This is a genomic window from Paenalcaligenes suwonensis (assembly GCF_011290505.1).
In the GTDB taxonomy this organism is placed as follows: domain Bacteria; phylum Pseudomonadota; class Gammaproteobacteria; order Burkholderiales; family Burkholderiaceae_B; genus Paenalcaligenes; species Paenalcaligenes suwonensis.
This window is the reverse complement of the sequence record NZ_JAANPV010000001.1, coordinates 57672-115342: the sequence shown is the minus strand read 5'-3', so window position 1 is coordinate 115342 and position 57671 is coordinate 57672. Positions and strand designations below refer to the sequence as shown.

Annotated in this window: 53 protein-coding genes (2 of these 53 cut by a window edge); 29 read left to right on the top strand and 24 right to left on the bottom strand. The window is 52.5% G+C overall.

Annotated elements, in window-relative coordinates; all coding sequences use genetic code 11:
- A protein-coding gene (locus GY634_RS00500; RefSeq protein ID WP_166406629.1) for an aspartate aminotransferase family protein crosses the window boundary here: on the bottom strand, positions 1-317 show its start. Its footprint begins 1060 nt before the window's first position; the window shows 317 of its 1377 coding nt (coding positions 1-317); it begins with the start codon at positions 315-317; its stop codon lies off the left edge, out of view.
- 300 nt (positions 318-617) lie between these two features.
- On the opposite strand from GY634_RS00500, the gene GY634_RS00495 reads away from it, so the two are divergent.
- The 12 genes from GY634_RS00495 (at position 618) to GY634_RS00445 (ending at position 13430) form a co-directional block, all read left to right on the top strand.
- Positions 618-1079 (top strand): GNAT family N-acetyltransferase, encoded by a 462-nt coding sequence (locus tag GY634_RS00495; protein WP_166406628.1) that lies wholly within the window; start codon positions 618-620, stop codon positions 1077-1079.
- A 136-nt stretch (positions 1080-1215) separates the two neighbouring features.
- Complete coding sequence (locus tag GY634_RS00490; RefSeq protein ID WP_166406627.1) at positions 1216-2178, top strand: nitrilase-related carbon-nitrogen hydrolase; 963 nt, start codon at positions 1216-1218, stop codon at positions 2176-2178.
- 93 nt (positions 2179-2271) lie between these two features.
- The gene (locus GY634_RS00485; RefSeq protein ID WP_166406626.1) at positions 2272-3213 is read left to right on the top strand and encodes a DUF6963 family protein; all 942 of its coding nucleotides are present in this window, start codon (positions 2272-2274) and stop codon (positions 3211-3213) included.
- On the top strand, positions 3210-3863 hold the full coding sequence (locus tag GY634_RS00480; protein ID WP_341352801.1) for a TetR/AcrR family transcriptional regulator: 654 nt from the start codon (positions 3210-3212) through the stop codon (positions 3861-3863). The genes GY634_RS00485 and GY634_RS00480 overlap by 4 nt, the downstream gene beginning before the upstream one ends.
- A gap of 45 nt (positions 3864-3908) precedes the next feature.
- Positions 3909-4538, top strand: coding sequence for a thiamine pyrophosphate-binding protein (locus GY634_RS17130; RefSeq protein WP_207625417.1), 630 nt, complete (start codon positions 3909-3911; stop codon positions 4536-4538).
- Positions 4532-5581 carry a thiamine pyrophosphate-dependent enzyme gene (locus tag GY634_RS17125; protein ID WP_207625415.1) on the top strand — a complete coding sequence of 350 codons (1050 nt, stop codon included), beginning with the start codon at positions 4532-4534 and terminating at the stop codon, positions 5579-5581. The genes GY634_RS17130 and GY634_RS17125 overlap by 7 nt, the downstream gene beginning before the upstream one ends.
- Positions 5578-6828 (top strand): D-amino acid dehydrogenase, encoded by a 1251-nt coding sequence (locus GY634_RS00470; RefSeq protein ID WP_166406625.1) that lies wholly within the window; start codon positions 5578-5580, stop codon positions 6826-6828. The genes GY634_RS17125 and GY634_RS00470 overlap by 4 nt, the downstream gene beginning before the upstream one ends.
- Before the next feature lie 60 nt (positions 6829-6888).
- Positions 6889-8481, top strand: a complete 1593-nt coding sequence (locus GY634_RS00465) for an ABC transporter substrate-binding protein (RefSeq protein WP_166406624.1) — start codon at positions 6889-6891, stop codon at positions 8479-8481.
- 10 nt (positions 8482-8491) lie between these two features.
- On the top strand, positions 8492-9430 hold the full coding sequence (locus tag GY634_RS00460) for an ABC transporter permease (RefSeq protein ID WP_166406623.1): 939 nt from the start codon (positions 8492-8494) through the stop codon (positions 9428-9430).
- An 11-nt stretch (positions 9431-9441) separates the two neighbouring features.
- Positions 9442-10287: an ABC transporter permease gene (locus tag GY634_RS00455; protein ID WP_166406622.1), complete on the top strand. Its 846-nt coding sequence runs from the start codon at positions 9442-9444 to the stop codon at positions 10285-10287.
- The gene (locus GY634_RS00450) at positions 10284-11948 is read left to right on the top strand and encodes an ABC transporter ATP-binding protein (protein WP_166406621.1); all 1665 of its coding nucleotides are present in this window, start codon (positions 10284-10286) and stop codon (positions 11946-11948) included. The genes GY634_RS00455 and GY634_RS00450 overlap by 4 nt, the downstream gene beginning before the upstream one ends.
- A gap of 21 nt (positions 11949-11969) precedes the next feature.
- The gene (locus GY634_RS00445) at positions 11970-13430 is read left to right on the top strand and encodes an N-acyl-D-amino-acid deacylase family protein (protein WP_166406620.1); all 1461 of its coding nucleotides are present in this window, start codon (positions 11970-11972) and stop codon (positions 13428-13430) included.
- A 54-nt stretch (positions 13431-13484) separates the two neighbouring features.
- Here GY634_RS00445 and GY634_RS00440 read toward each other — a convergent pair whose 3' ends face one another.
- From GY634_RS00440 to GY634_RS00425, 4 genes are all read right to left on the bottom strand, one after another.
- Complete coding sequence (locus GY634_RS00440; protein ID WP_166406619.1) at positions 13485-15068, bottom strand: ABC transporter substrate-binding protein; 1584 nt, start codon at positions 15066-15068, stop codon at positions 13485-13487.
- 231 nt (positions 15069-15299) lie between these two features.
- Positions 15300-16601: a TRAP transporter large permease gene (locus tag GY634_RS00435; RefSeq protein ID WP_166406618.1), complete on the bottom strand. Its 1302-nt coding sequence runs from the start codon at positions 16599-16601 to the stop codon at positions 15300-15302.
- Complete coding sequence (locus GY634_RS00430; RefSeq protein WP_166406617.1) at positions 16601-17152, bottom strand: TRAP transporter small permease; 552 nt, start codon at positions 17150-17152, stop codon at positions 16601-16603. Before GY634_RS00430 ends, GY634_RS00435 begins: the two co-directional genes overlap by 1 nt.
- A gap of 64 nt (positions 17153-17216) precedes the next feature.
- Complete coding sequence (locus GY634_RS00425; RefSeq protein ID WP_166406616.1) at positions 17217-18191, bottom strand: TRAP transporter substrate-binding protein; 975 nt, start codon at positions 18189-18191, stop codon at positions 17217-17219.
- Between the two features lie 198 nt (positions 18192-18389).
- On the opposite strand from GY634_RS00425, the gene GY634_RS00420 reads away from it, so the two are divergent.
- The 6 genes from GY634_RS00420 to GY634_RS00395 all read left to right on the top strand — a co-directional run bounded on the left by GY634_RS00420 (position 18390) and on the right by GY634_RS00395 (position 23281).
- Entirely contained in the window at positions 18390-19082 is a 693-nt protein-coding gene (locus GY634_RS00420; RefSeq protein WP_166406615.1) for an MBL fold metallo-hydrolase, read from the top strand.
- On the top strand, positions 19079-19738 hold the full coding sequence (locus GY634_RS00415; RefSeq protein ID WP_166406614.1) for a GntR family transcriptional regulator: 660 nt from the start codon (positions 19079-19081) through the stop codon (positions 19736-19738). Before GY634_RS00420 ends, GY634_RS00415 begins: the two co-directional genes overlap by 4 nt.
- Positions 19739-19770: 32 nt before the next feature.
- Positions 19771-20958 carry an L-2-hydroxyglutarate oxidase gene (lhgO, locus tag GY634_RS00410; protein ID WP_166406613.1) on the top strand — a complete coding sequence of 396 codons (1188 nt, stop codon included), beginning with the start codon at positions 19771-19773 and terminating at the stop codon, positions 20956-20958.
- Between the two features lie 152 nt (positions 20959-21110).
- Positions 21111-21614, top strand: coding sequence for a MarR family winged helix-turn-helix transcriptional regulator (locus GY634_RS00405; RefSeq protein WP_166406612.1), 504 nt, complete (start codon positions 21111-21113; stop codon positions 21612-21614).
- Positions 21611-22387: a DNA alkylation repair protein gene (locus GY634_RS00400; RefSeq protein ID WP_166406611.1), complete on the top strand. Its 777-nt coding sequence runs from the start codon at positions 21611-21613 to the stop codon at positions 22385-22387. Before GY634_RS00405 ends, GY634_RS00400 begins: the two co-directional genes overlap by 4 nt.
- 114 nt (positions 22388-22501) lie before the next feature.
- Positions 22502-23281, top strand: a complete 780-nt coding sequence (locus GY634_RS00395) for a PhzF family phenazine biosynthesis protein (RefSeq protein ID WP_166406610.1) — start codon at positions 22502-22504, stop codon at positions 23279-23281.
- A gap of 42 nt (positions 23282-23323) precedes the next feature.
- On the opposite strand, the gene GY634_RS00390 is transcribed toward GY634_RS00395, so the two are convergent.
- The 6 genes from GY634_RS00390 to GY634_RS00365 form a co-directional block, all read right to left on the bottom strand.
- On the bottom strand, positions 23324-24064 hold the full coding sequence (locus tag GY634_RS00390) for an SDR family NAD(P)-dependent oxidoreductase (RefSeq protein ID WP_166406609.1): 741 nt from the start codon (positions 24062-24064) through the stop codon (positions 23324-23326).
- Positions 24065-24107: 43 nt separating this feature from the next.
- Positions 24108-25640 carry a UxaA family hydrolase gene (locus GY634_RS00385; protein WP_166406608.1) on the bottom strand — a complete coding sequence of 511 codons (1533 nt, stop codon included), beginning with the start codon at positions 25638-25640 and terminating at the stop codon, positions 24108-24110.
- Positions 25641-25735: 95 nt separating this feature from the next.
- A complete protein-coding gene (locus GY634_RS00380; protein WP_166406607.1) occupies positions 25736-26779 on the bottom strand; it encodes an Ldh family oxidoreductase in 1044 nt (347 codons plus the stop codon).
- A 13-nt stretch (positions 26780-26792) separates the two neighbouring features.
- Positions 26793-28325 (bottom strand): tripartite tricarboxylate transporter permease, encoded by a 1533-nt coding sequence (locus GY634_RS00375; RefSeq protein ID WP_166406606.1) that lies wholly within the window; start codon positions 28323-28325, stop codon positions 26793-26795.
- Between the two features lie 15 nt (positions 28326-28340).
- Positions 28341-28799 (bottom strand): tripartite tricarboxylate transporter TctB family protein, encoded by a 459-nt coding sequence (locus GY634_RS00370; protein WP_166406605.1) that lies wholly within the window; start codon positions 28797-28799, stop codon positions 28341-28343.
- 56 nt (positions 28800-28855) lie between these two features.
- The gene (locus tag GY634_RS00365; RefSeq protein WP_207625413.1) at positions 28856-29872 is read right to left on the bottom strand and encodes a tripartite tricarboxylate transporter substrate binding protein; all 1017 of its coding nucleotides are present in this window, start codon (positions 29870-29872) and stop codon (positions 28856-28858) included.
- Positions 29873-30130: 258 nt separating this feature from the next.
- Here GY634_RS00365 and GY634_RS00360 point away from each other — a divergent pair, with 258 nt between their 5' ends.
- The 3 genes from GY634_RS00360 (at position 30131) to GY634_RS00350 (ending at position 32829) form a co-directional block, all read left to right on the top strand.
- Positions 30131-31144, top strand: coding sequence for a GntR family transcriptional regulator (locus GY634_RS00360; RefSeq protein WP_166406604.1), 1014 nt, complete (start codon positions 30131-30133; stop codon positions 31142-31144).
- Positions 31145-31301: 157 nt separating this feature from the next.
- Entirely contained in the window at positions 31302-31898 is a 597-nt protein-coding gene (locus tag GY634_RS00355) for a DUF2239 family protein (RefSeq protein ID WP_166406603.1), read from the top strand.
- A gap of 25 nt (positions 31899-31923) precedes the next feature.
- Positions 31924-32829: an alpha/beta fold hydrolase gene (locus GY634_RS00350; RefSeq protein WP_166406602.1), complete on the top strand. Its 906-nt coding sequence runs from the start codon at positions 31924-31926 to the stop codon at positions 32827-32829.
- Between the two features lie 88 nt (positions 32830-32917).
- Here the strand turns inward: GY634_RS00350 and GY634_RS00345 are convergent, their stop codons facing one another.
- Both GY634_RS00345 and GY634_RS00340 read right to left on the bottom strand, forming a co-directional pair.
- Entirely contained in the window at positions 32918-33775 is an 858-nt protein-coding gene (locus GY634_RS00345; protein WP_166406601.1) for a fumarylacetoacetate hydrolase family protein, read from the bottom strand.
- A gap of 15 nt (positions 33776-33790) precedes the next feature.
- On the bottom strand, positions 33791-34537 hold the full coding sequence (locus GY634_RS00340; RefSeq protein WP_166406600.1) for an SDR family oxidoreductase: 747 nt from the start codon (positions 34535-34537) through the stop codon (positions 33791-33793).
- A 203-nt stretch (positions 34538-34740) separates the two neighbouring features.
- Between GY634_RS00340 and GY634_RS00335 the strand changes: the two genes are divergently transcribed.
- Complete coding sequence (locus GY634_RS00335) at positions 34741-35586, top strand: IclR family transcriptional regulator (RefSeq protein ID WP_166406599.1); 846 nt, start codon at positions 34741-34743, stop codon at positions 35584-35586.
- Here GY634_RS00335 and glcF read toward each other — a convergent pair.
- From glcF to pgi, 5 genes are all read right to left on the bottom strand, one after another.
- Positions 35553-36830, bottom strand: coding sequence for a glycolate oxidase subunit GlcF (gene glcF, locus GY634_RS00330; protein WP_166406598.1), 1278 nt, complete (start codon positions 36828-36830; stop codon positions 35553-35555). The two genes, GY634_RS00335 and glcF, sit on opposite strands and share 34 nt — an antisense overlap.
- A complete protein-coding gene (locus tag GY634_RS17200; protein ID WP_242683564.1) occupies positions 36830-36970 on the bottom strand; it encodes an FAD-linked oxidase C-terminal domain-containing protein in 141 nt (46 codons plus the stop codon). The genes glcF and GY634_RS17200 overlap by 1 nt, the downstream gene beginning before the upstream one ends.
- Positions 36946-37908, bottom strand: a complete 963-nt coding sequence (gene glcE, locus GY634_RS00325) for a glycolate oxidase subunit GlcE (protein WP_242683563.1) — start codon at positions 37906-37908, stop codon at positions 36946-36948. Before glcE ends, GY634_RS17200 begins: the two co-directional genes overlap by 25 nt.
- A gap of 26 nt (positions 37909-37934) precedes the next feature.
- A complete protein-coding gene (locus tag GY634_RS00320) occupies positions 37935-39440 on the bottom strand; it encodes an FAD-linked oxidase C-terminal domain-containing protein (RefSeq protein WP_166406597.1) in 1506 nt (501 codons plus the stop codon).
- A 203-nt stretch (positions 39441-39643) separates the two neighbouring features.
- Positions 39644-41218: a glucose-6-phosphate isomerase gene (gene pgi, locus GY634_RS00315; protein WP_242683562.1), complete on the bottom strand. Its 1575-nt coding sequence runs from the start codon at positions 41216-41218 to the stop codon at positions 39644-39646.
- A 198-nt stretch (positions 41219-41416) separates the two neighbouring features.
- Here pgi and GY634_RS00310 point away from each other — a divergent pair, with 198 nt between their 5' ends.
- From GY634_RS00310 to GY634_RS00300, 3 genes are all read left to right on the top strand, one after another.
- A complete protein-coding gene (locus tag GY634_RS00310) occupies positions 41417-42493 on the top strand; it encodes a tartrate dehydrogenase (protein ID WP_166406596.1) in 1077 nt (358 codons plus the stop codon).
- A gap of 78 nt (positions 42494-42571) precedes the next feature.
- Complete coding sequence (locus tag GY634_RS00305; RefSeq protein ID WP_166406595.1) at positions 42572-44347, top strand: sensor histidine kinase; 1776 nt, start codon at positions 42572-42574, stop codon at positions 44345-44347.
- On the top strand, positions 44340-45011 hold the full coding sequence (locus GY634_RS00300) for a response regulator transcription factor (protein ID WP_166406594.1): 672 nt from the start codon (positions 44340-44342) through the stop codon (positions 45009-45011). The genes GY634_RS00305 and GY634_RS00300 overlap by 8 nt, the downstream gene beginning before the upstream one ends.
- A gap of 23 nt (positions 45012-45034) precedes the next feature.
- Here GY634_RS00300 and GY634_RS00295 read toward each other — a convergent pair whose 3' ends face one another.
- The 6 genes from GY634_RS00295 to dinB all read right to left on the bottom strand — a co-directional run bounded on the left by GY634_RS00295 (position 45035) and on the right by dinB (position 53582).
- Positions 45035-45406: a DUF4168 domain-containing protein gene (locus tag GY634_RS00295; protein ID WP_242683561.1), complete on the bottom strand. Its 372-nt coding sequence runs from the start codon at positions 45404-45406 to the stop codon at positions 45035-45037.
- Between the two features lie 156 nt (positions 45407-45562).
- Entirely contained in the window at positions 45563-48646 is a 3084-nt protein-coding gene (locus tag GY634_RS00290; RefSeq protein WP_166406593.1) for a molybdopterin dinucleotide binding domain-containing protein, read from the bottom strand.
- Between the two features lie 17 nt (positions 48647-48663).
- Positions 48664-49752, bottom strand: coding sequence for an NrfD/PsrC family molybdoenzyme membrane anchor subunit (gene nrfD / locus GY634_RS00285; RefSeq protein WP_166406592.1), 1089 nt, complete (start codon positions 49750-49752; stop codon positions 48664-48666).
- Positions 49753-49767: 15 nt separating this feature from the next.
- The gene (gene dsrO / locus GY634_RS00280) at positions 49768-50655 is read right to left on the bottom strand and encodes a sulfate reduction electron transfer complex DsrMKJOP subunit DsrO (RefSeq protein WP_242683560.1); all 888 of its coding nucleotides are present in this window, start codon (positions 50653-50655) and stop codon (positions 49768-49770) included.
- Positions 50656-50986: 331 nt separating this feature from the next.
- Positions 50987-52180 carry an acetylornithine transaminase gene (locus tag GY634_RS00275; RefSeq protein WP_166406591.1) on the bottom strand — a complete coding sequence of 398 codons (1194 nt, stop codon included), beginning with the start codon at positions 52178-52180 and terminating at the stop codon, positions 50987-50989.
- A 223-nt stretch (positions 52181-52403) separates the two neighbouring features.
- On the bottom strand, positions 52404-53582 hold the full coding sequence (gene dinB / locus GY634_RS00270; RefSeq protein WP_166406590.1) for a DNA polymerase IV: 1179 nt from the start codon (positions 53580-53582) through the stop codon (positions 52404-52406).
- 124 nt (positions 53583-53706) lie between these two features.
- Between dinB and GY634_RS00265 the strand changes: the two genes are divergently transcribed.
- From GY634_RS00265 to GY634_RS00250, 4 genes are all read left to right on the top strand, one after another.
- Positions 53707-55281, top strand: coding sequence for an ABC transporter substrate-binding protein (locus tag GY634_RS00265; protein ID WP_166406589.1), 1575 nt, complete (start codon positions 53707-53709; stop codon positions 55279-55281).
- A gap of 69 nt (positions 55282-55350) precedes the next feature.
- Positions 55351-56337, top strand: coding sequence for an ABC transporter permease (locus tag GY634_RS00260; RefSeq protein WP_166406588.1), 987 nt, complete (start codon positions 55351-55353; stop codon positions 56335-56337).
- 2 nt (positions 56338-56339) lie between these two features.
- The gene (locus tag GY634_RS00255) at positions 56340-57251 is read left to right on the top strand and encodes an ABC transporter permease (protein ID WP_166406587.1); all 912 of its coding nucleotides are present in this window, start codon (positions 56340-56342) and stop codon (positions 57249-57251) included.
- A protein-coding gene (locus GY634_RS00250) for an ABC transporter ATP-binding protein (RefSeq protein WP_166406586.1) crosses the window boundary here: on the top strand, positions 57251-57671 show its beginning. 563 nt of this gene lie beyond the right edge of the window; 421 of the gene's 984 nt are visible here — the first part of the coding sequence; its start codon is at positions 57251-57253; the stop codon falls past the right edge of the window. Before GY634_RS00255 ends, GY634_RS00250 begins: the two co-directional genes overlap by 1 nt.

Below are 57671 nucleotides of genomic sequence, written 5' to 3'. Positions count from 1 at the left end.
CTGCCCCATTTTTTCTCGGCGTCCTGTGCAATCACACGGGCCAATTCGATTTTTGTGGGGTGCAGATATTGGCTAGCAATTTGTGGCAGCGTGTTCAGCTGCTTAGTCATTGCGTCTTCCAGACGACGGTTGCGGTAACCGAAGTTCACCGCTGAATACCACATCTGCAAATCTAAATAAGGGGTACCCGCGTCATCAAACATGTAACTGCCTTCGCAGCCTGTAAAGATCTTTGGCGGATTAACATAGTGAACGGTATCGCCGAATGAACAATACCGGGCTTCGTCAGCCAACAGGCTGGCAGTGTCGATAGACATGGACGCATATCTCCAAATTAACGTGATGCTGGACACAGTGTGCGCCATCAAGGTGGAATGACTGTCGAGGGATTGTGTACGTAGTGTGGAGTAATACGTTTTCTTATGACACGATGTAATCGTGCGCCCCTGTGGCAAGGTCACCACTGCCTTATCAGCCTTCTATAACGTGCTGTACACACGCCATAGCTTGTGTCAGGCTGTGCGAAATTGCCTTTTCATTGCGCAAGAGTAGAGTTCTTGCCGGCAATAATCGCAATATGAGCGCCCCTTTGTGGACTTATGGATAGCTAAAAAGCCATGACTACACCACCGCTACACCTACGTGCTGCCCATGCCAGTGATTTAGCGCTGTTAGGGCAACTCAAACTACGGGCATCTTTGGCATGGGGTGAGCACACAGAGCGACTGCGGCAACTGCCCGATATAGACCATGTTCCCCACACGGCGCTGCCCCAATTGATCGTTGCAGAACGACAGCAACGCCTAGTAGGCTTTGCGTCAGTAGAGCTACGACCAGCCCTATCGCAAGCACAATTGGATGATTTGTTTGTAGAACCTGACTGCTGGCATCAAGGCATAGGTACCGCGTTACTGCGCGCTGCCGAAGAACATGCCCACCGTTTGGGTGCTACTGAGCTGCAATTAGTTGCGAATCCCAAAGCGCAGCAGTTTTACACCAAGCAAGGCTACCTGTTTCGCACCAACATACGCACCGATTTTGGCATTGCGCCCGTCCTATATAAACGCTTAGGCACGTAAATCCTGACTTTTTTGCCGTTTTTTCGCACTAAGGTTTTCCAGAATCCGTCTTGTACGCCACAAGAATGCAGTGGCACTATGAAGCGGTGCTGAACATCAGCACGCGATCATCAATAATCACAAACGGAGACCTTATATGTCGCACATTCTGACCGTCGCGGCTGCCCAAATGGGGCCTATACAGCGCACGGACACCCGCGCTGATGTCATCGCTCGTATGCTGAAGTTAGTAGAAGGGGCTGCACACCGTGGCGCTCATGTAGTGGTGTTTCCCGAGCTATGCTTAACGCCCTTTTTTCCTCGGTGGTACTACGAAACCATGGAAGAGGCTGAGCAATGGTTCGAGACTCAGTGGCCACCTGCTGGCATGCAAGCTGTGCTGGATTTAGCGCAGAAAAAAGGCATGATGCTGCAGTTTTCTTATGCCGAGAAAACGCCCGACAACCACCACTACAACACCGCCAGTTTGGTCTCTAGATACGGACAAGAAGTACTGAAATATCGCAAAATCCACCTACCAGGTCATGCCGAATACATGGCTGAACGCCCCCTACAACACCTAGAAAAACGGTATTTTGAAGTAGGCGATTTAGGATTTCCTGTACGCCGTTTACATTTTGAAGACGTCGCCACCTTTAACGCTGGCTTGTTGCTCTGCAATGACAGGCGTTGGCCCGAAGCCTGGCGCGAATTAGGCTTACAAGAAGTAGACCTCGTGATGATTGGCTACAACACACCAGTAGCCAACTTAGATGTCAAACATGAGCAACCGCCACACCTGAAAGTGCTGCACTCTAACCTCGTAGTACAAGCAGGCTGCTATCAAAACAACTGTTTTGCAGTGTCGGTAGCCAAAGCAGGGGTAGAAGACGGCCACGCGATGTTTGGCAACTCTATTATCGTGAACCCCTTTGGCGAGATCATTGCACAAGCATCCACATGGGCAGACGAGCTGTTGGTAGCGGATTGCGATCTTCGCTTATGTCACGTTAATAGAGCATCAACCTTCAACTTCAGCGCTCATCGCCGCCCCGAACACTACCGCCGCATTGTTGATCAAACGGGCTGGGAACGCCCAGAACACACCCTTAACGTTTAAGGGTTTTTCTCTACCACGTCGCGCTTTTCAGGCTATCCAAGCAGTGCTAGCATTTAAATGTGACCAGATGGTCACTAGTATTGGAGCCTACGCATGACGATTGGTATTGCCGTCACAGGAAAACACGCCGTAGTGCACGCCTTGCGTGTGCTACGGTGTACCGAAATTTTAGGCAGTGGCGCTATTGGCGGCTTTGCTGTTTTGGCCGTCATGGCTGAAGACGGCACGGTGCACTACAGCCAAACCCAAGATGGCGGCAGCCATGCTTTGGACGTGGATCCCGCATGGTTGCAGTGTGAACGTGCTGCCCTGATTTCCAGCGGTCCTCATAGGCCCGAACCCCTGCAGCAATTTTTACCCAGCCTACCCGGCGTTGCCCTCATGACGGGGCATAGACTACCCAATCGCCCTACACCACAAGGCCTGCCTGTAAACCAATTAGCTTTGCAAGCCTTACAGCGCAGCCGCTCGGCAGAACAAGCCGTGCAGGACACCGTTACGGCGTACCCTGAATACGATGCCGGGCTCATGGCCGTAACCGTAGACGGCCAGATTGCTTATGCCAATACCGCACGTGTTACACGCCGCCCTGACGTACACCATGGCGAACAGCAGCACCCAGACCGTCATGTCGCCGTGATGCTGAACTCCATTTATTTCGCACCGCACCTTGCACCACACATCGCCACCTTGCTGTGCGATGTGGCATGGCCAGAACCAATGCCCACCAGCCAGACCGGTGCCATGTTGCTGACGGTACCGGATCAATGCCCCATCTTGCCTGCCGCGCATGACCAGATAGTAGTGAACCCCATTACCGCCACCGTGCAATGCATTTACACTGCAGATCCCTTCGTGCAGCACGCTGAAGGCCGCTGTGTCGCCATTCAAGGTGGTTGTGCCGCGGTCACGACAGATGGTCAGGTATTGGGTTCCTGTTTACACGACCTGTTAGGACACAAACAGGGTGACCACCTGCAGCGCCTGCTGCCGCAACACCCCCCTTTGTCTTTGATCATAGGAGCACACGTATGACCCTGACCCGTCGTCAACAGACCGAACAAAAAATCATGCAGGCGCTGGAAGACCAAATCTGCGAAACCGGCATGATGGGCGTAGGCGTTAATGCTATTGCTAAGCGCGCAGGCGTTAGCAAAGAACTGATCTACCGCTACTTCAACGGCTTACCCGGTCTGATGCTGCAATGGATGCAAACCCAGGATTTCTGGACAGGTAAGTCGTCCATGCTGTTGGATGACAAAGCCGAAACGCGCAGCCCCCAGCAATTAATTCTGACCATGCTAAATGCACAGATCAACGCCTTGGCCAGCAACGACGCCCTAAAAGAAATTCGACGCTGGGAGCTGATAGAACGCAACGATGTGAGCGCTCAACTGGCCACACGACGCGAGAAAGCCGCCCGCACCTTTATCGATGCACTGACCTCGGTAAACGACGACGATGATGCCGACATTGCGGCCATGGTGGGCATCATGCTGGCGGGCGTGCTGTACCTGTCGCTACGTTCTAAAACCGAAACCCATTTCTTAGGTGTACCGCTACGCACCGAAGAGGGCTGGGATCGTATCCAAAATGCGCTGATTCAACTGAGCGCCAGCCTACCTGAACCGCTAAAAGAACAGTCTTTAGAAAGCTTACGTAAGCAATCTGCTGACCCCTCTTAGCCTGCGCAACGCTTACATAATTTATAACGAAACGAGACAAACATCATGACCATTCGTGCTGCCGATTTATTGGTGGAGTGCTTGATCGCGCATCGCGTGAAACGCGTGTATTGCGTGCCCGGCGAAAGCTATCTTAGCGTGCTAGACAGCCTGCATGACCAGCCATCTGTAGACGTGGTGACCTGCCGCCATGAAGGCGGTGCAGGCTTCATGGCGCTAGGGCACGCAAGGCTCACCGGTACACCCGGCGTACTCATGGTTAGTCGTGGCCCAGGTTGCATGAATGCGGCCATCGCCATTCACTCCGCCCAACAAGACGCCTGCCCTTTGGTGGTCTTGGTTGGCCAAGCAGAACGCGAGAACTTGCAGCGTGAAGCCTTCCAACACATACACTATGAACGCATGTTTAGTGACATGGCGAAGTGGGTGGTGGAAGTAGAACATGCCAACCAACTAGCCGATGTACTGTGCACTGCTTTTTATTTGGCACAAAGCGGCACACCTGGTCCGGTGGTGATTTCCTTACCGGAAGACATGCTAGAAGACCACTGCCCAAACACCGGCATCTTCCCTCGTCATAGCCAACCCAGCACCATCAGCAACCACGACAGCAGTGCCATTGTGCAGGCCATTGCGCACGCTGAACGCCCCTTAATTATCGCGGGGGATTGCTGAAAAGTGCGGCGGGTAAACAAGCACTGTTGGCATTTGCAGAGCGCTTTTCTATTCCTGTGGCGACCTCGGTGCGCCATGCTGACCTGATTCCTAACGACCATCCGCTGTTTGCTGGGCACTTGGTTTATGGCTTACCGGCAGCCCTAAAGGAGTCCGTGACCCGCAGTGATTTAATTCTAGCGATTGGCACCCGTTTGGGCGACGTCACCAGCCAGTCTTTTCACTTTCCTGCTGCCCCACAAGCCGCGCAAACCTTGGTACACATTTGGCCTGACAGCACCGTGGTCAGCCGCTATAGGCAAACAGACATTGCTGTAGCAGCCGACCCCGTTGCCAGCCTACACACCTTGAATAACGCCAACGTGCCCGCAGTGCCCGCTGCACGACATGACTGGATTCGTTCTGTGCACCACACCACTGTGGCACTGCGCGACTGGAAACCCATGCCCGACCAAGCCGATGGCGTGGTGTTTGGCAACATCATGGTACAGGCCGATGCCTTGTTACCCGAAGACGCCATTATCTGTTTAGACGCGGGTAACTTTGGCGGCTGGGTGCAACGCCAACTGCGCTTTAGCCCTACACGACAACTCATAGGCCCATCCTCTGGTGCCATGGGCTATGGCGTACCATCGGCCGTGGCCTGCTCACTGGCAGAGCCCTCGCGACCCGTTGTGTGTTTTGTGGGGGATGGCGGCTTCATGATGACGGGTACAGAGCTGGCTACCGCTGCACAATACGGTGCCACACCCATCGTGATCATTTCTGATAATGCCTGCTTTGGCACCATACGCATGCATCAGGAAAAGCATTTTCCGCATCGCCCCAGTGCCACCGCCTTGCATAACCCCGACTTTGCCCAACTTGCCGCAGCGTGCGGTGCACAAACTTTCACGGTGCAACATAGTGATGAGTTCGCCCCCGCTTTAACCACCGCCTTACACAGCAAAAAAATGTGCGTGATTGTGGTGCGTACCAGCCTGAACTACATCTCTCCTAATGCAACAATTGCTGCGCTGCAGCAATCAGGAGGTGCTGCATGAAAAAAATCGCTGTAATCGGTGCAGGTATAGTGGGCTTAGCCACGGCGTATGAACTACGCCGTCAGGGCATAGAAGTCAGCGTGTACGATGCCGATGCCAAGCCCGGCCAAGGCACCAGCAAAGCCAATGGTGCACAGTTAAGCTATAGCTTTGTCACCCCCTTAGCCACCCCTGATGTACTGCGATCGCTGCACAAATTATTGCTAGATAGAAACGGCGCACTACGGTTGCATCCCAGCTTTAGTCTGTCGCAATGGAGCTGGCTACTGTCTTTCTTAAAAGCCTGCTCTGCCAGCCAAAGCCAACGTGGTGCTGAAAACTTACTGCAATTAGGCAAGCTTAGCCATCGCACGCTAGACCAACTACAACGCGAGCAGCCCGTAGAGTTTGCACATAATCGCCATGGCAAATTACAGGTGTTTGAGAACGCTGAAAGCTTTGCTGCCGCCCGCGATGCACAAGGCAGTTTCCTAGGCCGCCATGGTGTAGAACAACGTGTATTTAGCGCCGCCCAAACCGTAGAACAAGAACCCAGTTTGGCTCCCATTGCACACCGCATTCAAGGTGGATTGTTTACCCCCAGCGAAGAGGCTGGCGACTGTGAACAACTGTGCATTGCCCTGCAAGAACGTCTGCAAAACATGGGGGTGAATTTTCACTTCAACACCCCCATTACGCGCTTAGAGCGCCATGGCGACAGCATCACCGCCTTTAGCGCTCACACCGCACTAGAGGCCGACACCATCATCCTAGCCAACGGCACAGGCGCACAAAAACTAGCACGTCCCTTGGGACTCAATTTGGGTATTTACCCACTGCGGGGCTATTCGCTCACCATACCCGTCAACGAGCACAGCGGCGCTCCACAAGCCAGTGTCAGCGACATACGCAATAAAGTGGTGTATGCCCGCATTGGCGACAAGTTACGGGTGGCCGGCATGATTGATATAGGGGTGAATAACCCATCCGCTATTGCTGCCCGTCTACACACACTACGCCAACAAGTACGCGAGTTTTTCCCTGCACTCACCCCCACCGGAGACATAGAGGAATGGACAGGCGAGCGCCCATCACGCCCCACCAGTACCCCAATCATCGGTGCCAGCCCCTTTAACAACTTGTTCCTTAATGTAGGGCACGGCGCATTGGGCTTCACCTTAGCCTTTGGCTCTGCCCGCTTATTAACCGACATACTGCAATCGCCCAGTAATAAACAGCCGTTGTTAGCGCCACTTTTCAGTCTGTAATACCGCCACAATCGCTGCACCATAAAACACAACAATACCTACCTGACTCAGGAGACAAACATGGCACGTCACTTACTTGCCCCGCTATCGCGCACCACGTTGGCCGGCTTGCTGCTGGCTAGCACCTGCGTTGCGCCCCTTGCTGCACAGGCCGAAACCACCGTTACCGCGGTCATGCATGCAGGCCTGCGGGTAATGGACCCCGTATTCAGTACCTCGTTTCTGACACGTGATCATGGCTACATGATTTACGACACACTGCTAGGCACAGACGATCAATTTCGCATCCAACCCCAAATGGCCGACTGGAGCGTCAGCGACGACGGCAAAACCTACACGTTCACCCTGCGAGATGGCTTGAAATGGCACGATGGCACAGCCGTCACCCCAGCCGATTGCATTGCCTCTATTAAGCGATGGATGAGCGTGGACGGCACCGGTCAGGTGTTGCAAACCTTGGTGGAAGACATGTCGGCGGTAGATGCCAACAGCTTCTCGGTACGCCTGCAAGAACCCACCGGGCTACTGCTATCGGGCTTGGCGAAACTGAGTTCTAGACCTGCGTTTATGATGCCCGAGCGCATTGCTAACACCCCTGGCTCAGAGGCCATTACGGAATTTGTAGGCTCTGGCCCCTTCAAGTTTATGGCCGAGCAGTTCCGCCCTGGCGTCAAAGTGGTCTACACCAAAAACACCGACTACCAACCACGCTCAGAACCTGCCAGCTGGACAGCCGGTGGCAAAGTCGTGAATGTGGATAAAGTAGAGTGGGTCACCATGCCAGACGCCATCACTGGCGTGAACGCATTGCTACAAGGCGAGATTGATTTCATGCAGCAAATTCCATTGGATCTGCTGCCTTTGCTGCAAAACAATGAAGAGGTCAAACTCGACACCATCGACGAGTTGGGTAACTGGACGTACTTCCGCTTTAACCACTTGCACGCCCCCTTTAACGACCCCAAAGTGCGTGAAGCCGCCATGTTGGCTATAGACCAGCAACAGGTGCTCAATGCGCTTATTGGCAACCCCGACTATTACCGCACCTGCGCCACCACACTGGGCTGCGGCAACCCGTTTGAAAGCGACTACCGCCACGACGACGTAGTCAAACCGCAAATAGAAAAAGCCCAAGCCTTGCTTAAAGCGTCCAGCTACAACGGTGAGCCGGTGGTCATTCTGCACCCCACCGACATGGCTACCGTATCGCCACAGCCCGTAGTCATTGCAGACGCGCTGCGCAAAGCGGGTTTCACCGTACAGTTGAAATCCATGGATTGGCAAAGCGTGGTCATGCAACAAGGCAATCAGTCGGATGCCGCCAATGGTGGTTGGAATATTTTTTCTACCTACGCCACCTTAGCGTCTAGCGGCGACCCTTTTGGTAACACCACCTTAAATGCCAGCGGCAAACAAGCGTGGGCAGGGTGGCCTGATGTGCCCGAAATCGAAGCCTTGCGTAAGCAATTTGCACTGACTACAGACGACGCCGAGCGCAAAGCCATTGCGCTGAAAATCAATGAGCTGGCGATTGACCAAGGAGTAGTCATCCCCTTAGGGCAATTCACCATTCCATCGGCCTACAGCCAAACGTTGCACAACGTGCCGCATTCCCCCGTCACGGTATTTTGGTCGTTGAGCAAGTCCAACTAGGAGGCCACGCATGCTTGTCTACATTGCTAGGCGCCTGATCACCACCATACCGGTGGTGATCATGGTGGCCATCGTGATCTTTGCCTTGTTACGGCTTACTGGCGACCCGGCTGCAGTCATTGCCGGTGACGATGCCTCGCCCGCCCAATTGGCAGCGATTCGCGCACAAATGGGCCTAGACCGTCCCATCACCACCCAGTTTTTCGACTGGGCTGGTAACTTGTTGCACGGTGATTTGGGTACGTCGCTCTTGTCTGGCACCGCGGTTACCACCCTGATTGCTGACCGCATGGGCCCCACCATTGCCTTAGCCATCAGCACCATGAGTTTCACCTTGTTGATCGCTATCCCCATTGGCTTGATTGCCGCATGGCGACATGGCCGTGCCACCGACAGGTTTGTCATGATTTTGTCGGTATTGGGTTTCTCTATTCCCACTTTTGTGGTGGGTTACCTGCTGATCTACCTGTTTTCGCTGCAATTAGGGTGGTTTCCAGTACAAGGTTACAAAGACTTAAGCCAAGGCTTTTATGCGTTCGCCCAGCGTTTAGTGTTACCTACCATCGCACTCAGCACCGTGTATGTCGCACTGATCGCCCGTATCACCCGCAGTAGCGTGATTGAAGTGATGAACGAAGACTTCATCCGTACAGCACGCGCCAAAGGGGTAAAAGAAAGCGCTGTATTTTTACGCCATGCCTTGCGCAATGCGGCGGTACCTATCGTCACCATTGTGGGCATTGGCGCTGCCGCGTTAATTGGCGGTGTGGTAGTCACCGAATCGGTCTTTAACATTCCCGGCTTAGGTAGGTTGGTCGTAGAAGCGGTACAAGCACGCGACTACCCCATTATTCAAGGGGTGATTCTGCTGTTCTCGCTTACCTACATCTTCATCAACTTGGTTATAGACGTGCTCTACACCGTCTTTGACCCTCGAATCACCTATTGAGGGAGTCTGTTATGCAACCCTATTCTCTCTGGCGTGGCCTGCTTTCTAGGCTGTTGTCACCGGCGGCATTTTTAGCCTGCACTATTGTGATCCTTGTGATTGCGATGGCCGTACTTGCCCCCATCATTAGCACCACCGACCCTATACAAATCAACCCTGCCTCACGTTTATCACCCATTAGCGCAGAACACTGGTTGGGCAGCGATGCGTTTGGCCGCGACATGTATTCTCGTGTGGTGTACGGTGCCCAAGTGTCTATGGTCGTCGGGCTAGGTGCCGCACTTTTTAGCCTAACTTTGGGCTTATTTATTGGTGTGCTGGCCGGTTATTTCCCGCTGTTTGATGCCATCATCATGCGTGTTATGGATGGCATTATGGCGATTCCCAGCATCTTGCTGGCCATTGCGTTGGTATCGCTTACCGGCAGCAGTTTGCTGACGGTATTAGTGGCCATTGTGATCCCAGAAATTCCCCGCGTTGTGCGACTGGTGCGCAGTGTAATTTTGTCTATACGCACAGAGCCCTACGTAGAAGCTGCTATCACTTTGGGGTCACGTATCCCAAAAATCATCGTGACCCACATTATTCCTAATACCTGGGCTCCACTGATTGTGCAGGGCACCTACATCTTTGCATCGGCCATTTTGATTGAGTCCACTTTAAGCTTTCTAGGGGCCGGTTTGCCGCCCGAAATTCCATCGTGGGGCAACATCATGGCAGATGGCCGCATGTTCTTCCAACTTTACCCTGGCTTGGTGCTGTATCCCGGTATTTTGCTGGCCCTCACGTTATTGAGTGTCAACGTATTGGGCGATGTGCTGCGTGACGAACTGGACCCAAGGATGATCAAACGATGACGCAAACCTTTTCAACGACGCAGAGTGACCAGCCCGTGCTGCAGGTACAAGACCTGTGGGTACGCATCGCCAATAGCAAAGAAGGGCAGCACGCCATTTCTAGCATTTCGCTGGATATACACCCCGGTGAAACCGTCTGCCTAGTAGGCGAATCGGGCTCGGGTAAATCGGTGACTTCGCTCGCCACCATGGGCTTGCTTCCTAAAGCCGAGCTGCAGGCCACTCAAGGCCGTATTTTGTTGGATGGCGAAAACCTGCTGGACGCCTCACCCAGCCGCATACGCACCTTGCGCGCCTCCAAAATGGCCATGATATTCCAAGAGCCCATGACCGCGCTCAACCCAGTAGAACGCGTAGGCCCGCAGGTGGAAGAGGTGCTCAAAGTGCACGGTGTGCGTAACCCCAGCGAGCGTAAAAAACAGGTGCTGGCAATGTTCGAGGCGGTGCATTTACCTAACCCCGATAAAATTTATCGTGCCTACCCACACCAGTTATCAGGCGGACAGCGCCAACGCATTGTGATCAGCATGGCACTGATCTTAAAGCCTCGTCTGCTCATTGCCGACGAGCCCACCACGGCCTTAGACGTCACCACCCAAAAGCAGATTCTGGCCCTCATACGCGAACTGCAAGAGCAACAAAATACGGCTGTACTGTTCATCACTCACGATTTTGGGGTAGTAGCCGAAATTGCCGACCGCATTGTGGTGATGAATCGTGGTGCCATGGTAGAAACAGGTACCCGAGACACCATTTTACGTGCCCCCACTCAAGACTACACGCGCCTGTTGGTGTCATCCGTGCCAAGCTTAGTGCCACCCGCACCGCGCGATATTACGCCTGCCCCCATTTTGCAGGTGTCTGAACTGAATAAAACCTATGAAGAACGCGTGCTGTTTTCGGCCAGCCGCAAGGTAGTGGCTGCCAACAACGTGTCTTTTACCCTGAACAAAGGCGAAATTATCGGCATTGTGGGGGAGTCCGGCTCAGGTAAGTCGTCGGTGGCACGCTGCATTATGCGACTGATTAAACCCTCGTCAGGGCAAGTCGCCTTAGGCGACGCCGACCTAGCCACCGCCACTGGCGAAGAGCTACGCCAATTACGCCAACGCATACAAATCGTCTTCCAAGACCCCTACCGTTCCCTTAACCCGCGCTTGCGCATACACGATGCCCTGTTAGAAGGCATGCAGAACTATGGGTTAAGCGCCAGTGAATGTGAAAAGCGTATTGATACTTTGCTGGAATGGATAGGCATGGATCGCAGTGTGCTAAGCCGTTATCCACACCAGTTTTCAGGCGGGCAGCGCCAACGCTTATGTATTGCCCGTGCCTTGGTATTGGAGCCCGATATTCTGGTGGCCGACGAAGCCGTATCCGCACTAGACGTCTCCGTACAAGCGCAAGTGTTAAAGCTGTTAGACGAGCTGCGCCAGCGCATAGGCATTGCCGTGCTGTTTATCACCCATGATCTACGCGTCGCCGCGCAAATTTGCGACCAAATTATTGTGATGCAGCGAGGCACCGTCGTCGAGGCCGGGCCTACCGAACAAGTGCTGGTCAACCCCCAACACGACTACACCCGTTCGCTGATTGACGCCGCCCCCGGACGCCATTGGGATTTCCAACATTTCCGCCCCCTTGAGGCCGCCATTCACTGATCAACGTACACGAGAAAGACTATGGCCAAACATGCCCACATTCTGATTCAACACGCCGAGGTGGCCGATGGCACAGGTGCCCCTAGGTTTGATGCCGACATTGCCATCATCGATGACCGCATCGCCTTTGTAGGGGACTGCAGCCACTGGACGGCCGATCAGCGCATTGATGCCCGTGGCTTGGTAGTATCGCCCGGCTTTATAGACACCCACACGCATGACGACCGCTTACTGCTGTCCAGTAACAGCATGGAGCCTAAAGTTAGCCAAGGGGTCACCACGGTGATTACCGGCAACTGCGGTATTTCGCTAGCCCCTACACCGCAACGCCTACAAGCCCCCATCACACCACCTTTAGATTTGCTGGATGGGGAAGGGGACTGGTTCACACACCCCACCTTCCAAAGCTACGTAGACGCCCTGCAGCAACAACCCGCCGCCACCAATTGTGCCCCTTTAGTGGGCCACACCACGCTGCGCATTGTAGCCATGTCAGCCTTGGACCGACCTGCCACCGCCGACGAACTCACCCGCATGAAAGCCTTGTTGCGTGAAGCTATGCAAGCTGGTGCCATTGGTTTATCCACAGGCTTGGCTTACGACCCTGCCATTGCCGCCTCGACTGAGGAAGTGATTGAACTGGCTAAAGTTGCTGCTGAATTTGGTGGGGTGTATTGCACCCATTTGCGTGACGAATCGGACCACGTCATGGACGCACTAGAAGAGGCTTTCCGCATTGGTCGTGAAGCCAACTTACCCGTCGTGATCTCGCACCATAAAGTCGCGGGTAAAAACAACTTCGGACGCTCTACGGAAACCCTAGAACGCATACGCCAACAAATGGGAGTGCAAGACATTTGCCTAGACTGCTACCCCTATGCTGCGTCTTCTACCGTGCTGTCAGTAAAACATGCCTCATCCGCGTTGAAGGTGCTGGTGACATGGTCTAAATCGTGCCCTGACATGGCCGGTCGCGACTTAGCGGACATACAAAAAGAATGGCAGTGCAGCCTAGAAGAAGCCGTAGGCAGGCTGCAACCTGCAGGGGCTATTTACCACCGCATGGACGATGCCGACGTATCGCGTATTTTGGCGTTTGACGACACCATGATTGGTTCAGATGGCTTACCGCATGATGCCGTCCCGCATCCACGCTTATGGGGCAGTTTTCCCCGTGTGCTGGGCCATTACTCACGCGAGCGTGGCTTATTCAGCTTTGAAAAAGCCATTCATAAAATGACGGGCTTAAGCGCCCAAAAATTTGGATTACGAGATCGTGGATTTATACGTGATGGCGCCTACGCCGATTTGGTCATACTACATGCAGACACCGTTGCGGAAGCCTCCAGTTTCGCTAGGCCCATCGCCCCAGCCATTGGTATAGAAACGGTATTGGTGAACGGCAAAATAGTATGGAATGCAGGGCAAACTACGGATGCCCGTCCCGGGCATGTGCTGTCTCGCGAAGCCGTAACCCCTTAACTGCGGCGCACTACCTGCCCGCACGACCTTGCGCAGGGCAGGTAGTACATCGCATCACTGCTTTTTCACCCCCCAAAACGCCGTAATAGGTGCTTCAGGCAGGTCGCTTAATGCCGTACTGTACGCCGCTGGTGTACGGAACTGGCCCAGCGGCACAATCACCCCTTCATCCAAAACGATTTCTTGGATCTTCGCGGCAATGGCCTGCTTTTCTTCCTTGCTAAGCGCCTTGGCATACTGCACACGCAGCGCTTCAATTTCAGGCACATCCGGCCAGCCAAACCACGCTTTATCGCCATTGGCGGCAATGGTGGTGTTCGCAAACGGGTCTACTGCGGCCGCAATAATACCGTAGGTGGAAAAAATCCCCCAGCCACCGTCTTTAGGCGCTTTATTGTTAGCACGTCTGGATACCACCGACTGCCAATCCATAGACTGCATGTCTACGGTAAACCCTGCATTACGCAACGCTGCCGCAATCACCACTGGCTGCGCTGCAGCCATCACATGATCAGTAGGGTGCAGCAATACCACTGGCGTGCCATCGTAGTTAGCCTCGGCCAGCAATGCTTTGGCTTTTTCTATGTTGCCAGGCACGATCATGTCTGCGCCGCTATAGCTGGCATTGGGCGTACCACACCCAAACGGCGATGGGCAGGTGGAATAGTAATCGGGGTTACCCACCAAGGCTTTCATCACGTCTTCTTGGCTGACGGCATACATTGCCGCTTGCCGCACCAGCTTGTTATCAAAAGGCGGATACAAGTGATTCATACGGTAGTAACTCCAGTTACCCAGCGGATCAATCACTTTGGTGACTAGGTCGCTATTGTTCTGTACTAGCGGCAGCAAATCGTAAGGGTAGTGTTCTATGTAGTCCACCTCACCATTTAACAGTGCATTCGCAGCCGTCATGGCGTCTGGCATGCTGACCCATTCCACCTTATCCACATTCACCACTTTACCGCCTGACGTCCAATCGCTAGGCTCACTGCGGGGCAGATAATCGGTGTTTTTCTCGTACACCACTTTCACGCCAGGGCGAAACTCCTCTGCCACAAACTTAAAGGGGCCAGAACCAATCATTTCAGACACAGCTTTATCTGCCGAGGCCTCCACAATGCGTTTGGGCATCATAAAAGCAGGACGCGAACTGATTTTGGCTAAGCTATCCAGCAACAAGCTAGTAGGCTCGTTTAGCTGCACGTCAAACACCTGATCATCGACGATGTTATAGCCCGCCAGAAAGTCTTTAATCACAGGGCCGGTATTGTCATTGTCTAACCAACGCTGAATGGATGCCACACAATCTTCAGACGTTACCGGCGTGCCATCGTGCCATTTCAAGCCATCACGTAAGGTGAATCTATACACCTTGCCATCGTCCAACACTTCCCAGCTCGCCATTTGTGGCTGCACCGTGAAATCGGAATCCATGCCCACCAAAGTGTCATAGATCATGTATCCGTGCTCTCGGGTAATAAATGCGGTGCTTTGTATGGGGTCCATCATACGTAAGCCAGAATGCATCACGGCGGTAATGGTTTGCGCCATGGCAGGAGCCGCAGCCACCAGCACCGAGCCAGATACTACGGCTTGCAAGACTCGCTTAAGCCTGCAGGATTGCAATCGCTTCATCGTTGTCTACCTCACTGTTTTTTGTGTGAACTTTCTACTTCTAGTTTCTACCCCCTTGCTCTGTGACCGATTGGTCACGACTCCACAATAAACAGTTCACACACCCACCACAATTAGGAAAAACCTGTGGCTACCGCGTCGCCACGAAAAAAACCCAGCTATCGCTTACGCAATAACCGGGCTATAAATTCATCAGAGGTATAGACCACCCAATAGGTGGCTTGGTACTACTTAGCCGTACATCATTTTGGGCAAGCCCAGCACAATGTCAGGCACCATCACCACCAACAAGATCGTTAGCAGCAACATCAAGAAGAATGGCAACGCCGCTTTGGACAAGAACAAAATATCTTTGCCTGTCATGCCTTGCAGCACAAACAAATTCAAACCTACTGGTGGGGTTAATTGCCCCATTTCTACAACCAGCACCAAGTACACACCAAACCAAATTGGGTCTAATCCTGCAGCCTGTACCGCTGGCAACAACACCGCGCTGGTCAGCACCACGATGGAAATACCATCTAGGAAGCAACCCAGCACAATAAAGAACACCGTTAACGCCGCCAACAGTGCGTAGTTATTCAAGCCCAAATCGCCAATCCAGCGAGCCAAATTCATAGGCAGGTTGGAATAGCCCATCGCAATGGTCAAGAACGCCGAACCCGCCAAAATCAACGCAATCATGGACGATGACAAGGTGGCAGCGACCAGACCTTCTTTGAAGGTTTTCCAGTTCAAATCACCAAAAATCCAGCTTAGCAGCAATGCAATCACTACACCCACAGCAGCCGAATCGGTTGGGCTGGCCAAACCAGAATAAATAGAGCCAATCACACCCAAAATGAGCAGCGTCACAGGTAACAACGTACGTGTGGCTTTCATTTTTTGAGCAAAGCTCATGGGCGGATCTTTGGCCGGTACTTTGTCTTTGTTCTTGGTAGACCAAATGGCGACATACGCCATAAACAACAAGATCACCAATACACCGGGCACCACACCCGCAATAAACAAGCGGGCGATGGACAGCTCGGCGGCCACACCGTACACAATCAAAATAATGGAGGGTGGTATTAACAAGCCTAAGGTGCCAGAGCCTGCAATCGTCCCCAAAATCAAGCTTTCATCGTAGCCACGCTGTTTGAGCTCAGGCACAGCGACCTTAGCCACTGTGGCGCATGTTGCCGCCGACGAACCACTTACCGCCGCAAAAATTCCTGACGCCAAAATACCCACATGCCCTAAACCACCCGGTAGCGACCGCATCCACGGTGCCAACCCTGAAAACAAGTCTTGCGACATGCGTGAGCGAAATAGAATTTCACCCATCCAGATAAACAAGGGCAAAGCCGCGAGTGACCATTCTGCTGACGAACTCCAAATATTGGTCGCCAACACACTCACAATAGGGGCGTTGGAAAACAACAGTATGCCCACTATGCCTGTCACAAACAGTGCTATAGACACCCACAACCCTATGGCTAGGCAGCCCAACAGCACGCCCACCATAATCAATGACATGGTTACATCAGACATTACAGCGCCTCCTCAGCAACCGAGTCCGCCGCCAGCGCATCGCTGCGACCTGTACGTACAATTTCCTGCAAGGTGTCCAGTGCCGCGACCAAAAAGACAGCCGACCCCACACACAACACGCTTTGCGGTATCCACAAAGGCACTTTGACTAAACCACTGGCACGGTCGCCCCACAAAAAGGACTCGTAGGCCAACACACCCAAGCTATAGGTAAACAGCACACCCATCATTACCCCTAACAGCGCGATGATGGTCAGTGTGCCTCTACGTATAGGAGAAGGCAGCTTGGACTCCAGCAAGGTCACCCGTATATGTACGGCTTTGCGTAACCCCAAACCCAAGGATAAAAACGTGGCAAAACCCAGCGCATAACCTGAAAACAGCGAATAGGAAGGGATCAGCAAGCCAAAACTCTGATCAAAGAAACGAAGAGCCACGTAATCGATCGTATTGAAGATCACCTGACCAAAAACAATAGCGGCTATGCTCGCCAACGACAGTGCAGCTAAACCTGCACTGATCGTATAAAGGCCATCCAAGATTTTGCGCATGGCAGTTTGCCCACATCAAGATGCCAGCGCAGGAATCACTGCGCTGGCGAATTACAGTCAGAAGTTAGTTGGCGCGGTAAGCCTCAAGCACGACCTCACCTTCGTCGCCGGCTTCTTTCGCCCACTCTGCTGCCATCTGCTCACCCACTTTATGCAGGGCAGCATTCAGCTCCTCAGAGCCTGCACTCACTTTGATACCGTGCTGTTCCAACACATTACGCTGTGCAATGTGATCGGCTTCGGCCATTTCCCAACCGCGTTTTTCTGCAGCAGCCGCCGCATCTAACACCGCTTTCTGAGTGGCTTCATCCAAACCATCAAACACACGCTGGTTCACCACCACAACGTTCTTAGGCAAGAATGCCGCCACATCGTAGAAGTGCGTCAGGTAATCCCACGCCGTGGTGTTCACACCAGTAGAAGTGGACGTAATCATCGCGTTCACACGGCCTGTGGTGAACGCTTGTGCCAAATCAGGCACTTCTACCTGTGTCGGCACCGCACCCGCCAATTGCGCTAGGCGTTCGGTTTGCGGGCTGTATGCACGCATTTTGATGCCTTTCAGATCTTCAATCTTTTCTATAGGGCGATCGGTGTACAGCCCTTGTGGAGGCCATGCTACCGAGAACAATACTTTCAGGTTTTGGCGACCCAACAGGCGTTCCAGTTCAGGTTTAGACACCACGTACATTTTGGCCGCGTCATCAAACGACACCGCTACAAACGGTACGGAGTCCAACGCGAACATTGGGTTCTCATTCGCCAAGTTAGAAATGATGAACTCACCCGTTTCTATCTGCTGCGAACGCACCGCATTTTTGATTTCCTGGTGCTTGATCAATGAACCCGCAGGGTGCACGTTGATTTTTAGCTCGCCGTTTGTGGCTGCTTCCACATCTTTAGCAAACTGCTGGATGTTTTGAGTGTGGAAGTTGGCATCAGGATAAGGGGTGGCCATTTGCCACGTTGTTGCTGCATAAGTAGTCGCACTGGCTAGGGCCAATGCAGCACCTGCAATCATGCTTTTATAGGCGTTCATGTTTCCTCCGTTGTAGGGAAAATCGATATTATTAATAATAGTATCGATAAGATGGATCGTAGTGTAAAGTGCTTTAAACCCAATGTCTATATTAGAATAAACCCTAAAATAGCCACAAAACAGACACAATCCAGAACAAAAATATCTATATTGATAGTATTATTGATAATTAATAAGTCCGTATAATAAGGAGCGCACATGGCTGTGCAACATGACATTCTTGTTGAAGGGAACTGCCTCAGTTTTAAAGGTGGATTCTTTGGTTTTTCGGCTGTGGTGTTAGTCAACGTAGACGGCCACGGCCCTATCTTGTTTGATACCGGCCATCACTCCACCCGACTGCTGTTGTTGAATGCGTTAGCAGAACGCAACCTTAAACCTGCCGACATCAAAACCGTGTTTTTGTCGCACCTGCATTTCGATCACATCAACAACATTGATCTATTCCCCAATGCCACCATTTACGTCAGCTCGGCCGAATGGGACTACTCCCAACACCCTGCATCTGAAGATGTGTTTGGCAGCCAAGGCATGAACGAATACCTGCAGCGCCAAAACCTGCAACTCATACACGAACCCGAAGGCGAGTTGGCCCCCGGCCTGTTCTATAGGCAAGCCCCCGGTCACACCACAGGCAGCTACTTACTGCACTTTGTGAACCCAGAAAACAAGCGCGTAGTCTTGGCGGGCGATGCCTGTAAAACCTACCGCGAACTGGCTACACTGTCGGCTGCCAATGAATATGACCCGGACCGCCAATCCAGTAAAACACTGCAGTGGATAGCCGATAACGCCGACATCGTCGTGCCGGGGCATTTTCCTGAACTGCATCGCACACCACACGGCTGGATCTGGGACCAACCCTCGACGCTGGAACTGATTGTCCGATGAGTACTGAAACCCTTGCCCCATCTTCTGCTGAGCTAATCGCCCAAGAACTGGAAGCCGATATTATTTTCGGCCATCTGCGCCCTCATCAAGAGTTGATTGAAGACACACTGATGGCACGCTTTGACGCCAAGCGTCATGCCGTGCGCGCCGCCATTCAAGAGCTAGTCGCTCGCCAAATCGTGGTGAAGCCACGTTCGCGTTCTGCCCGCGTCAAAGACTTCACGACTCAAGAAGTAGAAGAGCTGTACCACCTGCGCGCTTTGCTGCAAAAAGAAGCCGTCATGATCATGCCGTTTCCTGTGTCTGCCGCAGAATTAGATGCACTGAAAACGCTGCACATACAGTATGCCGCGGCCGCATCGGTTGGGGCAGACCCACGGCTTATTCATCAATTTAATGATGAGTTCCATCGCCAGATCTTTGCCCTGTGTGGCAATGAAACCCTGTGCAAAGCCATTGCGTTTTACACCGAGGCCTCTAACCCCATACGCTCCTACGGTATGACCGATAGACAGTGGTTAGAACAAGCGATCTCTGAACACGCTGCCATGGTAAATGCCATAGAGCAGCAAGACCGCGCCACCTTGGCCCATCTCGTCGTAGAACATATGCAGCCCACACGACGACGTTGGGAATCCATGCGCGGACAAAGCTAAGCACAAAGAACGTCACCGGAATCACCCCACTCATGAAATACGATTACCTCATTATTGGCGCAGGCATTGTTGGAGCTGCGCTGGCTGCCGAAATCGTCAAACGCCGCCCCCACGCCCGTGTGCTGGTGGCCGAAAAAGAAGCCCAACCGGCGTTTCACCAAACTGGCCGCAACAGTGGCGTGGTGCACTCTGGGGTGTACTACACCCCCGGTAGCTTAAAAACGCGTTTTTGCCGAGAAGGGCTAAGTGAAATCAAAGCCTTCTGTGCCGCCCGCCACATTGGCTACGAAGCTCGCGGCAAACTGCTGGTGGCGACGACGCCTCAAGAACAAGAAAACCTGTACAAACTTGAGCAGCGCGCCATCGAAAACGAGGTAGTCACCGAACAACTTACCCAAGCTGACTTAGGTAGGTTAGAACCCGCAATTACTGGGCTTGCCGCACTACGCATCCCTGAAACTGCCATTACTGACTACGCGGGCATCACCAAAGCCTTATTGGCCGATGTAGAAAACGCAGGCAGCACAGTGCTGTTTAATGCTCCGGTGACATCCGTCACCCAAGTGGGTTCGGCCTACCGTGTACAAGCCGGTAATCAACACATCGAAGCAGGGCACATTATTGCGTGCACGGGCTTGGCCTCTGACCGCGTTGCCCGCATGTTGGGTATGGACCCAGGCATTAGGATTTTGCCGTTTCGTGGCGAATACTTTGTGTTGCCAGCCCACCTAAACAAAGTTGTACACAGCCTGATTTACCCCGTACCCGACCCCACCTTGCCATTTTTAGGGGTACACCTCACACCTATGATTGATGGCACCATCACCGTAGGCCCCAACGCTGTTTTGGCCTTAGCACGAGAAAAATACAGCCATTTCAGCGTAGACATGCGCGACGCGTGGTCTGCCCTGAGCTACAGCGGCCTGTGGAAAATGTTAGCCAAACACCCACGCGCCACCTGGAACGAGCTTAAAGGTTCATTGTTCAAGCAAGTCTATCTGGATGCTGTGCGTAAGTATTGCCCCACTGTGACCTTGTCTGACCTACGCGTTTACCGCAGCGCTAACCGCGCCCAAGCCGTACGTCCCGACGGCTCCTTAGTGGATGACTTTTTGATCAAGCATTCTGGCGGCCTTACCGCTATTTTGAATGCACCGTCCCCTGCTGCAACAGGCGCCATGCCCATTGCACGTCATATTGCAGACGAACTGGGTCTGTAAGCAATATCGTCAGTACAAAAACGGCGTGTAGAAAACTCTACACGCCGTTTTGCTTTCTGCATCACCCTTATCTCGCCGTCACAGCCTGTGCATAACGTTGCTGCGCATTCCCCTCAATTTCTATATAATTAGCCACCATACTATATGGTGATTTGGCTATGGAACAAAAATATCGCGCGCTACTCAGCGTAGCTCAACAGCAGCAACTTCCGCATGTGGATAACATTCGTTTGTGTTTTCAAATGTTGTCGTTAACCGCGGCTATTGATAGAGACTGCGCGGTACAGCTAGCCCCGCATGGGCTGTCAGAAGGGCGCTTTATTTTGTTATTTTTATTGGATAACGCCCCCGATGGGTTAGCACCAGCCGCCTTGGCTGAACAAGCGGGCGTGACCCGTGCCACGGTTACCGGATTGCTGGATGGTTTAGAGCGCGATGCCTTAATCGCCCGCCATGCCGATCCCGTCGATAGACGCGCATTGTGCATACGCTTAACTGACACTGGCAAAGCTCTGGCCGCTCAGGTGTTTGAACAACATAGCCGTTGGATTGCCAGTCTTTATGCATCGCTCACCGCCACCGAACGAGAGCAGCTATCGACCCTGCTTAGCAAAGTGGCCCAGCACCTTCCCACACAAGGTACCCCCACACCATGAGCGCTACACCTCCACGTAAAGGTGCAAACCGCGTCGCTGATATCCCTCCTGATATTTTGGAAGCCTTGTCAGTGGGACAGATTCCCAGTGCTACGCTGACCGAGGGCTTAGCCGTAGACCAATACCGGCTGCTATGTACCGTATTTCCCTCTCTGTCTACTGATGTTCTGCACAAAGCCCACGCCTTTACTGAGCTAGGTATATTGCGCCGTATGGTCGCCATGGGAACCTTGCTGCAAACCGAAGTGGGCAACGACGCATTGACCACCTGCCTGGCACACCCCTCAGACACCGTACGCGGGTGGGCATGTTTTATGATTGGTGCGCAGGCCCCACTACCGCTAGACAAACGCTTAGCCGCCATACGCCCCTTAGCCGATGATGAACACTTTGGGGTGCGAGAATGGTCATGGATGGCTGTGCGCCCGTACTTGGTGAACGAACTAGACAGCGCCATTACGTTATTGACGGCTTGGACGGCATCACCCTCGGAATGGGTACGACGTTTTGCGTGCGAAGCGCTACGCCCACGCGGGGTATGGTGTGCGCACATTGCCGCCTTTAAAAAAGAGCCACAGTTGGCATTACCTATTTTGGAAGCACTGCGTGCCGACCCATCCGTTTATGTACAGGATTCTGTTGCCAACTGGTTAAACGACGCCGGTAAAGACCAACCTGACTGGGTACAAGCGCTATGCACACGATGGCTGGCCGAATCGCCTACCGATGCCACCCAACGCATCTGCCAACGAGCACGCCGTAACCTGAAATAAACAGGGAAGCGCAGGGACTTTCTTGCTGTGGCGCGACTCCAGTGCTAGCGTTAGAGTTTCTGGCCGTTGACGTTGCGTCGTCAGGGCTCTAGCCATGCATTTTCAGGAACTACTATGCAACTCCCACTCTATCAAGTTGATGCATTTGCCTCTAAGCCCTTCGAAGGTAACCCCGCTGCGGTATGCCCGTTAGACGCGTGGCTAGACGACAAAACTTTGCAAAACATCGCCGCCGAAAACAACTTATCGGAAACCGCATTCTTTGTGCCTGACGAACACGGCTATCACCTACGCTGGTTCACTCCCGAGGTAGAAGTAGATTTGTGCGGCCATGCCACCTTAGCCAGCGCCTGGGTGCTGATGCACGAGCTGAACTACCCCAACGACGTTATACATTTCTCTACCCGCAGTGGCCGCCTGTCGGTGCGCCGCTCCCCTCATGGGTTAGAGATGGATTTCCCCAGCCGCCCGCCACAGTCGTGTGCCATCCCTGATGGCTTGTTAGATGCTTTGGGCGTAGAAGCAGCCACCGTACTGTCTTCGGACGATTACATTGTGGTGATAGAAGATGAAAACCTCATCCCACGCCTTGCCCCTGATCTGGCCCGCCTAAGAGGCTTGCCTAATCGCGGTGTGGCCGTGACTGCCCCCAGCAAAACGCTAGATTTTGTGACGCGTTGGTTTGGGCCTAACGTGGGCGTAAGCGAAGACCCCGTTACCGGTTCTGCTCACACCGCGCTTGCCCCTTACTGGGCACAACGCTTAGGTAAAACCCAGTTGCGTGCTCAACAAGGTGGCGCACGCCGTGGCTACTTACATTGTGAAGTCGCTGGCGACCGCGTGTTGATTTCGGGCAATGCGGTGGTGACCTTACGCGGTCACCTTTATCTGTAAGAAGTAGGGCGGCTTATGCCGCCCTACCTTTCACGTTGCCTGTTAGTAGGTAGCACGCCCACCCGACACATCAAATACTGCCCCCGTGGAGAACGATGCCTCTTCTGATGCTAGCCAACACACAATAGACGCCATTTCCTCTACTTTACCGAAACGGTGCATAGGAATCTTGGACAGCATGTAGTCAATGTGTGTTTGGGTCATCTGTGCAAACATGGGCGTTTCTACGGCTGCAGGGGTAATACTGTTCACCGTCACGCCTTTGGTCGCTACCTCTTTAGCCAACGATTTACTCAACGCAATCACAGCAGCCTTTGAGGCGCTATATGCCGACGCATTAGGGTTCCCCTCTTTACCCGCAATAGAAGCAATGTTCACCACTCGACCATACTGCTGAGCAGCCATATCTTCCATCACCACTTTATTGCAATGGAAGAGAGCATGTACATTAATATCAAACACCTCTTTCCAGTCTTCTACGCCGTAATCAATAACCGTGGTGTTCGGCCCGGTAATCCCCGCACTGCACACTAAAATATCGACGTTTCCTAAGTCTTTCTTCGTTTGTGCATATGTACGTTGTACGCTGCTGTAGTCTTGTAATGCCACATCATACACATGCACATCTTCTGTTTTCGCCACCTCCGCCAGCCGCTGCTGATCGCGGTCCCATACGGCCACCTGCGCACCTTCCCGGCGTAAGCGCTGCGCAATGGCTAAGCCTATTCCAGAGGCACCTCCAGTCACCACTGCCACACGCCCTGCAAAACGTTGAGTACTCATAGTGTTGTCTCCTTCCTTATTGTTGGATGCCATACATCCTGACTTACATGACTGCTCCAATCTGCCAAGGCACAAATTCACAGTCACCAAACCCTTGGGCTTCAGACTTTGTTGGTTCGCCAGATGCCACTCTTAAGATCAATTCAAAAATTTCTTGCCCGCACTGTTCTACGGTTTGATCACCATCGATGATCTCGCCACAGTTCACATCCATGTCATCTTTCAGACGGTTGTACATAGTGTTGTTCGTCGCCACTTTGATACATGGCACAGGCTTAAACCCTGAAACCGAGCCGCGTCCTGTGGTGAAACAAATCATGGTGGCTCCGCTGGCCACCTGACCCGTCACAGAGGCAGGGTCATAACCAGGACTGTCCATAAATACAAAACCACGCTCACGTATAGGCTCACCGTATTGGTACACATCCACCAAATTGGTACTGCCACCTTTAGCCACCGCACCCAGCGACTTTTCTAGAATAGTGGTCAGCCCACCCGCCTTATTACCTGGTGAAGGGTTGTTATCCATCTTCCCGTCGTTACGGGCGGTGTAGTCTTCCCACCAACGTATGCGTTTGATGAGCTTATCGGCCACTTTCTCACTGACTGCACGACGCGTGAGCAAGTGTTCGGCCCCATACACCTCCGGTGTTTCAGACAGCACGGCTGTACCACCGTGACGTACTAAGATATCCGCCGCTACCCCCAGAGAAGGGTTAGCAGTCATACCGGAATAGCCGTCCGAGCCCCCACACTGCAGCGCCAGAATCAGTTCACTGGCAGGCACAGTTTCGCGCTGATGCTCATTCGCAAACACCATCATGTCAGCCAAATACTCACAGCACTTTTCTACAGTTTTCGCTGTACCGCCGGTGTCCTGAATATTCAGTACGCGACAATCCACGGTGTCTTCTAGGTTGTATGCATCCACTAGATACCGTATTTGGTTGGCTTCACACCCCAGACCCAAAATTAAAATGCCAGCAAAATTAGGGTGCTGCGCATAACCCCAAATCGTGCGCTGTAACAGCGCAAACCCTTCCCCTGAGTCCGCCATACCGCAACCCGTACCGTGGGTCAGCGCCACGACACCATCAATGTTTGGGTAGTTCGCCAACATGCCACTGCGCTCTACTTGTGCGGCCACTTGGCGCGCCACCGTTGCCGAACAATTGACGGTGGTCAGAATCCCCAAATAGTTACGTGTACCCACCTTGCCATTAGGGCGTTTATATCCTTGGAAAGTGGCCGGTTTCTCTACATACTGGGTAGGTTTTACGTCCTGACCTACGGCGTAATCCCTATCAAAATCATGCAGCGTCACGTTATGCACATGCACATGTTCGCCAGCCAAAATATCGGATGATGCAAAGCCTATGATTTGCCCATATTTGCGTATGGCATCGCCACGCACAATAGGCGCTAGTGCCACCTTATGCCCCACTGGAATAGAAGCAGTAGTCACTACGCCAAAAGCACTAACCGTGGTACTGGCAGGTAGTGCCACACAGGCCACGGCCACATTGTCTTGTTCGCTCAGGCGTACTAGCTGTTTAGAAAGAGTTGATTTATTCATCGTCACACCAATATTGAATAATGCATGCAATAACCATACATATGCGGTAAAAAAACTGGGCAATATGTGCTACTGCACCAGTTCTTACCACACCCTTAAAACGGATAACCTAGCCTTGTTTCTATCGCTGCCTGACGCAATTCTGCAATCACATCTTCCGGCAGTTGTACCCCTTGGCAGTCCGCTTTATGCCAATTCGCCATCCCATTCCACCCTGGCATGCGAGGTGGTCGTGCTGGATCTATAGGTGGGTTGGTAGACACCTGCTCAGACAAGAAAGCCACCTCGTCTTTTAGCGCTTGCAACCCACCTAAGTATTCAGGATCAATCACTTGTATATAGACAGATGCCCCCCAACCTGTGGGTTTGTCCTTACGCCCAAAGCCCCCAATGCCTGAGGTCAATGCTTCTACCATTAACCCTAAGGCAAAGCCTTTGTACCCATATTCCATACCCCCTAACGGCAAGATAGTGCTAGGCGGCGATGCAAAAGCCGTTTCCGGATCGTCCGAGAGTGTGCCGTCCGCCGTAAGTAGCACAGGGTGGTTTAACTTCTTACCTAGCTGCCGCTGCTTACCCACCATGCCATTGGTGATGCTAGACATGCTCACATCAATCAAAATCGGTTCTGGCTCACCGGGAATACCCATCGCCAAGGGGTTAGGGGTTTGTATGGCACGTGTACCACCAAACGGTGCCACTGACGCTGCTGCAGGATCAGACGACATAATCACGCACACCAGATCTTGATCCACCACACTTTTTAAATACGCTCCCAAGCACGCAATATGATGGCTCTGGCGGATGTTTGCCACCCCTATACCGTACTCACGAGCCGCAGCACTGGCCCATTGCAATGTCTCATGCAGTACATAGGGCCCTAACAAGTACTGAGCATCATACAAGCGCAAAACAGGCGAAGACTTCAGTACAGTCAGACGCTGTGGATCTATAGCAGCATGCCCATTTCGTATGTCCCGCAAATAACCTCTTGCTAGCTTCACCCCATGGGTATGCTGCCCCAGACGGTCCCCCGCGACCAACACATCACTGACCACACGAGCGACAACGGGATCTACCTGCTCTGCCACAAACAGTTGCTGAACAAAACGATTCAGATCTTCAATGGCGATACTCACATCAACCTCTCTTTCAATGGTGGTTTTTCTGTGCCGTTAAATGGTTCGTAGCGGCTACCTCTCGATAGCGTTTGATCCAACGCAGCAGCAACGGAAAAACGAAAATCAACACAACAAAACTGGCTAAGGTGGCACTCAGTGGCCGCGCCACAAAGTCCAGCAAGTTTCCATTGGCTTTAAGCATAGAACTCATGAAACTACTTTCTAAAGTATTGCCTAACACTAGTCCCAAAATAGCAGGAGCCAGTGGAATACCTGCCGAAATCATGATGTACCCAACCACGCCAGCTACCAACATGATCCACAAATCCATCGCTGTATTATTAATGGCAAATGCCCCCACTATGCAGAAGCACAGAATAATAGGCATCAATACTCGAATCGAGACACGGTTCAGTACATAAGCCAAGCGTATGGCCATATACCCCACCGGCAGCAGAACGAGGTTAGCAATAAAGAAAATCGTGAACAGTCCATACACCAATGCACTCTCACCGCTAAAAATAGTAGGGCCAGGGTTAATCCCTTTCACATACAGGACACCGATCACAATAGCTGTAATAGAGTCCCCAGGAATACCGAAGACCAGCGCAGGTACATACGCACTAATCACTGACGTATTATTCGCTGAGCTTGCATCCACAATTCCTTCTACATGACCCGTGCCAAATTTTTCTGGCTGTTTAGAGCGACGTTTACTAATACCGTACGCAATCCATGCAGCAACGTCCGCCCCTGCACCGGGCAGTACACCCGTTACCAAGCCAATGGTGCTACCACGAGTCAGCCCATACCAGTATTTGCGAATAGTCGCCCACACGCCGGTAAATACCGCACCCGTTTCGCGCTGCATTGCTGTCAACGTATTGGTACGATCTAAATTCCGGTACAAGAACATCACTTCGCTGATAGCAAAAAAACCAATCATTACAGGGATGAAGTTCACGCCTGCTAGCAAATCTGGCACATCAAATGTAAAGCGTGGCGTACCCGTAATAATGTCCAACCCTATGGTGGACACAAACAGCCCCAGCATCATAGACAACAGCGATTTCGCCAATGAACCCGACGCAATAAAGGCGGCGCAGCTCAAGCCCAAAACCGCTAACCAGAAATACTCAAACGAGCTGAAATTCAGTGCAAACTCGGCCAACGTAGGTGCCACCAGCATCAACATGGTGGCACCCACCACCCCACCAATTACCGAACACACCAACATCACACCTAAAGTTTGGCGCGACTTACCTTGCTTGTTTAACTTATACGCATCGGACACATAAGCAGCAGAAGAGGGCGTACCGGGAATGTTCAAATACACCCCGGGAATATCACCCGAAAAAATCGCCATGGCAGACGAGGTCACAATAGCCGCAATCGCAGGAATCGCATCCATATGAAAGGTGACTGGTACCAACAGCGCTACCGCTAACGTCGCCGTTAACCCTGGTACAGCCCCCACAAATACGCCAAATACCGCACTAGCCAGCACTACCAACAGCACTTCGGCATTAAACACCAGTGCCATACCACTCAAAATTTCATGCATGGTTCGCTCCGGTGATTAACCCAACAAGCCTTCTGGCAATGGCACCAGCAAATACTCGGTAAATACGTAGTAAATAAGGCCTGCACCCAGTAACGAGGTAGGGATAGACAGCCTTAACGACACCTTGCCTAAACACAGGAGCACGAACATCACTACTGCCAACATGGGCATCGCGCCTATTCTGTCACTGGTATAGATGTACAGCACCACGAGCAAACAAGGACAAACCACCCGCACTCCCTGTACCACCCGCACAGAAACAGGTACTGACACACTCTGTTGACGCGACGCCAAGACCGATTTGATATTGCCAAAAACCAAGGCTAATCCCGCCAATGCCATACCTGCGCCAGTCACTGATGGAAACAGTGATGCGCCATAACTTAAACTGCCTACAGTAGGAAACTCTCTGGCATGCCAAATAACTAGTACGCCCAATATGGCAAAGATCACGCCTATTACGATGTCTCGCATGGACTTCTCCCTTCTTGGCAGGGCTACCTATCACTAGGCAGCCCTATGCAGTGTTATTATTTTTTCGCCAAGCCACTTTCTCGCAGCAACTCACCCATAAAGGCATCGTTCTCCACCAAGAACTCCCCAAACGACTTAGCATCACGATATTCCGCACCAAAGCCTTGGTTTTTGATGAAAGACTGATAAAACTCGCTGTCGTAAGCCACTTTCACCGCTTGCTCTAATCTCGCTACGATTGCTGGGTCCATACCTTTGGGGCCAATCACACCACGCCATGTACCAATGGTGTAATCCGTGCCCAATTGCTCTTTCAATGTGGGAACCTCAGGGAAACTAGGATTTCGCTCAGGCGCCATCACTGCCAGAGGGCGAGAGCGCCCGGCCTCAATCATGGCACGCCCCTCAGCCAATGCAGATGGCACTATCTGTATGCCACCCGATGCCAACTCAACCATCGCTGGCGCAGCACCTTGACTAGGAATCCACGTCACCTGATCGGCAGGCATTTGCTGATTCAACAACAACCCTGTAAGCGCTAAATGCCAAATCCCCCCTTGCCCAGTACCCGAAGCTTTGAACGTTCCAGTAGGATCTGCCGCGACAGCAGCCAACAAATCCTTAGCGCTCTGATACGACGATTCTGACGACACCTGTAAGCCGGCATAGTCAAAGTTCACCATCCCTACGGGCGTAATATCTTGGTAGGTCAAATTGGTGAGGTTCTGCCAGTGCATCATGGTCAGCTCACCTGAAAACAAAGAAATGGTGTAACCATCAGGCTTTGCCGACACAATGGCATTTAACCCTACTACGCCGCTTCCCCCTTGGCGGTTCACCACGTTAATCACCACACCTAAGTCTTTCTCCATGGCTGCTGCCACCGCTCTAGCGACAGCATCAGTGCCACCACCCGCCGCCCATGGCACCAACATGGTGATAGGTTTGGAAGGATAGCCCTGAGCCATTGCAGGGCTACTAGCCAACCCCGCTATCCCCATTGCACAAGCTACTACACCGTATTGCACTACTTGTCTGCGAACTACAGAAAAAGTTGCCTTTGTGTTGCTCATAGAGGTCTCCCCTTGTTTGGTGGAATATCAGTACGTCTTCGTGAGAGTTTTCTGCTTTTTAATAACGCATTTATAAAAATAACTTTTACTGATGACAATGATCATTGCACACAAAGTTCATTAATATGAATTGGGGTTTTCCAGAAAATTGAATATGCACGCTAGGGGTCAGTACGATCATGGTCAGCTACCGCATAATCTGGCATGATGTTCAGCAGACTTTTTCCCTTACACCCACACGGGGCTACTTTCAGGCGTATGCAACAGAATACGGAGCAAAAAACCGCAGCAGTACCGCTTTACGAAGCCATCGCCACGGCACTACGCACAGCGATTGCGCAGCGCGTGCTGAAAGCCGGTGATCTGATCAATGAAAGCATGGTGGCCCAGGCATTCAACGTTAGCCGCACCCCGGTGAAAGCCGCCCTAAAAGCCTTGATAGATCAAAATGTGGTCTACAAGCATAGTGGCCGTGGTGTAGTGGTAGGGCCTAGCAATGTCAAACAAAAAGTGACCCGTCTCAGTAGCTTTGAGCTGTCCGCTTTAGAACCTTTTGGCGATGCACTTCGCTCACCTGACTCTTGGATTCAGGTCTACGACGACGTAGAACGTGAAGTCTGTAATCACGCCATTTTTGGCCCCGTACGTATAGTAGAAACCGAGCTGGCTAAAAGCTTTGATGTCAGCCGTACTGTTGCCCACGAAGTGCTCATGCGCTTAGAAGGGGTAGGTTTGGTGGAAAAAGACCCAGCGGGACGTTGGTCTATCGTGCCCATGACAGCCGAGCGTGTACGTCAACTATACGAAATACGCCGCTACCTAGAACCGCCCGCATTGCGCAAAAGCGTAGAGCACATTCCACAAGAGGTACTTAACCACATGTGGGAACGCTTAGAGGCCATTAGCAAACGCTACCCTAATGTGAGCGAAGCCGAGCTAGACGACCTAGAAAAAGACCTGCATTTTCGCTGTTTAAGCTACTGCCAAAACGAAGAACTGATTAAGTTGCTGGGCCATACCCAAGCCTTGCTGATCAATAACAAACACATGCTGGGCGGCTACCTAAAGCTGCCCGCTATGGACCCGTTTTTAGAAGAGCATAGGCGCATCATGCAAGCCTTGATGCAACGCCAACCCGACGCAGCAGCTCAAGCCTTAGATGATCACCTACGGTTGTCTATAGACAAAACCATAGAACGCCTGCACATAGTGGCCAGCGAGCCCGCTAAGCATCTACCTAGCTACATGACTGCCCTACGCGACACCCCCTAAACACTACTGTCTGGCTACACATCTACACCCGCTTAATGCGGGTGTTTTTGCGTGTGGTGCATTGCACTACAGTCGCGAAATATTTTACCCGGGTAATATTGACTATTGATTTTATCAGGGTAAAAATAAGCACATTGTCACTTTTATAGATTTGGCTATGTCTGATACGCACACCTACACCAGCTTTGACGGTCACCGTCGTTTAGCGACTGGCACTTTGCAGGTCAACGCATTGGCTATCAAGCGTGCTCTTGAACAAGGCACTACCCACGCGGTAATGCTGTTTGATGATGCCACTGGCCGCACCGTAGAGGTAGACACACGCGGCTCCGACGCCGAGGTACTGGAAAGACTTCGCCCTGCAGCGGATACAGCACCCGTCACCGCACCACAAGAAGACGCTACACCACGCGGTCGCGGTCGTCCCAAACTGGGCGTAGTCGCACGGGAAGTCACCTTATTACCGCGTCATTGGGAATGGTTAGCGCAACAACCCGGTGGCGCATCCGTCACCCTACGCAAGCTGGTGGAAGCCGCCAAACGCGCCAACAGCGATAAAGACCACCGTCGTAAAGCACATGAGCGCACCTACCACTTTATGGTCGCCATTGCGGGCGACTTGCCCGGCTTTGAAGAAGCCACGCGTGCTTTGTTTGCCAACGATGCCGCTGCCTTACAAGCACAGATAAGCCAATGGCCTACTGACGTTCAAACACACACCATGACACTCGCATTTGGTGCCACCCACGTTTAATCACGGCTGGCACATTGGAATTACCATGCAACACATCACCGCCAACGGCATCACTCTGGGCTATGACAGCTTTGGGGATGCCCGCGACCAGACTATTTTGCTGATCTCTGGCTTAGGCACCCAGATGATCCGCTGGAGCACCTCTTTTTGTGAAGACTTAGCCGCCCAAGGGTTTAGAGTCATACGTTTTGATAACAGGGATGCAGGGCAGTCTACCCACTTCACCCACCACCCCGTGCCCGATTTTGCAGCACTGGCACAAGCCGTTGCCGCGCAGCAAAAACCAACCGTTCCCTACACACTGCGTGACATGACGGCTGATGCCATAGGCTTGTTAGACGCTTTAGCTATTCAACGCGCCCACGTTGTGGGTAGGTCTATGGGTGGCATGATTGCCCAGCTCATGGCGAGTTTGTATCCACAACGCGTGCTGACTTTAACCTCGATTATGTCTAGTACCGGTAACCCCGCCTTACCGTCAGCCGCCCCGGATGTCATGGCCTTGCTCACCCAGCCTGCACCTAACTTGCATGAGGACACCGTAGGGTTTTTGAATCATCGCCTGCAATTTGCCAAACGTATCGCTAGTCCAGGTTATTTTTTCGATGACGTAGCACAGCGCACACTCATACTAGAAGAAGCCAATACCGCCTACGACCCCACTGCATTGGGCCGACAACTTGCCGCCATTGTGGCAACGGGTGACTTACGCCCTGCCTTGGCGAGTATCGTTGCACCTACGTTGGTGATTCACGGCACAGACGATCCATTAATACCGTTAGCCTGTGGCGAAGACACAGCGGCAACGATTAGCAACGCAACATTCATGCCTATAGCAGGCATGGGGCATGATGTACCAGTAGAACTGCATCACCTCATTATCCAAGCCATTGTGCGCACTGCGTGCCCCCACAAAGCCCGTATGCACTAAGCGCTTTGCCTGCCCGTAAATGATTCAAGCCTTGCATGGATCTCTATGCAAGGCTTGAATTTTTGGTGCTGCTATTAAGCGCTAAAGCTTAGTCCAGCAAATCAGCCGACCAGGCGTGTACTTCTTGACGCTGCTCACCCAAGCCTTCAATACCTACATTCATGACGTCACCGGCTTTCAGATACACATGAGGTGTCTGGCCCATACCTACGCCAGGAGGCGTACCGGTAGAAATCAAATCGCCGGGGTACAAGGTAGTGAACTGACTGATGTAATGCACCAAGAACGCCACGTTGTACACCATGGTGGCGGTACTACCATCTTGGTAACGCTTGCCGTTTACATCTAACCACATTTTCAAATTTTGTGGATCAGCCACTTCATCGCGTGTAACCAACCATGGACCTACTGGACCAAAGGTATCGCAACCTTTGCCCTTATCCCAAGTACCACAACGCTCTACTTGGTATTCGCGCTCAGACACATCGTTCACCACGCAGTAACCAGCCACGTATTCCATTGCTTCTTCTAAGCTGACGTAACGTGCTTTTTTACCAATCACCACCCCCAGCTCAACTTCCCAATCTGTCTTGACGGAGTTCTTGGGCATCACAACGTTGTCGTTTGCACCAGTAGGTTTGGACCATTTGTTGAACAGTACGGGTTCAGCCGGTACTTCTTGGCCGGTTTCGGCCGCGTGGTCACTGTAGTTCAAACCCACACAAATGAATTTACCCAACCCCGCAAAAGGTACACCGTAACGGCCGGGGTTTTGTACAACAGGTAGACTGTTGATATCTACGCCTTTCAGCTTAGCCAAACCAGCATCGCTCAGCATGTCAGCGGTAATATCGCTCACCACGCCAGACAAGTCACGCACTTGACCCTGCGCATCAACCAAACCGGGCTTCTCGTGGCCCACTGCGCCAAAACGTACTAATTTCATTGTTCTATTCCTCTACTAGTTAGACCAACCACCGTCGATCACCATGTTGGTGCCGGTCGTAAAACGGGATTCATCAGAAGCCAAATAAATGGCCATGGCTGCAATTTCTTCAGGACGGCCGAGTCTACCGACTGGCTGACGGGAAATGAAGGCTTTTTCCACGGCATCTGTGCTGCTGTTCAAGTTCGATGCCTGTGTCGCAATGCGCTCACGCAGGGAAGGGGATTCAATTGTGCCGGGGCAAATACTATTACAACGCACGCCTTGGGTAACGAAATCTGCTGCTACGGACTTGGTCAACCCAATCACCGCTGCTTTGCTCGTCCCGTACACACAACGTGTAGGCACCCCTTTGATGCTGGATGCCGCCGACGCCACGTTAATAATCGAACCGTTGCCACGCTCAAGCATGCCGGGCAGTACAGCACGGATCGTGTGATACATAGATTTCACATTCAGATCCATGGAGCGTTCCCACGCTGCTTCATCACACTCCAAAATGGAGCCATGATGTACATAGCCTGCGCAATTAAACAGCACGTCCACCGGGCCTAACGTTGCAATAAACGCTGCCACCGCTTTACCGTCCGTCACATCCAGTTTAGCAACGGTTGCACCCTGCAAGTCGGCCAATAAGGCTGGGTTAATATCAGTAGCGATCACTTTCGCGCCTTCTGCTAAAAAGGCCTCAGCCGTCGCACGGCCTATACCTTGTCCAGCAGCGGTAATAAGTGCCACTTTATTTTCTAAACGACCTTTCATCGCTGCGCATCCTTTGTGCGAAAAATCGCAATAATCCTCAAAGGGTTATTGCATACGTTGTGTAATACTTCACGGCATACGTTACGGTATTTGAAAGCTGTTCTTATTAGTGAAATCCCTAAGCCATTACCTCCCTAATTCAAAAGGCCGCTTTTTTTACTTGCATGTAAAATGAAAAACTCACATATAAAATAAAAATGACTATGACCACGCCCGCTCCCACCAAAAAAACAGCCAGCGCAGACGCCCGCTACAGCGCCCCAGCCTTGGAAAAAGGTTTGGATATTCTGGAAGTATTAAGTAAGACCCCACAGGGGTACACGCTCAATGAGCTCAGTCAGGTATTGGGGCGCAGCGTAAATGAAATTTTCCGCATGGTCAGCACCTTGCACCAGCGCAACTACATACACATCAACGACCGTGATCGCTACGCCTTAACGCTGAAACTTTTCACGTTGGCGCACGAGCAAGAGCCCATCAAATCGCTGATTAAAGAGGCACTACCCCTGCTGGCCGAGCTGTCAGAACGCAGCATGCAATCCAGCCACTTGGCGCTGTATCAAAATGGTAGGGTGATGATTACGGCACAAAATGACAGCCCAGAACGCTGGTCATTTGGGTTGAAAACCGGTGCACAAATAGGGTTAACCGACACCTCGTCGGGGCACGTGTTACTCGCGTTTGCCGACGATTTGGCACGCGCACGTATGTTGAACCATCATGTCAGAATTGATGGTGAGATCGCGCACGAACCCGAAGCGCTGACCAAAATACTGAACGCTGTGCGCCAACAAGGCTATGCCACCATGCCCAGCATTCAGATTCAGGGCGTAACCAACATTGCTATGCCCGTGTTTGGGGTAGCGGGCAAAATCCATGCAGCCATTAACGTGCCGCATATTGCCCGCATCGACGGTTTACGTCGCCCCAATGTAGAACAGATCATCACCATACTGCGTGATATCACACTGCGCTTAGGTCTGCGTATAGGCTACATACCTAGCGTAGATGGCCCTCATGCAGTGACCGCATCGGCCACTAAAGACTGACGGCCCGACACGCGTATTACCTCGTCTACCAACTCTATCCAGTGCTGAATAGGAATAGGCGACTTGGCTGCCAAGTGACCATAACAGCCCACGTTGGCAGTCACGATCATATCGGGTGAGTTAATCTGTAGTGACTCCAACTTGTTAGTACGCAGTTGCTCGGACAGTTCTGGTTGCAGCACCGAGTACGTACCGGCAGAACCACAACACAAGTGACCATCACGCACTGCTACAGGGTTAAAGCCAAAGGCTTTCAGCAAGGACGAAATAGAACCTTTGTTTTGCAGGGCGTGCTGGAAGCTACATGGCTCTTGCACGGCAATTTTCAAAGGTTGTGCGGTTTGCGGCAACAATTCGGCATCCAACAACGCCAATTCGTCTTGCACCACACGGCTAATGTCGCGCGCCATACCCGATACCGTACGGGCTTTGTCGGCGTATTGCGCATCGTTCGCCAATAAATCGCCGTAATGCTCTAGCTGCACCCCGCACCCACTGGCGGTACTGATGATGGCATCGGCTTGCTGCCCAGAAATCATGGGCCACCACGCATCAATATTGCGTCGTGCTTGCTCTTGCGCACCTTCTAAGTCATTCATGTGGTGTTTAATCGCACCACAGCAGCCTGCTTTTTCTATACGTACTAAGGTGATACCCATGGCATCTAACACACGTATAGCCGCGATGTTCGTTTGCGGCGTCAGCGTAGGTTGTACACAGCCATCCAACAGCAGCATTTTGCGCTGATGCACACGGGTAGGCAGCGGCAACGACTCCGCCTTACGCTCGGGTAACAACTCTTGCAAGCTTTCGGTTAGCAATGGGCGCACTTTGTAGCCCACGGCGGCCACTTTAGAAAACACAGCGGGGTTAGAGGCCAATTCCTTCAAGCCCCAACGCACCACTTTGTCTTTCATGGGGCGTTCTACTTTGGTTTCCAGAACGCGTCGGCCCACTTCCACCAATTCGCTGTAACGCACACCTGAAGGACAGGTGGTTTCACAGGCGCGGCAAGTTAAGCAATGATCCAAGTGTTCCATGGTAATGCCGGTTACGGTCTTACCTTCGAACATCTCTTTCATCATGTAGATACGCCCACGTGGGCCATCTAGCTCGTTACCCAGCAATTGGTAAGTAGGGCAGGTGGCATTACAGAAACCACAGTGCACACACTTCGCAATCACCTCTTTGGCTTTTTCCCCTTCAGGGGTGCCAATAAACTCTTCTGCCAATACGGTTTGCATTACAGAACTCCCGTATAAAGACGACCTGGGTTCAATACACCGGCAGGGTCAAACGCTTTTTTCAATCGCTGCTGCAAGCGCAACATAGGCTCAGGCAAAGGATGGAAGGCCGACGTTACTGCACCTTGTGCGCGAAACACGTTCGCCGTACCACCCACTTTGCTGACTTGTGCACGTACTTCTGCTTCGCTAGCGGTGCTGAACTGCCAGCGCAACGCGCCGCCCCATTCCACCAATACATCTGCACCACTGTCGATGACAGGCGTGGTGCTAGGCACCGACAAACGCCACAAATGGCCCGCGTTTTGACGCTGGAACCACTGGTGCTGCTGCTCACGAATGTGTGTCCACAGTTCTGCGGCTTCTGCCTCAGACAACTCGTCACCACCAATGCGTTTTTACCCGCCAGTAGCGCTTCTGGCGCACCACTTAAACGGATGTACGCTTGATCGTTAAACCATGCTGTCGCAGAAATTGCTACAGGCTGACCACCCAAGGTATTGAACAAGTCCAGTGCCTTGTCTTGTGTCAGGTTCAAGCGCAAGGTTAGGGTGCGCTCAGGTATAGGCAAGACTTTGATAGACAGCTCGTCAATCACGCCTAAGCTACCGAAGCTGCCAGCGATCACGCGCGACACATCGTAGCCCGCCACGTTTTTCATCACTTGGCCGCCAAAACTTAAGTGTTGACCTAAACCATCCACAATCTTTACGCCCAACACAAAGTCTTTCAGACCACCTGCGTTAGCGCGACGTGGGCCCGACAAGCCCGCGGCAATACAACCCGCTATCGTGGCTTCTGGCCCAAAATGAGGCGGCTCAAACGCCAAGCACTGGTTACGTTCGGCAAGCATTGCTTCAACCTCGCTTAACCGTGTGCCGCCTTTCACTACCATCACTAACTCAGACGGCTCGTAGTCCACTACGCCTTGGTTTGCGCGCAGGTCTAGTACCTGCCCTTGGGCTTGTGGACCGTAAAAATTTTTACTACCTGAACCACACAACTGCAAGGGTGTGTGATTGGCTGTGGCCTGTGCAAGTTGTTCCTGCCAGTCCTTAATAAGATGCGTTGTCGTCATAATTACGTATCACTCCGGATGGCAAGTTAGAAGCGTGGAATATCGGGGAAGGGCACTTCACCGTGATGCACGTGCATGAAACCCATTTCAGCACAGCGGTTCAAGGTAGGAATATGCTTACCCGGATTCAACAAGCCATCGGGATCAAAAGCCGCTTTTACATCAAAGAAACGCGTGCGCTCTTGATCGCTAAATTGCACACACATTTGGTCGATTTTTTCTACGCCCACGCCGTGCTCACCCGTAATAGAACCACCTAGTTTCACGGAAAGCTCCAGAATGTCGCCCCCAAATGCCATGGCGCGATCTTTTTCTTCGGCAATACTGCCATCAAACAAAATCAGCGGGTGCAAGTTACCGTCGCCCGCGTGAAACACGTTCAAGCAACGCAAGTTGTGTTTTTTCTCTAGCTCTTGCATGGTGACCAGCATCTCTGACAGGCGTTTGCGTGGGATGGTGCCATCCATACAAATATAGTCAGGAGAGATACGACCGGCGGCGGGAAACGCTGCCTTACGACCCGCCCAGAATAGGGCGCGCTCTTCTTCAGACTGCGACACACGAATCTCGGTAGCACCGCTTTCGGTTAATACCGCTTTCATGCGGGCCACTTCAGCCGCCACTTCTTCAGGTGTTCCGTCGGACTCGCACAGCAAAATTGCGGCAGCATCCAAGGGGTAACCGGCTTTCACAAAAGCTTCTACTGCTACCGTTGCGGGCTGATCCATCATTTCCAAACCGGCAGGAATAATACCGGCAGCAATCACGTTAGCTACCGCATCACAGGCTTTAGAAACGTCATCAAAACTAGCCAAAATACACTGCGCTAATTGCGGTGTAGGGGTGAGCTTCACGGTCACTTCAGTGACCACTGCCAACATCCCTTCAGAGCCTGTCATCAACGACAGCAGATCAAAGCCTGGTACATCCAGCGCATGGCTACCAATTTCTAAAATGTCGCCATCAATGGTTACTACGCGCAACTTCAACAAGTTGTGGATAGTTAAGCCGTATTTCAAACAGTGCACACCACCCGCGTTTTCGGCCACGTTACCGCCGATACTACAGGCAATTTGCGACGATGGATCGGGCGCGTAATACAGGCCGTACTGCGCCGCATCTTGCGAGATTTTTAGGTTACGTACCCCTGGCTGCACAATGGCTGTGCGCGCATAAGGGTCGATTTTCAGAATTTTGTTCAGCTTCGCCAAGGACAGCAGCACACCTTGCGGATGCGGCATAGCACCACCCGACAAACCGGTACCTGCACCGCGTGCCACAATAGGCACCCCCATATCCGCACAGACTTTAATTGCCCGCACGACTTCATCTTCGTTGGCAGGCATTACCACCAACAAAGGCATATTACGAATCAGCGTAAAACCGTCGCACTCGTAAGGCTTCAGTTGTTCTTGGGTGTGCAAAACGGCGTCAGCAGAAGTCGCTTTTTGCAATGCGGCAATCAGTGCATCCCTGTCCACAGGGTCAAACTGATATTCCGCATAAAGAGTGTGTTCATGAAGGTCAGACATAAGGCCCCTGTCAGCAATCCATGTACAAATGGATCAGATGTGCGGCCGCTAAGGTCGTAGGCGCAATTGCCATCACGGGGTAGATACCGCACATTTGGTAAAGTGGTAAGACCATTTAATGGTAGCCCATCTATACCTAGGCGCATAGCGGCATAAACCCTAAGAGCACATACCTTCAGTACAAACTGTCTGTCTATTTTTGATTAATCGCGGCTATCTGCTTGCCTAAATTGCTCTACCCAATAGGTAGTAGACGCATCGTGGTGGGTAGCCTCTACACTAGGGCGTTGCAGTTCGCCCAAGATGCCAGCGGCTAATTTTTTACCGTACTCCACACCCCATTGGTCAAAGGGGTTAATGCCCCAAATCAGGCCTTGTACAAACACCTTGTGTTCGTAGGCTGCTAACAACGCACCTAAGCTATACGGGGTTAAATGTGGCAACACAATCAAGGTATTAGGACGGCCGCCTTTGTGTACACGGTGTTTAGCCAGCCACGAGGCTTCTTCGGCTTCCAATCCGCCAGACAAGCACTCTTGCAGGGCTTGTTCATAACTTTTGCCACGCAGCATGGCTTCGCGCTGCGCTAAGCAATGCGCCAATAACGTTTGATGGTGTGTAGGCCAACTGTGATCGGCATGTTGGCACACGATGAAGTCTACCGGTGCACCATCACTGCCTTGGTGTAACCACTGGAAGAACGTGTGTTGCGCATCCGTGCCTGGCATACCCCATACAGCAGGGCCAGTAGGCACCGTGACGAACTCACCATTTAAATCTACCGATTTCCCCAGCGACTCCATTTCCAACTGCTGTATATAAGACACCAAATGTCCTAAGCGGAAATCATAGGGAGCCACGTTTAACGACCCGTAGCCCAGCACACTGCGATTCACCACGCCTGCTAACGCCATTTGCACGGGAATATTCTGCTCAATGGGAGCCTCGGCAAAGTGCTTGTCCATCGCTGCCGCACCCGCCAACATACCCGCTACCACGTCGCTGCTGACTGCCATCGCGGTAGTCAGGTTCACCGCAGACCACAGCGAAAAACGGCCGCCTACCCAATCCCAAAAACTGAAAATATTGTGTTCAGGAATGCCCCATTCTTGGGCGCGATCTGGACGTGCCGTAATCGCCACTACGTTGCTATAGGGGTCGGGCACATCTGCCGCTTTTAGCCATTCTAGGGCACGCGATGCGTTTTCCAGTGTTTCTACCGTGGTGAAGGACTTACTCGCCACCACGATTAAGGTGTCCATAGGGTTTAAGTCAGACAACGCACCAGCAATCGCGTGACCATCAATGTTGGCCACAAATCGCACCGTACGCCACTGCTTACAGTACCCAAACGCGCTCACACTTAACCGTACGCCCCAGTCACTGCCACCAATACCAATGTGCACAATATTGCGCCAGCGACGTGCAATATCTGCCGTACGGATAAAAGCATTTAAGCGTTCGCGTTCAGTGGTGATTTCGTCTTTAGGTGCAGCCGGTGCGCGCAGAGCGGTATGCCATGCAGCACGCCCCTCTGTCACATTACTGATACCTCCGCCCAGTAATACGTCCCGTTGCTGTTCAAACTGCCTATCCGCCAACAACGTTTTGGCCGCGGCCTCTAGCTCGGGTGAATACACCTGACCACTAAAATCAGCATGCAAGCCCGCAGCCCGTATACAGCGTACGGAATCCAGCTGCACAGAGGCTTGTACAGCCGCGTCTGCAAAGTGTTGCCAAGAGTCTAGTTGCGTGAGAGGAGGAACAGGATAGTGCACGTTGGGGTTCTTCTTAAAGGATCACTCAAACCATCAGGGTCGCAACATCCAGACCCAATTTTTGATTATACCCTCAAGCTTTCATCAAGACTGCTGTACACCTAGTGAACAGGCTGTTCAACGCGCAACCTTTAGCGATTTCAAGCGCTATACTGGCTTTCATTTCTAACAATACTAAAGCCTCTACAGAGACAAACTATGCGCATTCATAAAATTGCCGTGATCGCCGGTGACGGTATAGGTAAAGAAGTTATGCCCGAAGGGCTGCGAGTGGTACAAGCCGCCGCACAACAACATGGCATTCAACTGGAATTTGAACACCTAGACTGGTCTAGCGCCGAATACTACCAAGAGCATGGCACGATGCTGCCCGATAATTGGTTTGAACACTTAGCCCCCTTTGATGCCATTTACTTTGGCGCGGTAGGCTGGCCCGATGTGATCCCTGACCACATTTCGCTATGGGGTTCCTTGCTGCAATTCCGTAGAGGCTTTGACCAATACATCAACTTGCGTCCTGTGCGCTTGATGCCAGGCGTACCCTGCCCATTGGCAAACAAGCAGCCAGGCGACATTGATTTCCTCGTCGTGCGCGAAAACACCGAAGGGGAATACACCAACTTGGGTGGCCGTATTTTTGAAGGCACCGATCGCGAAGTCGTGATTCAAGAGTCCGTTTTCACCCGCACTGGTGTAGACCGTGTGCTGGACTACGCGTTTAAAGTCGCGAGCAGCCGCCCCGCTAAACACTTAAGCGCCGCCACAAAGTCCAACGGCTTAGCTATCAGCATGCCGTACTGGGATGAACGCGTGGCTGCACGTGCCGCCGATTACCCTGATGTACGTTGGGACAAACATCACATCGACATCATGGCCGCCCGCTTTGTGTTGAAGCCAGAACAATTTGACGTGGTGGTAGCCTCTAACTTGTTTGGCGACATTTTGTCTGACTTGGGCCCAGCATGTACCGGGACTATTGGTTTGGCACCTTCTGCCAACTTAAACCCCGAGCGTAAATTCCCCTCCTTGTTTGAGCCTGTACACGGTTCCGCCCCCGATATTTATGGCAAAAACATTGCCAACCCCATCGGCATGATTTGGTCTGGTGCGATGATGCTGGACTTCTTAGGCGATAGCCAAGGCGAATACCGCGCCGCACACGATGCCATTTTGTCGGCGATTGAACACACTTTAGAAAATGGTCCGCGCACGCCAGATCTGGGCGGCTCAGCGAGCACCACGGAAGTAGGCGAAGCCATCTGCCAACAGCTGTAATTGGGGTTAGTCGTAAGTTTTGCAGGGTGCCACGATGCGCTAACATAGAAAGTCTATGCGCTCTGGCTTCCCTGTCTTATGACCGTTTTTTTGTCCCGATGTGTGGGCTTGTGTCTGACCCTAGGCTTATTACTAGGCTATGTGTCAGATAGCCTTGCCGTGCCGCTGCAAGATGTACGCATAGGCGTTTTAGCGTACCGCGATCAAGACGCTACAGATGCCACGTGGCAATCCACCATTGAGCACCTCAATAAAGCACTACCCGAATACCATTTCGTCCTAAAGCAGGGCGATCATCAAACGCTACAACATGCCATTGAAAATGGTGATGTGGATTTTATTCTGACCAACCCAGGTCATTATGTATCGCTGGAAACCCTATTGGGAGCCAGCCGTATTGCCACCTTAGAACAATACGGGCGACCTTCTGCCGAAAACACACTGGGCACTACGGTGATTGCCCGCGCTGATCGTAACGACCTCAGCACCTTATCTGATCTAAAAAAACAAAAGCTTGCTACCACCTCGCCCGAGGGTTTCACCAGTTACCAAGTGATATGGCGTGAGCTGGAAGCGCTAGGTTTAAAACCCGACGCCGACTTACAGCTGTTATACACCGGCTTACCCATGGATAACGTGTGGCAAGCGGTAGAAAACGGCAAGGCCGATGCGGGTGCCATACGTGGCTGCTTATTGGAAACGCTGCCCAACTGGCAAGAACGCTTCAAGGTCATTTCCCCCCAACCCACCACCACGCTGGGCTGTGCGGTATCGTCGCGGCTATACCCCAACTGGCCGTTGGCTTCGCTGCGTTACACCAACCCCGGCTTAGCGCGCGCAGTGGCCGTTGCCCTGCTGCAAATGCCGCCAGACAAACAAGGCGTATCGTGGGCCGTTCCCGCCGATTACCAGTCCGTACACGAGCTATTTAAAGAATTAAAAATCGGGCCTTACCAATACCTGCGCGAGCCCACCTTACAGCATTTGGCCGAGCGCTATTGGCCCGTACTCGCCATTGCACTGCTGATTTTAGTAGGGTGGGTGATCTACACCGTGCGCGTAGAGTACCTCATCCAAAAACGCACGCTGCTGCTGCAAAACGCGCTTAAAGAAGGCGAAGCCATGCGTGAGCGTATGCAGGCTAGCCAAGAACAAGCTGACCATTTATCCCGCCTGTCTATTTTGGGCGAACTGTCAGCCAATCTGGCGCACGAACTCAATCAGCCTTTAGCCGGCATCATTAACTATGGGCAAAGCTTGTTACGCCGCCAAGCCAATGGCCGCTTAGACCCCAATGCGTTAAACCAAGCTGCCAGTGAAATCGTCACCCAAGCCGAAACGGCCGCTGGCATTTTGGGGCGTGTGCGCTCCTTTGCCCGTAAGCGCCCTCCGGTGCGCGAACACCGCCCCATCATACGGTTGGTACAAGATTCCTTAGACTTGTTCAGCAATATGCTGTCTACCCCGCCCACCATTTTGCTGGATGCCCAACTGCCGCCTGAAACCTGCATACAAGCCGACCCATTACAAATACAGCAAGTCTTACTGAACCTGCTGAAAAACGGTTTGGATGCCATGCAAGATTTACCCCCAGAGCAGCGCTTATTGCAGGTGAAAGTCACCATGCAAGACTCGCTGGTTTCTATCTCTGTACGCGACTGGGGGCACGGTTTACAGAATGACACGATTCAACACGTGTTTGACGCGTTTTATACGACCAAAGAGAATGGGCTAGGTCTGGGCCTCGCCATATGCGTTGGTATAGCCGAAGCACATGGCGGCCAACTGACAGCCAGCACACCCGAACAGGGCTCTGGCATGATCTTTACGTTATTATTACCCGCACATGACTGATAAAGAATCCACCATCAAAGAATCCACGATTTACCTTATCGATGACGACGATGCCTTTCGCCGCTCTCTGGTATTTCTCTTAGAGTCCGTAGGCTGGAATGTGCGCGACTTCAACAGCGCCATCACCTTCATGGAAGAGCACGAAGACGTGCCGGCTGATTTAGGCTGTTTAGTCTTGGATATACGTATGCCGGTGATGAGCGGCCTGCATTTGCAGCAGCGCTTGCACAGTCGTGGCTGGTCTATTCCCATTATTTTCATCACCGGGCATGGCGACGTAGAACTCGCCGTACAAGCCATGAAAAGCGGTGCCTGTGACTTCATGGAAAAACCGTTCAGGGATCAAGCCTTACTGGATGCGGTAGAAAATGCCGTGCGCCAAGGCGGCCACTTACGCCGTACTTCGGAACGCCGTGCGGCTGCACAAGAAGCGCTGTCCCACTTATCGCAACGTGAATATGAAGTAGCCCGCTTACTGGCATTAGGCCAACCTAACAAGTTAGTGGCACGCAGTTTGGGCATCAGTGAAAAAACGGTGCATGTGCACCGTCAACGTATTATGGATAAGGCATCGGTCAGCAGTGCAGCGGAACTTGCCCACTTAATGCTGCTGACCGACCCAGATTTATTAGATCAGATTATGCCCCCGGTCGCTGAAGACTAAGGCGCAAATGTAAGACCCGTAGGTTACTTAACCATGGCCTCTACGCGAGAGCGTAGTGCTGGATCTTGCTGTATGGCCAAGCTGATGCCGTTATATTCATCCAGCTCCATACCTTTGCCTTTGACCACATTGACCAGACGTTGATCAGCCTCTACAACAATAGCTTGGCGCTCCTCATCGGTCTTGGCTGCAGAAAAACGAGTCTGATACGGCTCGGCTTCTTTCACCACGACTTTGTAAATATCCGCGTAACGCTGCAATTGGGCGTCAGAAGGCTGGACCACCGGGATGGCTGTACCAGTTGCAGCAGGTGAGCCCTGTGCCATGGCGTACGGGCTGAATAGTCCAAATGCAATCGCAGCCGCTGCCAAGAATGCTTTCAGGGTTTGTGCCATGTGAACCTCCTCATCAATGTCCGTGAGTAACCATCATGACAAGCCTGAGTGTGCCTTACAAGTAACCTAGTGTGTAAACCTGTATCGGGATGCCATGTGTGACTTACTGTCGCATAAAACGGGGCTGCATTGCAACCCCGTTTATGTCCCAAAACGTTAAGCGTTAAGTAATCGTCCGGGCAAACCGTTACGCACCGCGGCACCCGATACGGAATCTACCCATGGTGATCGGCTAGCACGGGTAGGATCCACAATACCTAAATCGTTAATGTTCACCCCAGCCGCCAAGTCCGAGCGATCGGGCTGCGCCGCCCCACCAATGGTATGACTACGCGCACCCAACTCACGGTGACCATAACCGTGCTCTACACCGATCACGCCACGCATCACACCGGCATGCACCAACACCGTACACGGCATCACGCCACCGGGGGTTTCCAAACGTGCGCTATCGCCCGTTTGTAAGCCCAGTTTCGCTGCATCATCCGGGTGTACCACCACAGGGTTATGCGGGTGTAAGCCCGTAATACGCGTCGCAATACTGTACGAGTTTTGCAGTGCCGATTTATAGCTCACCAACAGCAGTGGCCATTCTTCTTGGCTGTAGACTGAGCGCATAGGCGTATCGTCTAAGAACGCTGGTGCTTTCCATGTCGCACAGCCCGAAAAATGCTTACCGGTCATGGCATTACGAGCACCGCCTACGTGTTCGCTCCATACCCACAACGGGTCGCTAAAGCGGTGGCGTTGCCAGTCGTCGTTGTCAGAATCTTGCGCTGCACTCGGCGGCTCATAACGACCACCACGGCTATATAACAAGGCCACTTTGCGGATTTCATCGTCTTTCAAGGACGCTTTCATCGCCGGCATGAGGCGATCTACACCTGACATGGCAATGTCGTCGTCAGTCGCATCACCTACTGCTTTACCGCCTAGGTACGCAATGTTAGCTGCGCCACGTAAGAACCAGTCCTCAGCACGCTCTAGCGGTACCGCGTTGCCGTCTTTATCGCGCAAGCCTTCAGGGCCAAAGCCGGGCAAGTCCATGGCTTTCGCCAGCGCCATCACAAAGCTTTCCATACAGATGGGCTGACCATCAGCAGTTTTGGCTTGTTTAGGCTCAATAACTGGCCAGCGTGCGGTCATCATCTTCGTAGGCACACCGTTCCACGCCGAGGTCCAACCCCAGCTTTCGTACATCATGGAGTCCGGCACGATGTAGTCAGCAAAAGCGTTACTTTCGTTGATCAGACCATCAATGGACACAATCAAAGGCAATTTTTTGGGGTCAGCCAAATCTTCACCAAAACGCTCGCGCAGACCAGGTACACCGTACAAGGGGTTAGCCATCCACATAATCATGGCTTTTAAGCTATAGGGATAGCCGTGGAAGGTACTGGCAAACCATTCGGTCGCCAAACCCGGAGCACTAGGGAACCAACCATCTTGTGCGGGATACGCCTGACCTTGTTCTTTTTTCTGTTTGAACTCAGCAGTGCGCTCGTAAGGAATGTTACGACCCAGAGGAATACCTTTAGGCTGAATCTTCCCGTCAAAATTCACCAAGTCGTAACGCGGGCCGGGAGACATATCGCGGTAGCCACCACCGTTCATGACGTAGCCACCTTTCCAGTTCAGGTTACCAATCAAGGCATTCAGTGTGGCCACCGAGAACGCATTGTAGAAACCCGCACCCGACATCATGCCACCGTGTGCTGTGGCACAGGCCTTACGGCCATGGCTGGAAAACTCGTCTGCCAAACCAGCGATCACATCTGCATCAATGCCGCAGTCTTCTGCATAGGTCTCTAGGTCTGTAGAGAACACCTCGGACTTCAACAGCTCGTACGCCGTACTAATTTGCAGCGGTTTTCCAGCCGCCTCTACCGTAGTTTGCACTTCTAACAGTGCAGACTCTTGCATGTTTTTCACTGGCACCATTTCGCCAGCGGCATTCATCACCAAATACGGATCATCATCACCAAAGGCTTCCGCACCGCCTATATCCATACCAATGTTAGAGCCGCGCAAGTAGCGACCGTAACGCGGGTGGTTAGGCTCAGTAATCACCAACCAACTGGATGTCGTAAAGGAGGGTTCGCCATTGGCTTTTGCCACCTCGATACTAGGGTTAGACAAGTACGCTTTATTAACGCGGTCGTTTTCCATCAACCAGCGCATCATACCCAACACCAACGCCCCATCGGTACCGGGACGAATAGGTACCCAACGGCCTTGGTCACCAGCTGCACGGTTGTCTGAGTTGTTCAATACGGGGTCTACCACCACGTATTCCAAACGGCCTGCGGCACGGCCTTGTGCCAACATACCGCCCGTACGTTTAAAGGGGTTACCCGCGTTACCCGGTGCAGTACCGATAAAGATCACGAACTCCGCATGTGCCAAGTCTGGTTTAGCGTGAGGCATACCACGGTGATCACCAAACAACGCACCTGAACCTGAACGCCATGAACCACCACAGTACGAACCGTGACCCACATAGTTCAGGGTGCCGTAGGCATTTTGCCAGAAGCGACGGGCCAAGAAATCTCGACCATCGTTCACACTAACGATGTGACCCACTTGGTTCACTTTGGCACCCAATGCAGGGTTATTAGGATCAATAGGCGTTTCCAGATCACGCAAGGCGCGCAAGCCATCTACGTGGCCTTCACCAAATAAGTCTCCGCCCTCTACAACTTCTTGCACCAGTTGTTCAAACGAAATCGCTTCCCACTGACCACTGTTACGTGGCCCCACACGTTTCATGGGGGTCAACACGCGGAAGGGCGAGTTAATTTGATCCAGCGCAGCATTACCACGGCCACAGGCGGTAGAACGCCCAGCCAGCCCTTTATCTTTAAAGCGCGACAACCCTACCAAGCTGTCTTTAAAGCTCACATCCATAGGCAGGTGTGGCTCGGTAGACAGAGGGTTATACGGGTTACCGGTAACACGAATCACATCACCTGTACGCTTGTCTACGCGCACACGCACACCACACAACGTGGTGCAGCCCAAACAGCCGGTGTAGCTCACTTGCTGGTTAGGGTTCAGGCGCACTTCACCTGTTTTTTGGTCAACAATGTATTCAGGCTCGGCAGAATGCCCGTGCAAACGTTTTTCACCAGTGGGTTTACCCAAAACGCTGTCGGCCATACGCCTCAATGTTTGGGAAAAACCCGCTACAAAAGCAACCAGACCACCCGCCGCAATGAGTTCACGTCGTTCTATTTTCATGTTCGTACTCCTACTATTCAGGCCTGACGGGCATTACCCAACTGATTCAATGGCAGCAATGAGGTAAGGGCGATAAACAAGAACACCCACAAACCTGCTGTACCCACAATGCCTAGCAATCCTTCTGGCCCCAAAGGCAATTGGTAGCTGTAGTAACCGGCACCGGTTTTAGGCACTTCTTGCCCGCCGATGAAAATACTCCAACGCATCATCCACGTAGAGTGCAGGGCCAACAAACCAATCAGTAAACCCGAGCCTGGACGCTTCCATGCCAACAAGAAAGTAATGACCGTCGCCAGTACCGCCCATGCGGCGGCTAAACGCCAGTTTTCTGCCGGAGCCACTTCCGCCAACGCCGCACTGTGTACAGGCGACCAGCCGCTTAGTGCGATCACTAACCACAACGCGCCTACCGCTAGGGCACACAACTGGCTTACGGCCAGCCAACGCGAGGCTTTCTGCACAATCAGCGTATCGGGTCTGGACATCATGCGATTAAAAATCAGCACCATACCCAGAGCCCCCGCCATCGCGGTCACCACAAACTGCACCGGCAAGAGCGGTGTGTTCCACAACGGTCTAGAGGCCACTACCATCACTTCTGCACCGGTGTACAACGCCACTAAGATGGCACCAATGGTGGTGATCACGGCGGCAATACCCAAGGCTTTGGGGCTTTCGTGCCCCCCTAAGGACAACCATCTAGCAATAGGGGCGTAACGTGTAGGCTGCGCACCAGTTTTGGCCAGTAAAGGACGCCATGCCAACCAGCTATACAGCAACAAACCACCTACATACACAGGGATAAATACCGCCCCCCATGCCATCCAGGATTTGGGGTTGAAGTGCAGGTAAAAATTCAAAAACCGTCCGGGCTGGTGCAAGTCGGCTAGCAACGCGACTGGCGCGCTAATCCCACACACCACCGCAACAGCTAACGACAAGTTAGAAATACCGCTCCATGATGGACGTTTAAACACAATGCCGGGCAGCGACAGTAAGAAGCCGCAGTACGACAAGCCAATTAAGAAGAAGTACTGTACCGCCCAGGGCAACCAAGCGACTTCGCGGGAAACGTTAATGGTTTCTACAATTTGGGTATACATGGCAGGCTCCAGAACTTAAAGAGAAGCACGAGGTTTCCACAAGGCAGCTTCACCTACCACCTTGCCTTGGAATTTCTCGTCCAACCCTATGTAAAACACCTGTGGGTCTGTACCCGCCTCAGGTTTCAGTACTTTCAACTCATCTTTAGAGGCCTGCAGCAACTGATTCAGCTCGCCATCAGGGTCATTTAAGTCACCAAAAATACGTGCGCCGCCCACACAGGTTTCCACACAGGCGGGTAACAAACCGGCCTCTAGCCTGTGCGCACAGAAGGTGCATTTATCGGCTTTACCGGTGTGGTGATTAATAAAACGGGCATCGTAAGGACAGGCTTGTACACAGTAAGCACAGCCCACACAGCGGTCGCTGTCTACCAGCACCAAGCCATCTTCTTGTTTGAATGTGGCCCCCACTGGGCACACGGGCACACAGGGTGGGTTATCGCAGTGGTTACACAACCTAGGTAACACATAGGTACCTGCAGGCTGGTCTTCGCCCTCTAGCGCTACGCTATACGTAGACACCACGGTACGGAAGCTGCCTTCCGGTACAGCGTTTTCCTGAATACAGGACACCGTACAGGCCTGGCAGCCAATGCATTTACGCACGTCTACCAACATGGCCCAGCGATGTTTGTTTTGCTCATCAGCCATGGCGGGAGTAGGCAATGCCACGGCGGCAGCCGTAACCACTGGAATCCCCCGTAAAAAGGCTCGGCGGCCCGCATCGGGTTGTGCGGCCTGACTTGCACAGGAGCGTGCGGCCCCTTGGCAGCCTGAAGTAGAAACACTGGCAGCGGACGCATCACTTTGCAGTGACTCGGCGCGTGCCTTGCGCGAGAAAAATCGGATTATGCTCTGGCGCGGTGTGGCACCGGTGTTGGCTTCTGGACTAGGGCTCATAGAACTCTCCTGACATCATTGCTTACACTACCCGCAACGTTTTGATTTATTGTAAAAATCAGCGCGGTTCTGTGCGTTATGGTCAGAATACGAGTTGGCCCCTACGCCAACTATAGCTACTACACCCTACATCAGTAGATGAAAATACCTATATAGAAAACCCTTAATTCGCTCAAGCCTATAAGCCATCACGTATTAAGGGTTTTAGGGTGCTACGCCGGTCTACACATGAGAATGAGCAAAGCTTGATACTGCTCAATATGTAGTCAGCTATATAACGTTCATTTATCCCTACAAAAAGTAAGGAATAGGCCCTACACGGGCCTAATGCTTAGCGGCCACGTACTTCCGTAATGATCGCGTCCAGCTCAGACAAGGCCAGAGCCAGCTCATCTTCCGTCACGTTCAGTGCGGGCATAAAGCGCAGCAATTCAGGACGTGGTGCATTCAACAACATACCTTGTGGTTCACGATTGCGAGCCGCCAACACAATAGCTGCGCCATCAGGACGGTCCATTTTCAGCGCGCGCAGCAAACCCAAACCGCGCTCGCCATTCATGCCCCATTTGTCGCTCAGCGCATTCAGGCCATCGGACAGTTGTTTGCTACGTGCTTGCACGGATTCCATAAAGCCAGGAGCTGCCAAGGTATCAAACACGGCCAAACCAGCCGCTGCCATCACCGGGTTACCGCCGTAAGTACCGCCTTGCTCACCATGGGCAAAGCAAGACGCCGCTTCGGTTGCACACAGCGCTGCCAATGGAATACCGCCACCAATACCTTTAGCCAAGGTCATCACATCGGGCTCGATGCCAGAGTGCTGGTAGGCGAACATTTCACCGGTACGGCCCATACCGGTTTGCACTTCGTCCACGATCAACAGCATATTGTTTTCGTGGGTCAGCGCACGCAACTGCTGCATGAATTCTTTGGTCGCCGCAATCACACCGCCTTCGCCTTGTACTGGCTCCAACATTACCGCAACGGTTTTGTCGTCGATCAGCGCTTTAACGGAATCGATGTCATTCAAAATGGCTTTAGGGAAACCTTCAACCTGAGGGGCGAACATGGTGTCCCAACCCTCTTTGCCGGATGCCGACATGGTCGCAATCGTACGGCCGTGGAAACCGTGGTCAAAGGTAATGATTTTGTAGGAACCGTTACGGTTCACTTTGCCCCATTTACGGGCCAGCTTAATCGCGCCTTCGTTGGCTTCGCCACCGCTGTTCGCAAAGAACACACGGTCAAAGCACGATGCACCCGTCAAACGCTTCGCCAACTCCATAGAAGGCTCGTTGTAAAACGCAGGCGATGGGTTCATCAATTTTTGCGCTTGCTCGTGCATCGCATCAACAATCACTTTAGGGCTGTGACCCAATGCGTTCACCGCCCAACCCTGAATCATATCCAGGTATCGCTTGCCATTATGGTCTTCCAGCCAGGAACCCTGACCTCGAACAAAAACCAGCTCCGGGCGAGCTGTAATATCCATAAGCGCCTTGGCACCGGACCGATCAAATTGCATAACGGCAAACCCTATAGGTAAAGAATGTGGGCAGGTAAAAATGTAGCCCCACAATGGACAAAAGCCCTTGTTTAGTTTCACGTAAACAAAGGCATTAGCGCGCACGGTAAAAGCACCATGCAATTATGCATAATTTACCGCTACAGCGCAGAAATGCAAGAGAAACTGCGTGTTTGCCGCCTATGTGGCACACAGACGCTACGCATGCGCCACACCCGCGCGCTTAAAACGAGTCTTGCTCGTCTTCCCAGCCCACTAACGACAATTGCTGAGGGGCCTCATCCAAGCGTCTGGCCTCGTCTTCAGGCACCAAATTACTGGCTTTAACACCAAACAATCGTAAGGCTGGCTTATCAAACGGTACCCGTCGTAAACACTGGCCCGCTGCCGCATGAATATCCGCCGCCTCTAGCACCGGAACTTCCATGCTTCGATCACGCGTAACGGTGCTGAAATCATGAAAACGCACTTTGATGCCTATGGTTTGGGCGCGCACTTTTTTGCGCCGTAAGTCGGCCTCTAACTGTTGGCACAAGCGCTTAAACACCGCTGATAACTTCTGCTTATCTTGGCGTACATGCAAATTACGCTCGAAAGTGGTTTCGCGGCTAATAGACTTAGGCTCGGGGCTAAGGTCTAAATCACGATCATCTTGACCTTGCGCCACACGACTTAGCCACTGTGCATAACTTAAGCCAAAATGCTGTTGCAGCAGCGCTGGGGGCGTGGCCGCCAGCTCCCCAATCGTATGTATGTCTAATTCTTGTAATTTCAGGTGCGCTTTAGGGCCTACACCGTTAATTTTATTCACCGCCAACGGCCAGATACGCGTAGGCACATCCTCTATGCTTAGGATGGTGTAACCATTAGGTTTGTTTAACTCAGACGCTATCTTAGACAGCAGCTTATTGGGCGTAATACCAATAGAACAGGTAAGCCCTGTGGCTTCCCACACCTTGTCTTTTAGGCGCTGCGCCAAGGTAGCGCTGTCCTCCGGCAGATGGCTAAGGTCTATATAGATCTCATCAATGCCACGGTTTTCTATACGGTCAGACACCGTCGCTACCGCCGCCTTAAATAAGGCCGAATAATGTCGGTACGCATCAAAGTCTGACGGCAACAAATAGGCGTGGGGGGCAAGCTCTGCCGCCTTCATCAGCCCCATCGCTGAAAACACCCCAAACGCTCTCGCCTCATAAGTCGAGGTGGTGACTACCCCTCTGCCAGTGTAATCCCCTAGTCGGGCATAACGCCGCTCACCAGATGGTAGAGTGGTAGGAGCATCGGCACTACGCCCACCTATCACCACTGCCTCTCCACGCAAATCCGGATAGCGCAACAATTCAACGGATGCATAAAATGCATCCATATCGAGGTGGGCTATGCGTTTTAGGCTACTCATCTTTACGGTACATCAAATAACTGGTTATTTGGTTAAGCCATAATAAACGTTGACGTTGATATATAGCCTAAGGCACTATTGCCGCATTCCATCTGTCAGCAAACTGTCAGGAGACACGCCAAAAATGCGTCAAAAAATACTGATTTCCGCACTGGCCGCACTGATGTTGGCCCCCGTTGCGTTGAATGCTAAAACCTTGCGCTGGGCAAGCCAAGGCGACATTCTTACTTTAGATCCACACGCTCAAAACGAAGGCATGACCATCGCTGCCAGCAGCTATGTGTACGAGCCTTTGGTGGACTACGACAAAGATTTTAACTTGGTACCCGGCCTAGCAGTAAGCTGGGAGCAGCCAGACGCCCAAACGTGGCGTTTAAAATTGCGTGAAGGCGTGACCTTCCACGATGGCGCCCCCTTTACCGCCGACGATGCTAAGTTCTCGCTAGAGCGTGCGATGGCCCCCACTTCTAACTACAAAGCCTATGTCAACGGCATTAAAGAAGTGAAAAAGGTAGATGACTACACCATAGACATCATCACCGATGGCCCTAACCCCATTTTGCTGCGTCAGCTCACCAACTTGTTCATCATGAACAAAGCATGGTCCGAAGCCAATAACGCGCAGCAACCGCAAGACTTTAACGCCAACCAAGAAACCTTCTCGGCGCGTAACACCAATGGTACCGGCCCTTACAAGCTGGAAAGCCGTGAAGTGGATATTCGTACTACCTACGTAGAAAACGAAAACTGGTGGGGCAAAGACACCAAACCCGGTAACGTCACCCGCGTAGTCTTCACACCCATCAAACAAAACGCCACACGTACCGCCGCCTTGTTGTCTGGCGAAGTAGACTTTGTGCTAGACCCACCCGCACAAGATTTACAGCGCTTGCGTCAACAAGCCAAGATCGTCGAAGGTAACGAATACCGCACCATCTACCTAGGCTTGGATCAAAGTAGCCCAGAACTCAAATACAGTTCTATCAAAGGCAAGAACCCATTTGCCGATGCTCGCGTGCGTGAGGCTCTGTACGTCGCCATTGATATGGATGCTATCAAACGTGCCGTTATGCGTGGCTCATCGCTACCTACTGGCACCATGATTGCACCACAAGTGCACGGTTACGATGCGGCATTGGCTGAGCGTGTGCCCTACGATCTAGAGCGCGCCAAAACATTGCTAACCGAAGCCGGTTATGGCCCGAACGAGCTTAGCTTTACGCTAGATTGCCCGAACAACCGTTACATCAATGACGAAGCTATCTGCCAAGCCATTGTTGCCATGTGGGCCAAAGCGGGTGTGAAAGCCTCGTTGAACACCATGCCGCGCGCCACCTACATGCCAAAAATACAAAACGCCGACACCAGCGCCTACATGTTTGGCTGGGGCGTACCTACCTTTGACGCGCTGTACACACTGCAAAGTCTGATTCACAGCAAAGGCGAGGGCGCAGACGGCTCCTTTAACTTTGGCGGCTACAGCAACGCTGACGTGGATGCGCTCATCGACAACATTAAGGTTGAAACCGACGACGCCAAACGTACGGCGCAAATTCAAGAAGTGCTGAAGATTCACGCTCAAGAATTCGGTCACATCCCTCTGCATGACCAAGTGATCCCTTGGGCTATGGGCAAAAACGTGGACGTGATCCACCGTGCCGACAACCGTCTGACACCGCAATGGGTCACCATCCAATAATTGGTCTCTGACCATTATCACAGGAACTGCGCCTGATCCTTACCAAGGGTCGGGCGCAACCCGCTTACTATGCTGGTATTCATCATCCGCCGCCTCATACAGGCCGTGTTGGTCATGTTAGTGGTCAGCTTGCTGGCCTTTGTTTTATTCCGCTACATTGGCGACCCAGTGACCACCATGCTGGGCCAAGACGCCACCGAAGCTGACCGCATTGCGTTACGCCACAGTCTAGGGCTAGACCAGTCACCCTTAGTGCAGTTTGGGCATTTTGTGTCCAACGCCGTACATGGCGAATTCGGCCTATCCTTACGCCAAGGGCAAAGTGTTGCCGAACTGCTTAAAGACCGACTGCCCGCCACCGTAGAACTGTCTGTGGTAGCTGCCATACTGGCTTTAGTCATCGGTCTACCACTGGGCATTTATGCTGCGCTTAAGCGCAACGGTTTTATCGCCCAAAGCATTCTGGCCTTCTCGCTATTAGGTATCTCGTTACCTACCTTCTTAATCGGTATTTTGCTGATACTGGTATTCTCGGTACAGCTAGGGTGGCTGCCCAGTTATGGGCGTGGCGAGGTAGTGTATTTTGGCTGGTGGAGCAGCGGTTTGTTCACCGTGGATGGCCTTAAACACCTGATCCTGCCCGCCATCACACTCTGTTTGTTCCAGCTCACCCTCATACTGCGCTTGGTGCGTTCAGAAATGCTGGAAGTACTGCGCAGTGACTACATTAAATTTGCCCGCGCTCGTGGCCTAAGCCAACGTGCCATTCACTTTGGGCATGCCCTCAAAAACACTATGGTGCCGGTGATCACCATTACCGGCCTGCAACTGGGTGGCATCATCGCCTTTGCCATCGTGACCGAAACTGTTTTCCAATGGCCGGGCATGGGCTTGTTATTCATCCAAGCCGTGCAGTTTGCCGACGTACCCGTCATGGCCGCCTACCTGTGTTTAATCGCCTTGGTGTTTGTGATCATCAACTTGGTGGTGGACTTACTGTACTTTGCCGTAGACCCTAGATTACGCACCAGCATTGGTAAAGCAGGGGGGCATTAATCATGGACAGCTTAAAACGTTTTTGGGATAGCGACGTCGCGTGGTCGTGGCGCCATTCCCCCGTTGCCATTGTGGCCAGCATCATCCTGTTTTTGCTGCTAGTAGGTTCATTGGGCGCCAACTGGATAGCCCCACACGACCCCTTTGATCTCGCCAGCATCAACCTACTGGATTACCTACTGCCTCCCGCCTGGGAAGCCGATGGCCAAAGCACCTACTTACTCGGCACCGACAGCCAAGGGCGTGACCTATTTTCCGCGCTGCTGTACGGTACCCGCATTTCGCTCTTAATTGGTTTTGCCTCAGTTGCGTTAGCGATGGTGGTAGGCATTGTATTGGGGCTAATCGCAGGTTATGCCGGTGGCCGTGTAGACGCGCTGATCATGCGTATTGCCGACATACAACTTTCCTTCCCTGCCATTCTGATTGCCTTGCTGATCGATGGCGTGGCACGCGCTGCTGTGCCTGCCGACATGCTAGAAAGCATTGCCTTCCCCGTGTTGGTAGGGGCCATTGCCTTAGCCGGTTGGCCACAATATGCCCGTACCGTGCGTGGCTCCACCATGGTAGAAAAGAACCGCGAATACGTGCAGGCCGCTAAAGTCATTGGCGTATCACGCAGCCGCATTATGTTTAGCCACGTACTACCTAACGTGATGGGCCCCGTACTGGTATTAGCCACGGTGCACTTGGCTACAGCCATCATTACCGAAGCCACCCTGTCCTTCTTAGGGGTAGGGGTACCGCCCACATCGCCGTCCTTGGGCACATTGATACGCGTGGGTAACGACTTCCTGTTTTCTGGCGAATGGTGGATCACCATTTTCCCCGGCGCGATGCTGGTATTGCTGGTGCTGTCCGTTAACCTATTGGGTGACTGGCTGCGCGACGCACTGAACCCGAGGCTGAACTAATGAGCGCATTATTAACTGTGGATACGTTAGCCGTAGAGTTCCCCACACGCAGAGGGGTGCTCAAAGCCTTGGATGACGTTTCATTCCACATCAATAAAGGCGAAATCCTGGGCGTAGTAGGGGAGTCTGGTGCCGGTAAATCGCTCACGGGTGCTGCCATCATAGGCTTGCTAGAACCCCCAGGGCGCGTGAGTCACGGTGCCATCTACCTGCACGACGAACGCATAGACAACCTGCCAGAACGAAAACTACGCGACATACGTGGTCGGCGAATTGGGGCTATTTTCCAAGACCCTTTAACCTCACTAAACCCTTTGTACACCGTAGGCCGACAGCTAGTAGAAACCATACAAACGCACCTGCCGCTATCCAAGCACGACGCCCAAGAACGCGCCATTGGCTTATTAGAATCCACCGGCA

Coding starts and splice junctions, on each gene's coding strand:
- GY634_RS00495 (WP_166406628.1), top strand. CDS start 618: ATGACTACACCACCGCTACACCTACGTGCTGCCCATGCCAGTGATTTA.
- GY634_RS00490 (WP_166406627.1), top strand. CDS start 1,216: ATGTCGCACATTCTGACCGTCGCGGCTGCCCAAATGGGGCCTATACAG.
- GY634_RS00485 (WP_166406626.1), top strand. CDS start 2,272: ATGACGATTGGTATTGCCGTCACAGGAAAACACGCCGTAGTGCACGCC.
- GY634_RS00480 (WP_341352801.1), top strand. CDS start 3,210: ATGACCCTGACCCGTCGTCAACAGACCGAACAAAAAATCATGCAGGCG.
- GY634_RS17130 (WP_207625417.1), top strand. CDS start 3,909: ATGACCATTCGTGCTGCCGATTTATTGGTGGAGTGCTTGATCGCGCAT.
- GY634_RS00470 (WP_166406625.1), top strand. CDS start 5,578: ATGAAAAAAATCGCTGTAATCGGTGCAGGTATAGTGGGCTTAGCCACG.
- GY634_RS00465 (WP_166406624.1), top strand. CDS start 6,889: ATGGCACGTCACTTACTTGCCCCGCTATCGCGCACCACGTTGGCCGGC.
- GY634_RS00460 (WP_166406623.1), top strand. CDS start 8,492: ATGCTTGTCTACATTGCTAGGCGCCTGATCACCACCATACCGGTGGTG.
- GY634_RS00455 (WP_166406622.1), top strand. CDS start 9,442: ATGCAACCCTATTCTCTCTGGCGTGGCCTGCTTTCTAGGCTGTTGTCA.
- GY634_RS00450 (WP_166406621.1), top strand. CDS start 10,284: ATGACGCAAACCTTTTCAACGACGCAGAGTGACCAGCCCGTGCTGCAG.
- GY634_RS00445 (WP_166406620.1), top strand. CDS start 11,970: ATGGCCAAACATGCCCACATTCTGATTCAACACGCCGAGGTGGCCGAT.
- GY634_RS00440 (WP_166406619.1), bottom strand. CDS start 15,068: ATGAAGCGATTGCAATCCTGCAGGCTTAAGCGAGTCTTGCAAGCCGTA.
- GY634_RS00435 (WP_166406618.1), bottom strand. CDS start 16,601: ATGTCTGATGTAACCATGTCATTGATTATGGTGGGCGTGCTGTTGGGC.
- GY634_RS00430 (WP_166406617.1), bottom strand. CDS start 17,152: ATGCGCAAAATCTTGGATGGCCTTTATACGATCAGTGCAGGTTTAGCT.
- GY634_RS00425 (WP_166406616.1), bottom strand. CDS start 18,191: ATGAACGCCTATAAAAGCATGATTGCAGGTGCTGCATTGGCCCTAGCC.
- GY634_RS00420 (WP_166406615.1), top strand. CDS start 18,390: ATGGCTGTGCAACATGACATTCTTGTTGAAGGGAACTGCCTCAGTTTT.
- GY634_RS00415 (WP_166406614.1), top strand. CDS start 19,079: ATGAGTACTGAAACCCTTGCCCCATCTTCTGCTGAGCTAATCGCCCAA.
- lhgO (WP_166406613.1), top strand. CDS start 19,771: ATGAAATACGATTACCTCATTATTGGCGCAGGCATTGTTGGAGCTGCG.
- GY634_RS00400 (WP_166406611.1), top strand. CDS start 21,611: ATGAGCGCTACACCTCCACGTAAAGGTGCAAACCGCGTCGCTGATATC.
- GY634_RS00395 (WP_166406610.1), top strand. CDS start 22,502: ATGCAACTCCCACTCTATCAAGTTGATGCATTTGCCTCTAAGCCCTTC.
- GY634_RS00390 (WP_166406609.1), bottom strand. CDS start 24,064: ATGAGTACTCAACGTTTTGCAGGGCGTGTGGCAGTGGTGACTGGAGGT.
- GY634_RS00385 (WP_166406608.1), bottom strand. CDS start 25,640: ATGAATAAATCAACTCTTTCTAAACAGCTAGTACGCCTGAGCGAACAA.
- GY634_RS00375 (WP_166406606.1), bottom strand. CDS start 28,325: ATGCATGAAATTTTGAGTGGTATGGCACTGGTGTTTAATGCCGAAGTG.
- GY634_RS00370 (WP_166406605.1), bottom strand. CDS start 28,799: ATGCGAGACATCGTAATAGGCGTGATCTTTGCCATATTGGGCGTACTA.
- GY634_RS00365 (WP_207625413.1), bottom strand. CDS start 29,872: ATGAGCAACACAAAGGCAACTTTTTCTGTAGTTCGCAGACAAGTAGTG.
- GY634_RS00360 (WP_166406604.1), top strand. CDS start 30,131: ATGCAACAGAATACGGAGCAAAAAACCGCAGCAGTACCGCTTTACGAA.
- GY634_RS00355 (WP_166406603.1), top strand. CDS start 31,302: ATGTCTGATACGCACACCTACACCAGCTTTGACGGTCACCGTCGTTTA.
- GY634_RS00350 (WP_166406602.1), top strand. CDS start 31,924: ATGCAACACATCACCGCCAACGGCATCACTCTGGGCTATGACAGCTTT.
- GY634_RS00345 (WP_166406601.1), bottom strand. CDS start 33,775: ATGAAATTAGTACGTTTTGGCGCAGTGGGCCACGAGAAGCCCGGTTTG.
- GY634_RS00340 (WP_166406600.1), bottom strand. CDS start 34,537: ATGAAAGGTCGTTTAGAAAATAAAGTGGCACTTATTACCGCTGCTGGA.
- GY634_RS00335 (WP_166406599.1), top strand. CDS start 34,741: ATGACCACGCCCGCTCCCACCAAAAAAACAGCCAGCGCAGACGCCCGC.
- glcF (WP_166406598.1), bottom strand. CDS start 36,830: ATGCAAACCGTATTGGCAGAAGAGTTTATTGGCACCCCTGAAGGGGAA.
- glcE (WP_242683563.1), bottom strand. CDS start 37,908: ATGACGACAACGCATCTTATTAAGGACTGGCAGGAACAACTTGCACAG.
- GY634_RS00320 (WP_166406597.1), bottom strand. CDS start 39,440: ATGTCTGACCTTCATGAACACACTCTTTATGCGGAATATCAGTTTGAC.
- GY634_RS00310 (WP_166406596.1), top strand. CDS start 41,417: ATGCGCATTCATAAAATTGCCGTGATCGCCGGTGACGGTATAGGTAAA.
- GY634_RS00305 (WP_166406595.1), top strand. CDS start 42,572: ATGACCGTTTTTTTGTCCCGATGTGTGGGCTTGTGTCTGACCCTAGGC.
- GY634_RS00300 (WP_166406594.1), top strand. CDS start 44,340: ATGACTGATAAAGAATCCACCATCAAAGAATCCACGATTTACCTTATC.
- GY634_RS00295 (WP_242683561.1), bottom strand. CDS start 45,406: ATGGCACAAACCCTGAAAGCATTCTTGGCAGCGGCTGCGATTGCATTT.
- GY634_RS00290 (WP_166406593.1), bottom strand. CDS start 48,646: ATGAAAATAGAACGACGTGAACTCATTGCGGCGGGTGGTCTGGTTGCT.
- nrfD (WP_166406592.1), bottom strand. CDS start 49,752: ATGTATACCCAAATTGTAGAAACCATTAACGTTTCCCGCGAAGTCGCT.
- dsrO (WP_242683560.1), bottom strand. CDS start 50,655: ATGAGCCCTAGTCCAGAAGCCAACACCGGTGCCACACCGCGCCAGAGC.
- GY634_RS00275 (WP_166406591.1), bottom strand. CDS start 52,180: ATGCAATTTGATCGGTCCGGTGCCAAGGCGCTTATGGATATTACAGCT.
- dinB (WP_166406590.1), bottom strand. CDS start 53,582: ATGAGTAGCCTAAAACGCATAGCCCACCTCGATATGGATGCATTTTAT.
- GY634_RS00265 (WP_166406589.1), top strand. CDS start 53,707: ATGCGTCAAAAAATACTGATTTCCGCACTGGCCGCACTGATGTTGGCC.
- GY634_RS00260 (WP_166406588.1), top strand. CDS start 55,351: ATGCTGGTATTCATCATCCGCCGCCTCATACAGGCCGTGTTGGTCATG.
- GY634_RS00255 (WP_166406587.1), top strand. CDS start 56,340: ATGGACAGCTTAAAACGTTTTTGGGATAGCGACGTCGCGTGGTCGTGG.